49 protein-coding genes and 1 pseudogene are annotated in these 52,310 nt (G+C 72.5%); 30 read left to right on the forward strand and 20 right to left on the reverse strand.

Features of this window, described 5'->3' with window-relative positions; all coding sequences use genetic code 11:
• Positions 1-46: 46 nt before the first annotated feature.
• Positions 47-433, reverse strand: a complete 387-nt coding sequence (locus Ade02nite_RS07910) for a tautomerase family protein (RefSeq protein WP_203760885.1) — start codon at positions 431-433, stop codon at positions 47-49.
• 68 nt (positions 434-501) lie between these two features.
• On the opposite strand from Ade02nite_RS07910, the gene Ade02nite_RS07915 reads away from it, so the two are divergent.
• Positions 502-954 (forward strand): MarR family transcriptional regulator, encoded by a 453-nt coding sequence (locus Ade02nite_RS07915; RefSeq protein WP_203760886.1) that lies wholly within the window; start codon positions 502-504, stop codon positions 952-954.
• Between the two features lie 95 nt (positions 955-1,049).
• Positions 1,050-1,505, forward strand: a complete 456-nt coding sequence (locus tag Ade02nite_RS07920) for a nitroreductase family deazaflavin-dependent oxidoreductase (RefSeq protein WP_203760887.1) — start codon at positions 1,050-1,052, stop codon at positions 1,503-1,505.
• 239 nt (positions 1,506-1,744) lie between these two features.
• On the opposite strand, the gene Ade02nite_RS07925 is transcribed toward Ade02nite_RS07920, so the two are convergent.
• Complete coding sequence (locus tag Ade02nite_RS07925) at positions 1,745-2,956, reverse strand: vanadium-dependent haloperoxidase (RefSeq protein ID WP_203760888.1); 1,212 nt, start codon at positions 2,954-2,956, stop codon at positions 1,745-1,747.
• Positions 2,957-3,088: 132 nt separating this feature from the next.
• Between Ade02nite_RS07925 and Ade02nite_RS07930 the strand changes: the two genes are divergently transcribed.
• On the forward strand, positions 3,089-4,663 hold the full coding sequence (locus tag Ade02nite_RS07930; RefSeq protein ID WP_203760889.1) for an amidohydrolase: 1,575 nt from the start codon (positions 3,089-3,091) through the stop codon (positions 4,661-4,663).
• On the opposite strand, the gene Ade02nite_RS07935 is transcribed toward Ade02nite_RS07930, so the two are convergent.
• On the reverse strand, positions 4,626-5,249 hold the full coding sequence (locus tag Ade02nite_RS07935; RefSeq protein WP_203760890.1) for a TetR/AcrR family transcriptional regulator: 624 nt from the start codon (positions 5,247-5,249) through the stop codon (positions 4,626-4,628). The genes Ade02nite_RS07930 and Ade02nite_RS07935 overlap by 38 nt on opposite strands.
• A gap of 84 nt (positions 5,250-5,333) precedes the next feature.
• Between Ade02nite_RS07935 and Ade02nite_RS07940 the strand changes: the two genes are divergently transcribed.
• Genes Ade02nite_RS07940 through Ade02nite_RS07950 form a run of 3 tightly spaced genes read left to right on the forward strand, consistent with a single transcriptional unit; the run spans position 5,334 to position 8,589 of the window.
• Positions 5,334-6,248, forward strand: a complete 915-nt coding sequence (locus Ade02nite_RS07940; protein WP_203760891.1) for a nitrilase-related carbon-nitrogen hydrolase — start codon at positions 5,334-5,336, stop codon at positions 6,246-6,248.
• Between the two features lie 14 nt (positions 6,249-6,262).
• Positions 6,263-7,252: an agmatine deiminase family protein gene (locus Ade02nite_RS07945; RefSeq protein ID WP_203760892.1), complete on the forward strand. Its 990-nt coding sequence runs from the start codon at positions 6,263-6,265 to the stop codon at positions 7,250-7,252.
• On the forward strand, positions 7,249-8,589 hold the full coding sequence (locus Ade02nite_RS07950) for a flavin monoamine oxidase family protein (RefSeq protein WP_239168613.1): 1,341 nt from the start codon (positions 7,249-7,251) through the stop codon (positions 8,587-8,589). Before Ade02nite_RS07945 ends, Ade02nite_RS07950 begins: the two co-directional genes overlap by 4 nt.
• Before the next feature lie 32 nt (positions 8,590-8,621).
• On the opposite strand, the gene Ade02nite_RS07955 is transcribed toward Ade02nite_RS07950, so the two are convergent.
• On the reverse strand, positions 8,622-9,869 hold the full coding sequence (locus Ade02nite_RS07955; protein WP_239168614.1) for an ROK family transcriptional regulator: 1,248 nt from the start codon (positions 9,867-9,869) through the stop codon (positions 8,622-8,624).
• A gap of 214 nt (positions 9,870-10,083) precedes the next feature.
• Between Ade02nite_RS07955 and Ade02nite_RS07960 the strand changes: the two genes are divergently transcribed.
• The 6 genes from Ade02nite_RS07960 (at position 10,084) to Ade02nite_RS07985 (ending at position 18,237) form a co-directional block, all read left to right on the forward strand.
• Positions 10,084-11,358, forward strand: coding sequence for a DUF1479 domain-containing protein (locus Ade02nite_RS07960; protein ID WP_203760893.1), 1,275 nt, complete (start codon positions 10,084-10,086; stop codon positions 11,356-11,358).
• Between the two features lie 80 nt (positions 11,359-11,438).
• Positions 11,439-14,360 (forward strand): immunoglobulin domain-containing protein, encoded by a 2,922-nt coding sequence (locus Ade02nite_RS07965; RefSeq protein ID WP_203760894.1) that lies wholly within the window; start codon positions 11,439-11,441, stop codon positions 14,358-14,360.
• 1 nt (position 14,361) lies between these two features.
• Complete coding sequence (locus Ade02nite_RS07970; protein WP_203760895.1) at positions 14,362-15,378, forward strand: WxL protein peptidoglycan domain-containing protein; 1,017 nt, start codon at positions 14,362-14,364, stop codon at positions 15,376-15,378.
• Between the two features lie 76 nt (positions 15,379-15,454).
• Positions 15,455-16,924 (forward strand): GGDEF domain-containing protein, encoded by a 1,470-nt coding sequence (locus tag Ade02nite_RS07975; RefSeq protein WP_203760896.1) that lies wholly within the window; start codon positions 15,455-15,457, stop codon positions 16,922-16,924.
• Positions 16,925-16,948: 24 nt separating this feature from the next.
• Positions 16,949-17,404, forward strand: coding sequence for a sigma factor-like helix-turn-helix DNA-binding protein (locus Ade02nite_RS07980; protein WP_239168615.1), 456 nt, complete (start codon positions 16,949-16,951; stop codon positions 17,402-17,404).
• Positions 17,401-18,237 carry a hypothetical protein gene (locus Ade02nite_RS07985; protein ID WP_203760897.1) on the forward strand — a complete coding sequence of 279 codons (837 nt, stop codon included), beginning with the start codon at positions 17,401-17,403 and terminating at the stop codon, positions 18,235-18,237. The genes Ade02nite_RS07980 and Ade02nite_RS07985 overlap by 4 nt, the downstream gene beginning before the upstream one ends.
• A 54-nt stretch (positions 18,238-18,291) precedes the next feature.
• On the opposite strand, the gene Ade02nite_RS07990 is transcribed toward Ade02nite_RS07985, so the two are convergent.
• Positions 18,292-19,017: an SDR family oxidoreductase gene (locus Ade02nite_RS07990; protein WP_203760898.1), complete on the reverse strand. Its 726-nt coding sequence runs from the start codon at positions 19,015-19,017 to the stop codon at positions 18,292-18,294.
• An 80-nt stretch (positions 19,018-19,097) separates the two neighbouring features.
• Here Ade02nite_RS07990 and Ade02nite_RS07995 point away from each other — a divergent pair, with 80 nt between their 5' ends.
• A complete protein-coding gene (locus Ade02nite_RS07995) occupies positions 19,098-19,664 on the forward strand; it encodes a TetR/AcrR family transcriptional regulator (protein ID WP_203760899.1) in 567 nt (188 codons plus the stop codon).
• Between the two features lie 646 nt (positions 19,665-20,310).
• The gene (locus tag Ade02nite_RS08000; protein ID WP_203760900.1) at positions 20,311-22,533 is read left to right on the forward strand and encodes a helix-turn-helix domain-containing protein; all 2,223 of its coding nucleotides are present in this window, start codon (positions 20,311-20,313) and stop codon (positions 22,531-22,533) included.
• A gap of 121 nt (positions 22,534-22,654) precedes the next feature.
• Here Ade02nite_RS08000 and Ade02nite_RS08005 read toward each other — a convergent pair whose 3' ends face one another.
• Positions 22,655-23,323: a Tat pathway signal sequence domain protein gene (locus Ade02nite_RS08005; protein WP_203760901.1), complete on the reverse strand. Its 669-nt coding sequence runs from the start codon at positions 23,321-23,323 to the stop codon at positions 22,655-22,657.
• Positions 23,324-23,605: 282 nt separating this feature from the next.
• On the opposite strand from Ade02nite_RS08005, the gene Ade02nite_RS08010 reads away from it, so the two are divergent.
• The 4 genes from Ade02nite_RS08010 (at position 23,606) to Ade02nite_RS08025 (ending at position 28,042) form a co-directional block, all read left to right on the forward strand.
• Entirely contained in the window at positions 23,606-24,151 is a 546-nt protein-coding gene (locus Ade02nite_RS08010; RefSeq protein WP_239168616.1) for a DUF6230 family protein, read from the forward strand.
• Between the two features lie 2 nt (positions 24,152-24,153).
• A complete protein-coding gene (locus Ade02nite_RS50225) occupies positions 24,154-24,870 on the forward strand; it encodes a DUF6114 domain-containing protein (protein ID WP_203760903.1) in 717 nt (238 codons plus the stop codon).
• Between the two features lie 272 nt (positions 24,871-25,142).
• Positions 25,143-27,062, forward strand: coding sequence for a potassium transporter Kup (locus Ade02nite_RS08020; RefSeq protein WP_239168617.1), 1,920 nt, complete (start codon positions 25,143-25,145; stop codon positions 27,060-27,062).
• Positions 27,063-27,121: 59 nt separating this feature from the next.
• Positions 27,122-28,042, forward strand: a complete 921-nt coding sequence (locus Ade02nite_RS08025; protein ID WP_239168618.1) for an aminoglycoside phosphotransferase/kinase family protein — start codon at positions 27,122-27,124, stop codon at positions 28,040-28,042.
• A 36-nt stretch (positions 28,043-28,078) separates the two neighbouring features.
• Here Ade02nite_RS08025 and Ade02nite_RS08030 read toward each other — a convergent pair whose 3' ends face one another.
• The gene (locus Ade02nite_RS08030; protein WP_203760904.1) at positions 28,079-28,531 is read right to left on the reverse strand and encodes a winged helix-turn-helix transcriptional regulator; all 453 of its coding nucleotides are present in this window, start codon (positions 28,529-28,531) and stop codon (positions 28,079-28,081) included.
• Positions 28,532-28,618: 87 nt separating this feature from the next.
• On the opposite strand from Ade02nite_RS08030, the gene Ade02nite_RS08035 reads away from it, so the two are divergent.
• Complete coding sequence (locus Ade02nite_RS08035; protein ID WP_203760905.1) at positions 28,619-29,212, forward strand: dihydrofolate reductase family protein; 594 nt, start codon at positions 28,619-28,621, stop codon at positions 29,210-29,212.
• Positions 29,209-29,607 (forward strand): PPOX class F420-dependent oxidoreductase, encoded by a 399-nt coding sequence (locus Ade02nite_RS08040; RefSeq protein ID WP_239168619.1) that lies wholly within the window; start codon positions 29,209-29,211, stop codon positions 29,605-29,607. Before Ade02nite_RS08035 ends, Ade02nite_RS08040 begins: the two co-directional genes overlap by 4 nt.
• A gap of 63 nt (positions 29,608-29,670) precedes the next feature.
• Here the strand turns inward: Ade02nite_RS08040 and Ade02nite_RS08045 are convergent, their stop codons facing one another.
• Positions 29,671-30,900, reverse strand: coding sequence for an AI-2E family transporter (locus Ade02nite_RS08045; protein ID WP_203760906.1), 1,230 nt, complete (start codon positions 30,898-30,900; stop codon positions 29,671-29,673).
• 72 nt (positions 30,901-30,972) lie between these two features.
• On the opposite strand from Ade02nite_RS08045, the gene Ade02nite_RS08050 reads away from it, so the two are divergent.
• Positions 30,973-31,614: an HAD family hydrolase gene (locus Ade02nite_RS08050; protein WP_239168620.1), complete on the forward strand. Its 642-nt coding sequence runs from the start codon at positions 30,973-30,975 to the stop codon at positions 31,612-31,614.
• Here the strand turns inward: Ade02nite_RS08050 and Ade02nite_RS08055 are convergent.
• The 4 genes from Ade02nite_RS08055 to Ade02nite_RS08070 all read right to left on the reverse strand — a co-directional run bounded on the left by Ade02nite_RS08055 (position 31,611) and on the right by Ade02nite_RS08070 (position 35,674).
• On the reverse strand, positions 31,611-32,831 hold the full coding sequence (locus tag Ade02nite_RS08055) for a DUF808 domain-containing protein (RefSeq protein ID WP_239168621.1): 1,221 nt from the start codon (positions 32,829-32,831) through the stop codon (positions 31,611-31,613). The two genes, Ade02nite_RS08050 and Ade02nite_RS08055, sit on opposite strands and share 4 nt — an antisense overlap.
• 54 nt (positions 32,832-32,885) lie before the next feature.
• A complete protein-coding gene (locus Ade02nite_RS08060; protein ID WP_203760908.1) occupies positions 32,886-33,212 on the reverse strand; it encodes an STAS domain-containing protein in 327 nt (108 codons plus the stop codon).
• Complete coding sequence (locus tag Ade02nite_RS08065; protein WP_203760909.1) at positions 33,209-33,634, reverse strand: ATP-binding protein; 426 nt, start codon at positions 33,632-33,634, stop codon at positions 33,209-33,211. The genes Ade02nite_RS08060 and Ade02nite_RS08065 overlap by 4 nt, the downstream gene beginning before the upstream one ends.
• A gap of 63 nt (positions 33,635-33,697) precedes the next feature.
• Positions 33,698-35,674, reverse strand: a complete 1,977-nt coding sequence (locus Ade02nite_RS08070) for an ATP-binding protein (protein WP_203760910.1) — start codon at positions 35,672-35,674, stop codon at positions 33,698-33,700.
• A gap of 52 nt (positions 35,675-35,726) precedes the next feature.
• On the opposite strand from Ade02nite_RS08070, the gene Ade02nite_RS08075 reads away from it, so the two are divergent.
• The 3 genes from Ade02nite_RS08075 to Ade02nite_RS08085 all read left to right on the forward strand — a co-directional run bounded on the left by Ade02nite_RS08075 (position 35,727) and on the right by Ade02nite_RS08085 (position 37,899).
• Complete coding sequence (locus tag Ade02nite_RS08075) at positions 35,727-36,908, forward strand: spore photoproduct lyase family protein (protein WP_203760911.1); 1,182 nt, start codon at positions 35,727-35,729, stop codon at positions 36,906-36,908.
• Between the two features lie 198 nt (positions 36,909-37,106).
• The gene (locus Ade02nite_RS08080) at positions 37,107-37,412 is read left to right on the forward strand and encodes an STAS domain-containing protein (protein WP_203760912.1); all 306 of its coding nucleotides are present in this window, start codon (positions 37,107-37,109) and stop codon (positions 37,410-37,412) included.
• Positions 37,413-37,521: 109 nt separating this feature from the next.
• Positions 37,522-37,899 carry an ATP-binding protein gene (locus tag Ade02nite_RS08085; protein WP_203760913.1) on the forward strand — a complete coding sequence of 126 codons (378 nt, stop codon included), beginning with the start codon at positions 37,522-37,524 and terminating at the stop codon, positions 37,897-37,899.
• On the opposite strand, the gene Ade02nite_RS08090 is transcribed toward Ade02nite_RS08085, so the two are convergent.
• Positions 37,880-38,179 (reverse strand): STAS domain-containing protein, encoded by a 300-nt coding sequence (locus Ade02nite_RS08090; protein ID WP_203760914.1) that lies wholly within the window; start codon positions 38,177-38,179, stop codon positions 37,880-37,882. The genes Ade02nite_RS08085 and Ade02nite_RS08090 overlap by 20 nt on opposite strands.
• Positions 38,176-42,267 (reverse strand): SpoIIE family protein phosphatase, encoded by a 4,092-nt coding sequence (locus tag Ade02nite_RS08095; RefSeq protein ID WP_203760915.1) that lies wholly within the window; start codon positions 42,265-42,267, stop codon positions 38,176-38,178. The genes Ade02nite_RS08090 and Ade02nite_RS08095 overlap by 4 nt, the downstream gene beginning before the upstream one ends.
• Before the next feature lie 180 nt (positions 42,268-42,447).
• On the opposite strand from Ade02nite_RS08095, the gene Ade02nite_RS08100 reads away from it, so the two are divergent.
• Complete coding sequence (locus Ade02nite_RS08100) at positions 42,448-43,257, forward strand: RNA polymerase sigma factor SigF (protein WP_203760916.1); 810 nt, start codon at positions 42,448-42,450, stop codon at positions 43,255-43,257.
• Between the two features lie 69 nt (positions 43,258-43,326).
• Here the strand turns inward: Ade02nite_RS08100 and Ade02nite_RS50590 are convergent, their stop codons facing one another.
• A complete protein-coding gene (locus Ade02nite_RS50590) occupies positions 43,327-43,482 on the reverse strand; it encodes an MmyB family transcriptional regulator (RefSeq protein ID WP_344299271.1) in 156 nt (51 codons plus the stop codon).
• Positions 43,443-43,889 (reverse strand): helix-turn-helix domain-containing protein, encoded by a 447-nt coding sequence (locus Ade02nite_RS08105; RefSeq protein WP_307871208.1) that lies wholly within the window; start codon positions 43,887-43,889, stop codon positions 43,443-43,445. Before Ade02nite_RS08105 ends, Ade02nite_RS50590 begins: the two co-directional genes overlap by 40 nt.
• A 100-nt stretch (positions 43,890-43,989) precedes the next feature.
• On the opposite strand from Ade02nite_RS08105, the gene Ade02nite_RS08110 reads away from it, so the two are divergent.
• The 3 genes and pseudogenes from Ade02nite_RS08110 to Ade02nite_RS08120 all read left to right on the forward strand — a co-directional run bounded on the left by Ade02nite_RS08110 (position 43,990) and on the right by Ade02nite_RS08120 (position 46,547).
• The gene (locus tag Ade02nite_RS08110) at positions 43,990-45,012 is read left to right on the forward strand and encodes a zinc-dependent alcohol dehydrogenase family protein (RefSeq protein WP_203760917.1); all 1,023 of its coding nucleotides are present in this window, start codon (positions 43,990-43,992) and stop codon (positions 45,010-45,012) included.
• 3 nt (positions 45,013-45,015) lie between these two features.
• Positions 45,016-45,779: pseudogene (locus tag Ade02nite_RS08115) on the forward strand (NAD(P)-dependent alcohol dehydrogenase); the annotation flags it as partial.
• An 18-nt stretch (positions 45,780-45,797) separates the two neighbouring features.
• Complete coding sequence (locus Ade02nite_RS08120) at positions 45,798-46,547, forward strand: hypothetical protein (protein WP_203760918.1); 750 nt, start codon at positions 45,798-45,800, stop codon at positions 46,545-46,547.
• Here the strand turns inward: Ade02nite_RS08120 and Ade02nite_RS08125 are convergent.
• The gene (locus tag Ade02nite_RS08125; RefSeq protein ID WP_203760919.1) at positions 46,523-46,963 is read right to left on the reverse strand and encodes a DUF6314 family protein; all 441 of its coding nucleotides are present in this window, start codon (positions 46,961-46,963) and stop codon (positions 46,523-46,525) included. The two genes, Ade02nite_RS08120 and Ade02nite_RS08125, sit on opposite strands and share 25 nt — an antisense overlap.
• Before the next feature lie 15 nt (positions 46,964-46,978).
• Here Ade02nite_RS08125 and Ade02nite_RS08130 point away from each other — a divergent pair, with 15 nt between their 5' ends.
• A complete protein-coding gene (locus Ade02nite_RS08130; protein WP_203760920.1) occupies positions 46,979-47,560 on the forward strand; it encodes a biotin transporter BioY in 582 nt (193 codons plus the stop codon).
• Between the two features lie 46 nt (positions 47,561-47,606).
• On the opposite strand, the gene Ade02nite_RS08135 is transcribed toward Ade02nite_RS08130, so the two are convergent.
• The 3 genes from Ade02nite_RS08135 to Ade02nite_RS08145 form a co-directional block, all read right to left on the reverse strand.
• The gene (locus tag Ade02nite_RS08135) at positions 47,607-49,346 is read right to left on the reverse strand and encodes a multicopper oxidase family protein (protein WP_239168622.1); all 1,740 of its coding nucleotides are present in this window, start codon (positions 49,344-49,346) and stop codon (positions 47,607-47,609) included.
• Positions 49,347-49,476: 130 nt separating this feature from the next.
• Positions 49,477-49,956, reverse strand: coding sequence for an NUDIX hydrolase (locus tag Ade02nite_RS08140; protein ID WP_203760921.1), 480 nt, complete (start codon positions 49,954-49,956; stop codon positions 49,477-49,479).
• A complete protein-coding gene (locus Ade02nite_RS08145; RefSeq protein WP_203760922.1) occupies positions 49,953-50,375 on the reverse strand; it encodes an SRPBCC family protein in 423 nt (140 codons plus the stop codon). Before Ade02nite_RS08145 ends, Ade02nite_RS08140 begins: the two co-directional genes overlap by 4 nt.
• Before the next feature lie 246 nt (positions 50,376-50,621).
• Between Ade02nite_RS08145 and Ade02nite_RS08150 the strand changes: the two genes are divergently transcribed.
• The gene (locus Ade02nite_RS08150; protein WP_203760923.1) at positions 50,622-52,118 is read left to right on the forward strand and encodes an amidohydrolase family protein; all 1,497 of its coding nucleotides are present in this window, start codon (positions 50,622-50,624) and stop codon (positions 52,116-52,118) included.
• The last annotated feature ends 192 nt before the right edge of the window (positions 52,119-52,310 follow it).

The following is a 52,310-nucleotide window of genomic DNA, read 5'->3' on the forward strand; positions in this document are numbered from 1 at the left end:
CCACCGGCCGTGCCACCGCCAAGCCGCGCCCCGGGCCGCGCGGCCGTCAAGAAGTGACGACCACCCCGCCGACCCCGCTGCGCCCCGCCCGGGTGCCGACCAGCTCCACCGTGACGCCCGCGCGCACCCGCTCGCCGAAGACGTCCACGACCGCGTCCGTGACCCCGGAGACCAGCCGGGCGACGATCTCGTCCGCGTCGGGCCGCCCGAACGCGGCCTCCTTGATGCCGAACGTGACGCTGGGCGACGGCGCGACCGCCGGCGCCCCGCCGATGCCCCATCGGTGCGGCGGCAGCCCGAACAACTGGACGACCACGATGCCGCGGGCCCACTCCCCGTAGACGGCGACGACCGCCTCGGTCAGCTTCTCGATCAGTGTGGTCTCACGCCCGGCCAGGTCGCTCTCCAGGGCGTGGACGCTGAGGTGCGGCATACCATCCTCCGCAAAACACTTTGCTGTCAAATAACCTTTGCATTCAAAGGTATTTCGGGGAGAGACGCATGTCAACGGATGACACGGTCCGGGAGCTCCTGCTGGTCATGCCCAGGCTGATCGGCCGGATCAAACGCCTGCCGCTCCCGGAGCAGCTGCGCTCCCTCGACCTGGCGCCCCGGCACCTGTCCATGCTGTCCCTGATCCTGCTCGACGGCCCGCTCACCGTCTCGCAGCTGGCCGAGTCGCTGGGCGTGGCCCCGACGACGGTGAGCCTGATCGTGAGCGACCTCAGCCGAAAGGGCGTGCTGGTGCGCCGCGAGGACGACGCCGACCGCCGCCGGCGCATCATCGACATCAGCGCCGAGAGCCGCCCCGCCATCGCCCAGTGGCTGTCGCCGGGTGCCCACGCGTGGCGCCACGCCCTGGGTCCGCTGACCCCGGCGCAGCAGCGCATGTTCGTCGACACCCTCCTGCGCTACGAGGAGGCAGCCGCCACCGCAGCGCGACATCAGGCATAGCGATCCCCTGGGCGGGCCGGTGGACCGCGAGAGGCACGCTGATCCGGCGCTGCGGTGCCGTTGACCCGCCGGGGCCGGCGGCGGACGCTGGGAGGATGACCGACTCGACACCTGGGCGGCCGGTGCGGCGGTTCCGCCGCAGCCGGGGAAGGCGCATCGGGGACGCCGTCTTCGGTGTGTTCGTGCGGGCGGGGGTGGTGCCCTGGACCTACATGCTGACCACTGTGGGCCGCAAGAGCGGGCGGCCCCTGACCCACCCGGCGACCGTGGTGCGCGACGGGGAGAAGCTGTGGCTGGTCGCGCCGTACGGGGCGGTGTCGTGGGTGCACAACGCGCGCGCCGCCGGGCGGGTCACGCTCAGCCGCCGGCGGGAGCGGAGGGACTACGCCGTCCGGGAGTTGGCGGCGGCCGAGGCGGGGCCGGTGCTCAAGCGCTACGTGGCCGTCGCCAGTGCCACCCGGCCGTATTTCGCGGCGCACAAGGACGCGCCGGTCGAGGATTTCGTGGCCGAGGCGGGGCGGCACCCCGTTTTCGAGCTGACTGCGTCCTAGATCTGGCAGCGGACGGCGGCGCGCGGCCCTAGTGTGGCGGCACTACACGGGGAAGGGGTTTCGCTATGGGTATGTCGTCGACGTTTCTGCGCGTGGCCGTCGTAGCCGCGGTGGTCGCGCTCGTCACGCTGGTCGTTCTGGCCGTGGGCGGGGTGGACAGCTCCACCGCGACCAAGATCTACGTGGGCTGAGCGGCGCGAAGGAGGCTCCCCGGCGGGGAGCCTCCCGTGGCGGAGACGTCAGCGCAGGAGGTCTGTCGCGTGGCGTACGACATGACGGGCCACGTCCTCGCCGAGGCGGATGCCGGCGACGTCCGCACTGCGGGTGTGGATACCCGACCACACGCGGGCGTCGATGTTCTCGGCGCTCGGCTGGTGCCAGTCGCCGTAGGTGCGGGTCACGCCGGGCGCGGTGGGGCTGCCGATGGTGTACGGCCGGCGTGCGCGCGGGCCGATCAGCGCGGTGAGCACACCCTCGGCCGAGCCGGAATAGGTGTTGTGCCCGCTCGGGTAGTCGGGGTGTGCGGGGGTGTCGTGCAGCGGCAGCCACGTGGCGTCGCCGCCGGCCCGGATCGCGGTGACCGGGCGCCAGCGCTGATAGGTGTACTTCGCGTCCGACGTGGCGATCTGGGTGTCGACGGCGGCGACGTGGAACAGCGCGACGAGCCGGGTGCGTTCGAGGACCGGGGCGGGCGACTGGGCGACGGCGGCGCGCAGGATCGGCGTGTAGAGCGTCAGGGACGAGCCGAGCCAGAAGGTCGCGGTGTCGGTCTGTGCCTGCGTGCGTACGGTGCTGGCCGCCGCGCCGTATGCCCGGACCTCGGCCAGGTCGGCCTCGTAGCGCGGGGAGCCGATCGCCGGGGGCGGGGCGGGGCGGAACTGGCCGGCGGAGCGGAGCGTGAAGGGCCGGGCGACCCGGTTGCCGTATTGCGTGGCGCCCGCGTACTGCGGCGGGGTGGGCTGCCAGACGCCGGGGGCGGCCGCGGGCACCGGGAAGGCCGTGTTGACCGAGGCGGGGTCGAGCCCGTCGCCGGCCCGTTCGGTGAGAAGCCGCTGCGCCGCCGCGCGGCCCGCGGCCACGCTGTCGCGCACCTGCGGCCGGTCCGGCAGCGCCGCGAGCTCGGCGGCGAGCGTGGCGTCGGCGGAGTCGCGGCGAGTGGGCACGAGGGTGACCAGCGTCTGGTGGACCGCGCCGGCGAGGGCCGCGCGCTGACCGTCGGCCGACGGTGTGTGCGCCTGCGCGCGGGCGGCGGCGAGCCAGGCGATCGCCCAGGTGCGGCTGTTGGTGACCTGGGTCGGCGCGCCACCGCCGGCGATCGCGGCGGCTGTCGTGTCGTACCAGGCCAGGACCGAGTCGGTGGTGACCGGCTGAGCGGCCGCCGGCGCGGCGACGCCGAGCGTGGCGACGGTGGCGGCGCCGAGCAGCGCCGCACCTCTGCGGGACACAGGCATCAAATAACCCCTTTGACAGATAGGAAAAGTGGGTTATGCGAGCCTGCATCGACGGACCTCGCTGGGTCAACGGTGATGATGAGACTGTAGTGAGTATTTCCTGATGCGCGGGCGCGGAGATGAGGGGTCGCAATGAGCACCGCCGACCTGATCGTGATGGCCGATCGCGTGCACACGATGACCGCGTCGCGGCCGGTGACCGCGATCGCGATCGCCGACGGCGTCGTCACCGGGCTGGGGGAGCGCTCGGGCGCGCGCGAGTGGCGTGGTCCCGGCACCGAGGTCATCGAGCTGGGCGCCGCCACGGTGACGCCGGGCCTGGTCGACGGGCATGCCCATCCGGTGCTGGGCATCGGGATGACGCGCGGTGCCGACCTCTCCGGTGTGCGCACGCTCGATGAGCTTGGGGCGGTGCTCTCCTCCGTACGGCATGAGGGCTGGCTCGAGGGGTGGGGTCTCGACCCGAACGTCTTCGGTGACCGGCCGCTCACGTCGGCGCCGCTGCCGGTGGACGTGCCCGTGTTCCTGCTGCTGTTCGACGCGCACTCGGCGCTGGTCAACCAGCGTGCCCTCGACCTGGCCGGCATCACGGGGCCGCGGGAGTTCCCGTCGGGGGCGAGCATCGTGTGCGACGCCGGGGGACGGCCGACCGGTCACCTGCTCGAGATGGACGCGCTCACCCTCGTCCGCGATCTCCTGCCGGCGGACGAGCCGGCGGCGCGCCGGCGGCGGCTGCTCGGGCTGATGCGGCAGATGGCGGCGTCCGGGCTGACCGCGGCCAACGCGATGGACTTCGAGGACGACTCGCTGGAGCTGTTCCGGGCGCTGGAGGCCGACGGCGACCTGCCGATGCGGTGGCGGTGCGCGCCGTTCGTCATGCCGGACACCGACGTGGGTGAGGTGCTGGAGAAGCAGCGGCTGCACGGGCGGCGCTGGCGGGTCGAGGGCGCCAAGTTCATGATCGACGGCACCGTGGACGGGGGCACGGCCTGGCTGGAGGAGCCGGACGCGCACGGGGAGTCGACCGCCTGCCTGTGGCCCGACCCGGCCGGGTACGCGGCGGCCGTCCGCGTGCTGGCCGCGCGCGGCGTGCCGATCGTGACCCACGCGATCGGGGACGCCGGCATCCGGTACGTGCTCGACACCCTCGCGGAGCTGCCGCGCGTCTCGTCCGTGCCGCACCGCGTCGAACACCTCGAGACGATGCCGTCCGGCCTGGTCGGGCGCTTTCGGCAGCTCGACGTGACGGCGAGCATGCAGCCGACGCACTGCACCCACTACACGCGCGCCGACCACAGCGACAACTGGTCGCGGCGGCTCGGCAAGGTGCGCGCCGACCGCGGCTTCCGCGCCCGCGACCTGCGCGACAGCGGCGCCCGGCTGGCGCTGGGCTCGGACTGGCCGATCGCGCCGTACGACCCGCGCGGCATCATCGCGGCGGCCCGGCTGCGGCGGCCGGCGGGCAGGCCGGAGGTCGACCCGGTGCTGCCCGGCCAGGCGCTGACAGCCCGGATGGCGCTGGAGGGCTACACCACCCAGGCGGCCGGGGCGGCGGGGCTCGGCGATCGCGCGGGCCGGTTGGCGCCCGGCTACCGGGCCGACCTGACGGCCTTCGCGCTCGACCCGCTCACGGCCGATCCCGACGAGTTCGCCGAGTCGCCGGTGGTCCTCACCGTGGTCGCAGGTTCGGTCGTTCACCGTACGTGAGCAGCGCCGTCAGCAGTAGGTCCAGGCCCAGCTCGAACGCGCGGTCGGCGCGGGCGCGGCCCTGCCCGGCGGCCTCGACGGCGGCGACCAGCACGGGCGTACGCGCCTGGGTCTTGTCCCAGACCTCGTCGGGCGCGGCCACGTCGAGCGCCGAGCCGATCACGAAGCTGTCCAGCACCGTGATGACGTCGAGCAGGCCCTCGACGGGGATGCCGGCGCCGCTGAGGACGGTGGCGATGTCGTCGTACATCCGCATGACGTCGGGGGAGGAGACGGTGTGCGCGGTGAGCATCGGGATCAGCCGCGGATGCCGGGCGAACGCGTCGCGGTAGTGCCGTAGCAGCGAGCGCAGGACCTCGTCCCACGGCGCCCGCGGCCGGGCGAACGGCTCCTCGGCGAAGACCCGGGCGCGCATCGCCTCGATCACCTCGGTCCGGCCGGCCAGGTGGTTGTAGAGCGAGGACGGCCGTACGGCGAGAGCGCGCGCGATCTCGCCCATCGTGAACTCGCCCCGGTCGTCGACGATCGCCAGCGCCGCGGCCGCGATCTTGTCCACCGACAGCTTCGGCGTGGCCGGTCGCCCCACCGGAACTCCTCTCGACAACCGCCCGGGACGACCACCATACTAAAACGAATGGCATTCGTTTACTCGGACCGAAGCGGAGGACCGATGCGCCTGATCACGTCAGGACCGCTCGACTCGCCGGCACGCGTCGAGGCTCCGGCCCGGCCGCCCCTGCGGATCGGCGTCGTGCAGCACCGCTGGCGCGCGGACCCCGCCGAGCTGAAGGACGCGCTGCTCACCGGCATCGGGCAGGCCGCCGAGGCGGGCGCGCAGGTCGTGTTCCTGCCCGAGCTGACCCTGTCGCGGTACCCGGCCTTCGAGGAGCCGAAAGGCGTGCCGGTCGACGCCGCCGAGGACCTGCTGACCGGTCCCACGGTCGCGTTCGCGGCGGAGGCGGCGCGCAAATACGGCATTCCCGTGCACGCCTCGCTCTACGAGCGGGAGGACCTCGGCGACGGGCTCGGCTACAACACCGCCGTGCTGGTCGGCGCCGAGGGCCGGCTCCTCGGCCGCACCCGCAAGACCCACATTCCGATCACCGAGGGGTACGTGGAGGACAGGTACTTCCGCCCCGGGCCGGCCGCGGGCGCGTACCCGGTGCACCGATGGAACGACGTGGGCCTCGGGCTGCCGACGTGCTGGGACGAGTGGTTCCCCGAGGTGGCCCGGCTCTACGCGCTCGGCGGGGCGGACCTGCTCGCCTACCCGACGGCGATCGGCTCCGAGCCCGACCACCCCGACTTCGACACCCAGCCGCTGTGGCAGCAGGTGATCGCCGGGCACGCCATCGCGAACGGGCTCTTCATCGCCGTGCCCAACCGCACCGGCGACGAGGGGCGGATCAGCTTCTACGGCTCCTCGTTCATCGTCGACCCGTACGGGCGGGTGCTCGCCCAGGCGCCACGCGACGAGGAGGCGGTGCTCGTCGCCGACCTCGACCTCGACCAGCGCCGGGACTGGCTGACGCTCTTCCCGTTCCTGCGCACCCGGCGCCCCGACACCTATGCGGGTCTCGCATGACCGCGCAATGGCGCATGCCTGCCGAGACGGAGCCGCACGACTGCACGTGGATGGCGTGGCCGTCGGCCGGCTACACGCTCGGTGACACGGAAGCGGACGCCGACGACGCGCGCCGTGCCTGGGCCGAGGTCGCGCTCGCGGTGGCGCGGTTCGAGCCCGTACGCATGGTGGTCGATCCCGTCGCGAAGCGGCACGCGCGCAAGTGGCTGGGCTCGGACGTGGAACTGCTGGAGGCGCCGCTCGACGACGCGTGGATGCGGGACATCGGGCCCACGTTCGTGGTCGGGCCGGGCGGGCTGGGCGCTGTCGACTGGGTCTTCAACGGCTGGGGGCAGCAGGGCTGGGCCCGCTGGGAGAGGGACGCGCGGATCGCCCGGCGGGTCGCCGAGTGGGCGGGCGCGACGCTGATCCCGTCGCCGATGGTGAACGAGGGCGGCGGCCTCCACGTGGACGGCGCGGGCACCGTGCTGGTGACCGAGACGGTGCAGCTGGACCCGGCCCGCAATCCGGGCTGGCGCCGCGAGGACGTCGAGGCGGAGCTGCGGCGCACGCTCGGCGTCCACGCGGTGGTGTGGCTGCCGCGCGGCCTGACCAGGGACTACGGCGAGTACGGGACGCGCGGGCACGTCGACATCGTGGCGACCGTGCCGTCGCCGGGCACGGTGCTGCTGCACGTCCAGCGGGACCCGCGCCACCCCGACCACGCGATCGACGATGCCCTCCGCGCGGCGCTGCCCGCCGACTGGCGGATCGTCGACCTGCCGGCCCCGGAGCGCCTGGAGGACGAGGAGGGCCCGGTCGACCACAGCTACGTCAACCATCTCGTCTGCAACGGCGGGGTGGTGGCGTGCACGTTCGGCGACCCGCGCGACGCCGAGGCGCTGGAGACCCTGGCTTCCGCGTACGCCGGCCGCGAGGTCACCGGTGTCGACGCCCGCGTGATCTTCGCGCGCGGCGGGGGTATTCACTGCATCACGCAGCAACAACCGAGGGTGGCATCGTGATCGACGTGGACGTTGTGGTGGTCGGGGCCGGCGTGACCGGCCTGACCGCGGCGGTACGCCTGCAGCAGGCGGGCCGCGAGGTGGTCGTGCTCGAGGCGCGCGACCGGGTGGGCGGCCGCCTGCTGACCGAGACGGTCGACGGCGTACGGCTCGAGATCGGTGGCCAGTGGGTCTCGCCCGACCAGACGGCGCTGCTGGCGATGGCCGGCGAGCTCGGCCTGACGACGTATCCCCGCTACCGCGACGGCGACTCCGTCTACATCGGCCGCGACGGCATCCGCAGGACTTTCCGCGGCGACGCCTTCCCGGTCCCGGAGGCCACGGCCGCCGAGATCAAGCGGGTGGCCGAGGAACTGGACCGCCTGGCGTCCCGGATGGACCCGCTCGTGCCGTGGGAGCACCCCGACGCCGCCCACCTGGACCAGATGTCGTTCGCCGCGTGGCTGGCCGCGCAGACCGACGACCCCGAGGCCAGGGACAACATCGCGTTGTACGTGGGCCCGGCGATGCTCACGAAGCCGCCCCACACGTTCTCGGCCCTGTCGGCGGTGCTGATGGCCGCCAGCGCGGGCGGCTTCCACCACCTGCTGGACGCCGACTTCATTCTGGACCGGCGCATAGCCGGCGGCCTCCAGGAAGTCCCGCTGCGCCTGGCCGCGCGGCTGGGCGACGCCGTCCACCTGGCGACCCCCGTCGGCCACGTCGCCTGGACCCCGTCCGGCGCGACCGTCGGCGACTACCGGGCCCGCCACGTGGTGCTGGCCGTCCCGCCCACCCTGGTCAACCGGATCCAGTTCACCCCCGCCCTGCCGCCCGTGCAGGCCCAGATGCGCCAGCACCAGTCCTTCGGCCTGGTCATCAAACTGCACATCACGTACGAGACCCCGTTCTGGCGCTCGTCCGGCCTGTCCGGCACGGCGTTCAGCCCGTACGCCCTGGTCCACGAGGCGTACGACAACACCAACGAGGACCTGCCCGCCGACCCTAGGGGCATCCTGGTCGGCTTCGTCTCCGACACCAAGGCGGACGCCCTGCTGGAGCTGGACGCCCCCACCCGCCGGGAGAAGGTCCTGGAGTCGCTGGCCGCCTACTACGGCCCGCAGGCCCGGCACCCGGTCGCCTACTACGAGAGCCCCTGGCAGGCCGACGAGTGGACGGCCGGCGCCTTCGGCACCAGCTTCGACATCGGCTCCCTGACCCGCTACGGCCGCCACCTGCGCACTCCCGTGGGCCCACTGACCTTCGCCAGCAGCGACGTGGCAGGCCAGGGCTTCCAGCACGTGGACGGCGCCATCCGCATGGGCGAGGCCGTGGCCGGCGCCCTCCTGAGGAACTGAGGCCGCTCACCCACCGCGCTGGAGAACCTGGGTCATCCGGCGGCGGTGACCAGGGTCCGCAGGCGGTTCAGGGCCTCGGCGCGCACGGCGGTCAGGACCGGCTCGCGGGTGACCGAAGCGGGACGGACCGGGACGTGACGCGGCATGCGCTCGGCCGCCGCGCGGATGTCGTCGGCCAGGGCCGGCCCCCACGGGCCGCCGAGGACGACCTCGCGGGGGTCGGCGAGCGCGACCACGGCGGCGATCACTCCGGCGACGGCCCTGGCGAGAATCTCGCGCGTGGCGGGATCACTCGCGAGCAGCCGCCGGACGTCGATCGCCGTCTCGCTGCCGGCGTGGCTGCCGCGCCTCTTCTGACGTAGCCCCAACTCGCCGAAGACCTCGATGAACCGAACCGCCCGCCCACCGGCGCCCGCGGTGATCAGATGCGCGATCTCACCGGCCAGGCCGGAGTGTCCCCGGCGGACCTCGCCGTCGCTGACCATCGCGCAGCCGAGGCCTTCGCCCAAGTAGAGGTAGGCGAAATCCCCTCCGCCTCGCCGGCCCTGTCCCGGCTCGGCGCGCTCCGCCGGGTCCCGCCATTGACGGCTGTGCTCCGGCGGAGCAAGGCCGAGCCGTGCTCGCGACGCGAGGTCGAGCTGCGGCGACGTGTGCTCGGGCCGTCGTGACGTGTGCTCGGGCTGTCCGTGGGTGGCTTGGTGGTCGCGTTCGGCGAGGGCGGCCCAATTCACGTCGTTGTCGACGATGACCGGGCCGGTCACGTAGGGCCTCAGGAGGGCCGCAGGGTCCAGGTCTCCCACCAGGAACGGGGCGTCGGGCAGGTGGACCAGGCGGCCGGTGGCGCGGTCGACCGGGTCGGCGGCGCCCACGACGGCCACGCGGACGGGCTGGCCGGCGCGGGCGATCGCTTCGCCGGCCGCGGAGGTCACGGCGGCGGCGATCTCGGTGGGGTAGGCGGGGCGCACGGCCTGCGCGATGGTGTCGCCGTAGACGTCCACGCACTCGGCCACGACGCCCTCGGGCGCGATGGTGATGGCCATGGCGGCGCCGACGCTGGGGGAGAGGGCGTAGTACGAGCCGACGCGGCCCTTGCCCCGGCCGCCGGGAGTGCGCTCGCCCGTGTCGGTCACCAGGCCGCGCTCGGTCAGGCGGCGGACGCTCTCGCCGGCCGTGGGCTTCGAGATGCCGATCTCGGCGGCCAGCTCGGCGCGGGTCAGGCGGCGGTGGCGCATCAGTGTGCGCAGCACGTGCTCGTCGGTGACGCTACGGACGATCTCCACAGCGCGATCCTAGTCAGGAGCCCTGTCTAGAAGCGCGTGCCATTTCTGGTCAAGGGGGTTGCCTAGAAAGAGGGTGCCCCGTAACGTCTCTTACAAGTAAGGACCCTTGACTTGAAAGCTGGCGCCGAAGCCGGATGTCAGGCGCGACGCCGGTGCGCGATGCCGGAGGGCGGCGGGCGAAGGGCAAAGGGCGTGCAACGAAGGAGGAAAGCTGATGACCGTCACGACGCTGCCGCACTGGGAGGAGACCCCGGCGGACCTGGCCGCGGCGACCCGGCAGATCAAAGCGGCGCTGCGGGCGCGCATCGAGGCGTCAGGTCGCACGGTCGACGAGGTCTTCGCCGTGGTGGAGCGGCGGGTGCAGGCGGCGATCGACGACATCGCCGCCACCCGGCGGCGCGGCGAGCCGGTCTGGCCGGTGATCGACTACGCGGACATCGAGGCCGGCACCGTCACCGCCGCCGACCTCGACAAGCTGCGCAAGCGCGGCTGCCTGGTCGTGCGCGGGCACTTCGAGCGCTCCCAGGCGCTTCAGTGGGACCGCGACATCGTCGACTACGTCGAGGGCAACCACTTCTTCGAGAACTACCGCGGCCCCGGCGACGACTTCTTCGGCAGCGTCGGCTCCAAGCCCGAGATCTACCCGATCTACTGGTCGCCCGCCCAGATGCAGGCGCGCCAGAGCGACCGCATGGCGCGAGTGCAGGCGTTCCTCAACAGCCAGTGGAAGCACACCTCCGAGGGCGTCCAGTGGTTCGACCCCGGCCGTGACTCGCTCTACCCGGACCGCATCCGCCGCCGTCCCGAGGGCGCCGACTCCGCGGGGCTGGGGACGCACCTCGACCCGGGCACGCTCGACCTGTGGATGACGCGGGCGTACCAGAAGGCGTTCCGGCATCTCTTCGACGGCACCGTCGAGCAGTACGACCCGTGGGACGCCGCCTACCGCACCGACGGGCCGCAATATCCCGGCTCGACGATGTGCTCGGCGTTCCGCACCTTCCAGGGCTGGACCGCGCTCTCCGACATGGACCACGACCAGGGTGTGCTGCACACCGTTCCCATTCCGGAGGCGATGGCCTACCTGATGCTGCGCCCGCTGCTGTCCGACGTGCCCGACGACGACATGTGCGGCGTCACCGTCAACCAGGTCTTCCCGGCCGGCCACAAGTGGCACGCCCCGCTCATGGAGGCGCTCTCCGGCATTCCCGACATCCGGGCCGGCGACTCGGTCTGGTGGCACTGCGACATGATCCACAGCGTGGCCCCGGTCGAGGCGCAGAAGGGCTGGGGCAACGTCATGTACATCCCGGCGGCGCCGTGGTGCCCGCGCAACGAGCGGTACGCGGTCTCGGTGCGCGAGGCGTTCCGCACCGGGTCGAGCCCGTCGGACTTCCCGGCCGAGCACTACGAGCGGGACTGGCCGAACCGCTTCCACGAGTCGGACCTGAACGAGACGGGCCGCCGAGGGCTCGGGATGTTGGCTTAATCATAGGTTAGGCTTACCTAACCCGGAACCACTTAGGATCTCGTCGCGAAGTGACCCCTTCACGACGAGCGGACCTGACTGTGCGTTCCCGATATCCCCTGTCCCGAGCCGCCCACGCGCTCGTGGCAGTCATCACGGTTCTGGTGGGGGCGGCCCCGGCCGCCGCCACCAGGCCCACCGAAGCCGCCGCCACCCCGCCCACCACAAAGGCCGAAGCGGCAACCGACACCGGCTTCACGGCCCAACCCCAACCCCAGACGGCCCCCGACGGCAGCGCGGTCACCTTCTCCGCGACCTACCCCGGGGCCGTCCTCTACACCTGGTACCGCACCGACGCCGCCGGCACCAAGGCGCTCCCCGGCAACGCGGCCACCTACACCTTCACCGCGACCTACGCCGACAACGGCGCCACCTATTCGGTGCGCGTCTTCGACTCCGCCTTTGTGCAGCACCGCTCCGACGAGGCGAAGCTGACCGTCACCCCGGTGGCCGCGACCGTCACCGAGCCGCCGCACGACGCCTCGGTGCAGGCGTACCAGAGCGCCCGGTTCACCGTCACCGCCGGCGGCACCTCGCCGTACACGTACCAGTGGCAGCGCCTCACCGCCGGCACCTGGGCCGACATCGCCGGCGCCAGCAAGCAGGACTACGCGTTCAAGACCGCGCCCGCCGACGACGGCGCGCAGTTCCGGGTGCTGGTCGGCAACGCGTACGGCCCGCGGATCGCCTCGGCCCCCGCCAGGCTTGACGTGACGTCGGGCGGCGGCAGCCTCGACCCGGTGGCGCACGCCAGCCTGGAGTGGGGCATCAACACCATCTACCAGGGCGGCAACCCGGCGAACTCCGGCTGCAACTTCTTCTCGGCCGGCACCCAGGCGCCGTTCCAGCCGCGCCAGGGCAACGTCCGGATCGTGCACCGGCTGCCGGACGGCAGCGCGCAGGGCATCTCCGACGCCACCAAGTGCATCCCGGGCTCCGGGACGCAGCTCAACCAGCGGGCGCTGTTCACCGAGGGCGCCGGCACCGCCAACCCGGTCACCGGGGAGGCGACCATCAAGTGGACCGGGGCCTTCACCGCGAACGCGTACTCCGGCATGGTCACCTGGTATCTCAAGGACCCGGTCCTCACCATCGCCGCGGACGGCACCGGCACGCTCACCGCGACGAGCGGCGGGATGGGCTCGAGCCGCGCCAACCCGGGCACGCAGGAGCCGATCGCCGCCCGTACCGTCACCGTGGCGACCTTCGACCAGGTGCTGCTCACCACCACGGGCGCGCAGATCTCGCCGTCCTTCGCGGGCGTCGACTACTTCCCGCTCGTCGACGGCAAGAGGTCCACCACCTCCGCCATCTCCGACACGGTCAAGAAGGCCGAGCCCGGCTGGGGTTCCTGGCCGCAGTCCTTCGTGGACTTCCAGTACGAGACCGGCCTGTCCACCTATTGGCACAGCAGCGGTCTGGCCGGCGACGCCGACAAGCTCCCGCTCGACATCACGGTCGGGTTCAACGCCGCGCCGGTCGTCAAGGACGTCCCGGTCATCCTCGCCAACCCGTCGACCGCCGCGGCGCAGCCGTACGTCGAGGGCCGCGGCCTGACCGTCACCGCCGACGTCGACGGCGACGCCGATCTGCGCTGGGAGAGGGCGAGCTCGGCGGCCGGGCCGTGGACCGCCATCGACGGCGCGACCACCGAGACGCTCACCATCGCCGCCGTCGACTCGTCGTGGAACGGCACGTACGTCCGCGTCGTGGCCACCAACGGCGACGGCCGGGCCGTCTCCACCGCCGTGCGGCTCAGCACCGCGCCGTATGCGGCGCCCGCCTTCGCGAAGCAGCCGGCGGACGTGGTGGCCGTGGCGGGCAACCGGGCCGTCGTCTCCTTCCAGCTCACCGGGAACCCGGCGATCGACGCCGGCAAGGTGACGCTGGAGCGCAGCGACGACAAGGGCGCCACCTGGACGGCGTGGACCGGCGTCACGGCCACCACCGCCGACATCACCATCGCCGCCGTCCCGGCCGACGCGAACGGCGCGCAGGGCCGGGTCGTCGCCGAGAACGTCGAGGGCGCCCGGACGACGTCCGGCGTGTTCTCCTTCCGCGTCTTCGCGTCCACCGGCAAGCCGCAGCTGGTCGTGCTGCCCGACGGCCCGGTCGACCCGGGCAAGGAGACCGCCCTGACCATCGTCGGCGCCGGTTTCCCGGTGCCGGACTGGGCGAGCGCGACGCAGACGTACTCGCTCGACGTGGGCCTGTTCGACGCGCAGGTGTGGCAGCCCGGCAAGCAGGGCACCCGCGACTGGGTCGCCACGTCACCGGACAGCTCCAGCGGTCAGATCTACCACGACTGGATGGCGATGACCGGGGGCACGTTCACGATCGGCCTCAGGGTGCCGGCGGGCAAACTCCAGGCCGGGCACACGTACGGCATCGGGGCCTTCCTGCGGCTCACCGACATCAGCACCTGGCAGGACACGTTCGGCAACCGCTCCCTCGACGCGTGGACGCCGATCCGGCTCACCACGGTTCCGGCGGACGGCTCGCAGGAGATCGTCGTCGAGGTGCCCGAGCAGCAGGAGGAGCCGGGCGAGTTCCTCTGGACGATCGACGCGACCGACCGCACCGTGACGCTCTCCACCGCCGAGAACAAGGGCGACTACCTCCAGTCGACCGGCGACCTCAAGCCGGTGAAGGTGACCGACACCCGCGCCGGCGGCCCCGCCTGGTCGGTCTCCGGGGTGGCCGGCCCGTTCACCGGCGGCCTGCCCGCCAGTTATCTCGGCTGGACTCCCGCCGTGGCCACCGCGGGCGCCGGCGCCCAGGCCGGAACCGCTGTCACGGCGGGCGACGGCGACGGCCTCGGCGCCTCGGCCACCCTGGGGTACGCGGCCGACGGCCACGCCAAGGGCACCGCCGTCCTGGGCGCGCGCATGGACCTGCGCCTGCCCGTGACGACCGCGCCCGGCACGTACAGCACCATGCTCACCCTGACGGCGCTCTCCTGACATGTCGCCGCTCAGAGCCCTGCTGGCGGTTCTCGTCGCCGTGTCCGGCCTCGTGCCGGGCGCGGCGGCGGCCGCCCCCGCCGCCGAGACGCTGACCTGGTCGGTCCGGCCCACCCCCACCAAGAGCCGGCCCGACCGGCCCCATTTCGCCTACGACGCGCTCCCCGGGCAGCAGATCAAGGACAGCCTCCGGGTACGGAACTACGGCGCGGAACGGCTTTCGCTGTCGGTCTACGCGAGCGACGCCCTCACCACCTCGAGCGGCGCCCTCGACCTGCTGCCGGCCGGCGCGAAGTCCACCGACGTGGGCAGGTGGGCCGTGCTCGGCAAGTCGCGCATCGACGTGCCGCCGGGCGAGTTCGTCGACGTGCCGTTCACGATGACCGTGCCCGCCAAGGCGGAGAGCGGCGACCACACCGGCGGCATCGTCACCTCGTACCTCTCACCGGGAACCGACGGCGCGGGCCGGGCCGTCACCGTCGACCGGCGCCTCGGCACCCGGATGTACGTGCGCGTCGGCGGCGACCTCCAGCCGCGCCTGGAGGTGTCGCGGCTCGACGCGAGCTGGTCCGGCACCCTCAACCCGTTCCGCCCGGGCGGTCTGCACGTCGGCTACACGGTCACCAACACCGGCAACGTCCGCCTCGGCGCCGATCAGGTCGTCGCGGTCTCCTTCCCCGGCGGCGAGACCACGCTCGCCCGGATGCCGGAGCTGCTGCCGGGCGACTCGCTGACCTTCGGCGCCGACGTGCGCGGGGTCTGGCCGTTCTTCCGTACGAGGGCAGAGGTCCGCCTGACGCCGGTGCCCACCCGCCGGGGCGACGTCTTCGGCCCGCGGACCGCCCCGGCCACCGCGTCCGCCGCCGTGTGGACGATGCCGTGGCCCCAGCTCGCCGTGCTGCTCGCCGCCGCTCTCGCCGTCGCCTGGCTCGTGTGGCGCCGTCGCCGCCGGCGCGCCGCGGTGAGCCGGCAGGTCGAGGAGGCCGTCCGGGCCGCGCTCGCCACACGTGCGCCATGACACGCCGAAGGAGGTCAAGTAGGCGGCCCGGCTGCCGATGCACCGGATCGTGGATCTCCCTCGCGGTCATCGGTTGATGCGCTTCCACCTCGCGGTCGCGGCCGTGGCGGTGGCCGGTTTCCTCGCCGTCCCGGACGGCAGCACCACGCAGCTGGTCTGGCAGGTGGCCTGCGGCTGGTACGCGGCGGCGGCGATCGCCGTGGGCATCCGGCACTGGCGGCCGGTCCTGCCCGCGGCGTGGTGGCTGTTCGCGATCGGGGTGGCCGGCAACGCGAGCGGCATCCTCGTCGAGGACGTGCTCACCCGTACCGGCGTGGGGGTGGGGTTTCCGTCCTGGGCCGACGCCGCCTACCTGTCGCTCTATCCGGCCGCCGCGGCCGGTCTGCTCCTGCTGATCCGGCGGCGCACCCCGCACCGCGACTGGTCGAGCCTGGTCGACGCCACCACGCTGACCACCGGCATGGGGCTGCTCGCCTGGGTCTTCATGGTCAAGCCGGCCGCGTCCGACCCGTCCATCGGCCTGCTCGGCCACATCGTCAGCGTGGCGTACCCCGTCGGCGACATCGTCCTGCTCGCCATGACCGTGCGCCTCATGCTCGGCGGCGCCGCCCGCAACGTCTCGTTCCGCCTGCTCTGCGCGGCCCTCGTCTGCTTTCTCGCCGGCGACGGCGCCTGGGCCGTCATCAACCAGATGGCGTGGGAGCCGGGCCCATCGGCCCACAAGGTCCTCGCCGACGTGTTCCTGGCCGGCTATCTGCTCTTCGCCGCCGCGGCCGTCCACCCCGATGTCCGCTCGCTGTCGAGCGCCGTCGGCCCGCGCGCCGCCCGGCTCAGCCGCCCGCTGCTGACCGCCCTCACCGTGGCGTCGCTCATCGGCCCGGCGCTGCTCATCATGCAGGTGGTACGCGGTGAGGTGACCGACGCGCTGGCCATAGCGCTCGGCTGCGCGGCGCTGTTCCTGCTCGTCGTCACCCGGATGTCCCAGCTCATCACGCAGCTGGACGTGCAGACCGAGAGGGTGCGCGAGCTCGCCGTCACCGACGAGCTGACCGGCCTGCCGAACCGGCGCGCGTGGAACACCGAGCTGCCGCGCACCCTGGAGCGGGTGCGCCGCACCGGCGACCCGCTCGCCGTGGCCATCATCGACATCGACCACTTCAAGAGCTTCAACGACGCGTACGGGCACCTGGCCGGCGACCGCCTGCTCAAGGAGGCCGCGGCCGCGTGGCAGGACCAGCTGCGCACCGCCGACCACCTGGCCCGCTTCGGCGGGGAGGAGTTCGTGGTGATGCTGCCCGACGCCACCGCGGCGCAGGCCCGCGACATCGTCGACCGGATGCGCCGCGCCACCCCGCTCGGGCAGACGTTCTCGGCCGGCATCGCGGTCTGGGACGGCACCGAGACGGCCGACGAGATCACCGCTCGCGCCGACGCCGCGCTCTACGGCGCCAAGAACGCCGGCCGCGACCGGATCCACGACGCCGCGCTCCACACCGCAGCCCCCCACAGCGCCACCGAGAAAGTTGCCGAGCCGACTGCACAGTGACGGCGCGGGAGTCGTCCTAGGGGAGTGACCTTCGAGCAATTCGCGATGGCCCGCCTGCCCAGCCTCCTGCGCTTCGCGGTCGTCCTCACCGGTGACCGTGAGCTCGCCCAGGACATCGTCCAGGAGGTGCTCGCCCGGGCGCAGGCCCGATGGCGCCGGATCAGCCAGACGGAGGACCTGGAGACGTACGTGCGGCGCATGGTGCTCACCGAGTACCTGTCGTGGCGGCGGTTCTGGGCGGTCCGCCGTCTGCGCCCGCGGACCGTGCAGGGCGGCCTGTGGGAGCGGCTGGCCGGCCTCGGGCGCAAGCAGCGGGCCGTGCTGGTGCTGCGCCACTACGAGGAGCTGGACGACGAGCGGATCGCCGATCTGCTCGGCTCCTCCCGGGCGGCGGTGCGCGGCCATGCCTCGAGGGCTCTGAAGACGCTCCGGCTCGAGCCGGAGCTTGCCCACTGCATTCCCGCCGAGGAGAAGTCGTGACCGAGCAGCACCCCGACCAGCTGCGCGAGGCATTCGCCGCACACGAGCACAACACCCCCGACCCGTCCGCCGTCTACGCCCGGGTGGTGGAGCTGTCCGGCCGGTACAAGCGCCGCCGGCGGGGCGCCCAGATCGCCGCGGGCGGCGTGCTGGGCGCCGGCCTGATCGCCGGCGCGGTCAACCTGCCCGCGTTCCTGCCCGGCGGCTCGGGAGGCGGCAGCGCCGCGGGCATCCCGGCCGCCGCGGCGCCCGCCGTCTCCCCGTCCAGCGCGCCGTCCGACGCCGAGCTCCAGGCGCGCTGGCAGGCGTACGCCGACGCGGGCTACGGCCTCGGCGACGCCGAGAAGCTCGCCAAGCTCTGGCACCTGAGCGCCGCCAACCCGGGCGCCGTCAAGGCGGAGGCCGGCCGCCGGCTGCTGCTCGGCGAGACCCTGCCGGTCAAGCCGCACCCCGACGTGGTCCCCGAGGACACCACCACGCCGGAGCAGCAGAAGCAGTTCCAGGCGTTCTTCGACGCCGGCTACGTGTGGGAGGACGCCGAGAAGCTCGCCGGCCTCTGGAACCTGAGCGACCCGCCGGCCGCGAAGCTGGAGGCCGGCAAGCGCCTGCTCGCCGGCGACACCCTGCCGGTGCAGCCGAAGCCCGCGAACGTCACGGCGGCCCGCGAGCAGAAGCAGGAGATCAAGCGTCTGGACACCTTCTTCGCCCGGGGCTACGACGGCGCCGACGCGGCCGAGCTGGCCGAGCTGTGGCACCTGAAGACGCCGTACGAGGCGAAGATCGAGGGCGGCCGGCGCCTGCTCGCCGGCGAGACCCTGCCGATCCAGCCCTGACACCACCCCCGGGCCCGGCGCCGGCTCTCCGGCGCCGGGCCCTCGGCGTGCCGCTCAGGGCACGAACGAGCCGAGCTGCTCGTCGAGCCACGGGTAGAGCTCCTCGGCCGGCGTGCTCATCCGCGACTTGAGGTAGCGCGTCTGGTCGTCGGCCAGCACCTCGAACGACCCGTCCGCCACGGCGTCGTAGGCCTGGGCGACGACGCTCGCCGCGCTCACCTTGGGAACGTCCCACCGGGCCGACATGGGCGTGTCGATCATCCCGACGAGCAGGCCGATGACGTGCGTGCCCTGCCCGCGGAGCTCCGTGCGCAGCGCGTTGGTGGCGGACCAGGCGGCCGCCTTGGAGGCCGCGTAGCCGGTCGGCAAGGTGACCCAGGCGGCAGCGGACAGGATGTTCAGCAGCGTGCCGCCGCCGTTCGCCGCGAGCACCGGGGCGAAGGCGCGGGCGACGCGCACCGTACCGAAGAAGTTGGTCTCGAAGACCCGGCGCAACTCCTGTTCGGGGCCGGTGATGTGGTCGCCCGCGGGCGCGATGGCGGCGTTGTTGATCAGCAGGTCGACGTCCGGCGCTGCGTCCGCGGCGCGCGTCACGCTGTCCGCGTCGGTGAGATCCAGCGTCAGCGGCTCGACCCGCCGGTCGTCCCATCCCCTGGGGGTACGCGCCGCCGCGTAGACCTTCGCCGCGCCGCGATCGAGCGCCTGCCGGACGAACTGCTCGCCGAGCCCACCGTTCGCGCCGGTGACGAGCACCGAACGGCCGTCGAGTGACGTGGTCATCTAGACTCCTTCGATAACTGGGGACAATCCCCGCAACGACTATGTGGGGACAATCCCCACTTGGTCAAGAAGGAGCCGGCATGACGAAGGCGACACGCCCGCTGCGCGCCGACGCCCAGCGCAACCGCGACGCGATCCTGGCGGCGGCACGCGAGACGTTCGAGACCGAGGGCGTCCTCACCTCGCTCGACGGCATAGCCCTGCGCGCCGGCGTCGGCAACGCCACCCTCTACCGCAACTTCCCGACCAGGGAAGACCTGCTGGCGGCCGTCATGCAGACGAGCACCACCGCGGCTCTCGGCCACGCCGACGAGCTGTCCCGCACCCGCACACCACGCGAGGCGGTGGCCGAGTGGCTGGTGTGGTTGAGCTGGCAGCTGCGCATCTGGCACGACCTGCCGGTCTGCCTCGCCGACGCCCACGACGACCCCGACTCCCCGGTGCAGGCCGCGGGCAACCCGCTGCTGGAACGGACGGCCACCCTCCTCGACAACGCCAAGGCCACCGGCGACGTCCCCGCCGCCGTCACCGCCGACGAGGTCTACGAACTGGTCCTGGCCCTCTCGTGGGCCATCGACCGCTTCGGCGACACGGAACAGGCCGCCCGCCGGCGCGTCACCATGGCCACGGCCGGCATCTTCACCTGACGCGGGCGCCACCCACCCACGCCCGCCGCTGGGTTGCGGCGGCGGGCGCGAGGGCGTGCCGGGAGAACGAACGTTCTGTCTAGCCGCCGCGTCCGCTGCGGGGCTGCGGCGGCGGGCGCGAGGGCCTGCCGGGAGAACGAACGTTTTGTCCAGTCAATTCACGTCGCCGGCTCAGCTCTGCCCGTCTCGCAGAATGTGCGCCTTCGGGCTGATGGTCGTCGGCGGTAGGCGGTGGATCGGGTGCATCCACCGGCAGGCGCGGGCTCAGGACGACGCGACCGGTGCGTGCCATGGGTAGAACGAACGTTCTGTCCACCCGCCGGGGAGGTGGGCAGGCGGGGAATCGGATCGGCAGGGAGGCGGAAGAGTGCGAAGGCGCGATGGGGGAAGGCGGAGTGCAGGGCCGTGAGGAGTGAAGGGAAAGGCGGAAAGGCGAAGGCTTCGCCCGCGAAGGCGTAGAGGTGGAGAGGCGCGTGGGGAAGGCGGGCTGGAAGGCCAGAAAGAGGCGAAGGAGAAGGTGCGGGCTGCGAAGGCGGGAAGGCGGCCGGCCGCAGACGACGCCCCGGAGCGAGCCGTTCGGGATGGGGCCCGTTCGATGTTGTAGAAATGGATCTTGGGCAGGGGAGGCCGCGCGTTGGGGGGCGACATGGCCGGGGACGTCCCGTTCGGGGTGTTGCTGCGGCGGCTGCGGGTGGGGGCCGGGCTGACTCTGGAGCAGCTGGCTGAGGCGTCCGGGGTGACCGATCGGGCGATCAGTGACATGGAGCGCGGGGTCAGCCTGCGGCCGCGGGCGCGCACCGTGGCGGCGCTCGCTGACGGGCTCGGCGCCGCGGGGGAAGATCGGGAGTCTCTCCTGGCCGCGGCGCGGGCGGGGCGTGGGGCGGTGGCAGGGACCCGGCTTCCGCCGCCGCGGCAAGTTGCCGACTTCACCGGGCGGGGGGCCGAGCTTGCCCAGGTGGCGCGGTGGGCCGCCGGGGACAGGGCTGTCGTCGTCGTCAGTGGGGACGCGGGTGTCGGCAAGACCAGCTTCGCCATCCGGGCCGCGCACGCGTGGCCGGCCGAGGAGCAGCTCTTCGTCGATCTGCGCGGGCTGGACGAGAAGCCGCAGACGGCCGCCGCGGTGCTGGGGCGCCTGATCCGGGCCGTGGATCCGGACCGGCGCTCCGTTCCGCCCGAGGCCGACGAGGCGTCCGCGCTGTGGCAGACGCTGATCGGCGGGCGGCGGCTGGTCGTCGTGCTGGACAACGCGATCGCCGAGGCCCAGGTCCGGCCGGTGCTTCCGGCGCGCGGACCGGCCGTCGTGGTCGTCACCAGCCGGCGTTCGCTGAGCGGTCTCGAGGACGTGCACCGGCTGCGGCTGGACCCGCTGCCCGAGGCCGACTCCGTGACGCTGCTCGACGGCATTCTGCGCCGCGAAGCCGCCTCGCCCGAGCAACTGCGCCACATCGCCCGGCTGTGCGCGAACATCCCGCTGGCGCTGCGGATCGCGGGCAACCGGCTGGTCAGCCGTCCGGAGTGGACGGCCGACGACCTGATCACCCGGCTGGCCGCCGGGGACCCGCAGGTCAAGGCCGCGTTCGACCTGTCGTACCAGCAGCTGTCGGAGGTTGCCCGCCGGTTGTTCCGCAGGCTCGCCCTGGTGCCGGGGACGTCCACCGGGCCCGAGCTCGCCGCCGTGCTCGCCGAGGAGCCGCTGCTCGCCACCGAGGACGCGCTGGACGAGCTTGTCGATCTCAGCCTGTTGCAGCAGCGGCCCGACGGCCGCCTCGATTTTCACGACCTTCTGCGGTTGTACGCCGGGCAGGCGCTCGACCGGGAGGAGGCCGCCGCCGACCGCGCGGCGGCGAAGCGGCGGCGCGACGCATGGCTGCTGGACACCGCGACCGTGGCCGGGCGGCATTTCGAGCCCGACTACGGTCCCGGGCGGGCCGGCGCCGCCGAGCTGGTCGACTTCCGTTCGCCGGGCCGGGCCGGCGACTGGCTGCGGGCCGAGGCCGAGAACTGGCTCGCGGCCCTGCGCGCCGCACCGGACCGGCGCGTGGTCGACGTCGCCGAGTCGCTGCACTGGTATTCCGACAGCTGGTTCGCCTGGCCCGGCTGGGAAGAGGTGTTCACCCTGTCCAGCGCCGCCGCCGAGCGGCTCGGCGACGACCGCCTGCGCGCGATCCACGAGGGCTACCTCACGTGGGTCTACCTGGTCGCCCAGCACCGGGCCGGCAAGGGGCTGGAGCACGCCCGCCGCGCGTTCACCGCCGCGGTCCGCTCGGGCGACCGCCGGCAGATCGGCTGGGCCCAGTATTACGTGGCGTGGGCGCTGCGGCTGCTGGAGCGCGACCCGGAGGCGGTCGAGCACATCCGCGCGGCGGTCCGCGAGTTTCGCGCCACCGGCGACCGCGAGGGCGTGCCGAACGGCCTGCTCATGTGGGCGGACCTGCTGGTGCGCCAGGGCGAGCCGGACGAGGGCGCCGTGCTCTTTCGCGAGATCATCGCGACGGTGCGCGACCCGGCCACCGCGCCGCCGCCGCACATCGCCGGCTATGCCGAGGCGACGGCCTCCCAGGTGCTCGCGGACATCGAGGCCGGCGCCGGGCGCTGGCCCGAGGCCCTGGAGGCGGCCACCCGGCAGGTCGAGATCCGCGGGCGCCAGGGCGACAACCCGGGCGCGATGGTACGGGCGCTGGCCCTGCGCGCGTACATCCTCGTGGAGATCGGCGACCACGAGCAGGCCCGCGCCGACCTGGCCGCCCTCGACGCGATGCGCGACCGCGCCGGCGATCAGGTGCGCCGCCCCGGCCCGCTGCGCGACCGCATCGAACTGATCGAACGGGCGCTGGGCCGATCCGGCCAGGACCCCGGTCGCGGCCGCTGAAACCCCGCCGCCGCAGATCCGGTGTCTGCTCGTCCAGCGGCCCGCCGGGCGCATTTCGGGTGCCCGGCGGGCGGCCGGTTGTCAGCCGGTCGGGGCTGACGGGCGGGGCCTCGTACGGCCGTCAGTTGGTGAAGACGGCGGGCGAGCCGGTGATGCTGGTGTCGACGACCGGCGCGTACCGAGCGGTGAAGAAACCGCTGCCCGGGCACGTGATCGGACCGCTGAACTTGGTGAAGGCCTGATCGGTGAAGCTGATCGAGTTGTCGGTGTTGTCGGCCGAGCCGGTGATGGCGTTGCCGTCGGCGCGGTAGACGCAGGTGACCGAGCCGAGGATGGTGCCGAGGCTCAGCGTGGTCTGGATGGGCGCCGCGTCCGTGCCGGTCACGGTGACGGTCCCGGTGCCGCTCGCGACGGTGGTGGCGAACGGGGTGTTGTTCACCGCCACGCTGTTGACCCGGGTGACGCCGAAGATGTTCGAGGTGCAGGACGCGAAGGTGTGGTCGGTGACCGACTCGGTGGCGACGCCGGGCGCCTCCGGGTTGTCGACGACCGTCGCGGTGAAGGCCGACTCGGCGCAGGTGATGCCGGTGGTGCCGCCGGCGGCCGTGCGGAAGTCGGCGGTCGTCCCGGCGGCGACCGCGGCGGTCAGCACGTCCCCGGGGGCGACGGCCGCGCCGCCGGGCGCTTCCACGGTGAGGACGGTGGAGGCGTCCGCCAGGGCGGGCGCGCCGGACAGGCCGACGGAGGCCGCGACGGCGGTGATCACGAGAATGCTTCGGTACGCGCGCATGGCTCTCTCCAGCAGAGATCGAATAGGGCGGTACCGACGTTGACGCTCAGCTTGTCGGTTTATAGACCCGTTAAGCCCGTAACGTCAAGGCAACAAGTTCGTCTTGACCCCATCTGCTACCCGGCGGTAACTTCGGCTTATCGACATTGACGCTCGGCTATTGATATTCGCCATCATGTCGATCTAGGAGTAGCGATGGACACCAGAGAGAGGACTGCCCGGCCCGGGGTGCGCTGGAAGCGCTTCGGCGCCATGTTCGGCCTGACCGCGGTGCTGTCCGCCGTGCTGGTCGCGCTGACCGCGCAGGGCGTCCTGGCAGCGAATTTCTCGATCTCCGGCATGCCGTTCACGGTCACCGCCACCCAGCTGCACGGCGACGGTTTCGCGCAGTTCGCCACCATCGACAATATGATCGAGGACAGCCCGAACGCCGGCGACACCGGCGGCCAGGTCGTCGTGATCGTGTCGGCCATCGACCGCGCGGAATTGACCAAACTCTGCCAGAGCGTGTCGCTCGGCGGCATGCACCTGAAAATCACGGCGGGCGACGCGAACACGCCCGTGAAGGCGGAAAGCCTGGTCGTCGACTCGGACCTGGTCGCCGGCGACGCCAACTTCAAGAACATCGATATCGGTCAGGACGCCAGCACCTTCGACAGGGTGAACGACCGGCGCAACGGCGGCAAGATCAAGGGCGGCGAGGGCGTTTTCGGTCAGCAGGCCGAGACCGTCGACATCGCGAACCTGCGGCAGAACAACTACGCCACCACCGCGGCCCGGTTCACCCTGCCCCACCTGCGGATGGCCTTCAGCGGCGACGGGTGCTGACCATGGGCGGGCGGGTGTCCTCCTTCGCGCGATGGCGGCGCGCCCGCCCGTTCTGGGGCGGCCTGATCGTCACGCTGGCCGGCGCGGAGATCCTGGTGACCGTCAAGGCGCCGCTGCCGGTCGTGATCCACGTCGGTATGCAGGGGCTGGCCGGCTACCTCGTACCGATGCTGTTGCTGCTCTGCGGGATCTTGTTGCTCTTCCACCCGGAGCAGCGGCTGTTCTACTCGCTCGTGGCCGCCGGACTCAGCCTGGGCTCGTGGATCACGTCGAACCTCGGCGGCTTCCTCGTCGGCCTGCTGCTGGGGCTGATCGGGAGCGCCCTCGCCTTCGCGTGGTCCCCGGACAAGACGGCGAGCCGGAAACGGCCGCCGGACGAGACGGAGGCTCCTCAAGCGGCGCCGGACGACACGGCAGACCTGGAACGGTCGCCGGACGACGCGGCGGATCTGAAACGGTCGTCGGACGACACGGCGGATCTGAAACGGTCGCCGGACGACGCGGCAGACCTGCAATGGTCGCCGGGCCAGACGGCGGACTCGCGGCGCGCGGAGCCGGACGGCCGGGCGGAGCCGGAGGGCCGGGCGGAGCCGGAGGGCCGGGCGGAACCGGACGGCCGGGCGGAGCCGGAGGATCGGGCGGAGCCGGAGGGCCGCCCGGAGGCGGAGCGGTTCGCACCGCGCCCCAGGCACGCGGCCGAGACCGAGAGGTGGTCCTGACCGGCGCCGTCAGGCCGTCGTCTCCCGCAGCAGGCCGGCGGCCGCCGTTTGAAGGACCGGGTCGCACCATGCCACCGAAGGGCGGTCGGCGGCCGCGCTGACGGCGGGGCGCCCCAGCGCTGACGGACCGCCCGCCGTGGGCCGACTGGAGACAATCAGCCCAGGTTCCTAGGATGCCCGGCACGGCGTGCGAGGGCCGTCACTATTCGGGCGGGGCGGCGATGATGACCGGTATCGTCGCGCTCGGTGTCATCGGCGCTGAGGAGAGTCCTGTGACCGGTCGGGAGTCCTCGAGCCCGCACGACAGCGCGCGCCTGGCGATCGTGATCGGCGCGCTCGGCGTGGTCTTCGGCGACATCGGGACGAGCCCGATCTACACCCTGCAGACCGTCTTCAATCCCGAAGATCCGCACCCGGTGCCGCTCAACGTCAACAATGTGTACGGCGTGGTGTCGCTGATCTTCTGGTCGGTGATGATCATCGTGACCGTCTCGTACGTCCTGCTCGCGATGCGCATCAACAACGACGGCGAGGGCGGCATCATGGCGCTGATCGCCCTGTTGCGCCGGCGCGGCGCCCAGCAGGGCCGCAAGGCCGCCGTTGTGCTCGCCGCGCTGGGCATCTTCGGGGCGTCGCTGTTCTTCGGCGACAGCATGATCACGCCGGCCATCTCGGTGCTGTCCGCCGTCGAGGGCCTCAAGACCGTGGAGCCGTCGCTGGGGGAGGCGGTCGTCCCGATCACCGCGGTCATCATCGTGGTGCTGTTCCTGGTGCAGCGGCGGGGCACGGCGGCGGTCGGCCGGGTCTTCGGCCCGCTGATGATCCTCTGGTTCACCGTCATCGGCACGTGCGGCGCGGTCGGCATCCGCAACCACCCCGACATCCTCAAGGCGCTGTCCCCCACGTACGCCATCACGTTCCTGTCCGGGCACTTCCACATCGCGTTCTTCGCGCTGGCGGCGATCGTGCTTGCGGTGACCGGCGCCGAGGCGCTCTACGCCGACATGGGCCACTTCGGGCGCAAGGCCATCTCGCGCGGCTGGCTGTTCCTCGTGCTGCCCGCCTGCACGCTGAGCTACCTCGGCCAGGGCGCCCTGGTGCTCGACGATCCGGCGCACATCGACGGCCCGTTCTTCCTGCTGGTGCCCGAATGGTTGCGGCTGCCGCTGGTGCTGCTGGCCACGGCGGCGACCGTGATCGCCTCGCAGGCCGTGATCACCGGGGCGTACTCGGTGGCCTCTCAGGCGGCGCAACTCGGCTACCTGCCGCGGCTGCGGATCGCGCACACGTCGGAGTCGTCGTTCGGGCAGATCTACGTGCCGTGGATCAACTGGCTGCTGATGGTCTCGGTGCTCACCCTGGTCTTCGCGTTCCGCAGCTCGGCGGCGCTGGCGTACGCGTACGGCATGGCGGCGACCGGCACGATCACCATCACCACGCTGCTGTTCTTCTACGTGGCCCGCAGCCGCCGCATGGCGCCGCTGTGGCTGATCGGCGCGGGCGCCGGCGTACTCCTGCTGGTCGACCTGTTGTTCGTGGCGGCCAACCTCACCAAGCTGGCGCACGGCGCGTGGCTGCCGCTGCTGATCGCGCTGACCGCGTTCACGCTGATGACGACGTGGCAGAAGGGCCGCCGGATCGTCACCGCGGACCGCAACCGTCGCGAGGGCTCCCTGAGCGAGTTCATCGACGACCTGCACAACCAGCGCTCGAAGACCCAGACGGTGCCCGGCACGGCGGTCTTCCTCAACCGGGGCAAGCTGACGGCGCCGCTCGCGATGCGCGCCAACGTCGACCACAATCACGTACGCCACGAGCACGTCATCATCATGTCGCTGGAGACCCAGCCCATCCCGCGCGTCGCCCCGGAGAACCGCATCACGGTCGACGACCTGGGCTACAGCGACGACGGCATCGTGCACGTGATCGCCCGCTTCGGCTACATGGAGACCCCGGACGTGCCGGCCGCCCTGCGCCTGCTCGAGCCGGCCGCGACCGAGGGCGACCTGCAACTCGACCAGGCCTCGTACTTCCTCTCGAAGATCGAGCTGCGCATCGGCCCGGAACCCACCATGGCCACGTGGCGCAAGCGCCTGTTCGTAGCCACGTCCTACATCACCGCCGACGCCGCCGAGTACTTCAGCCTGCCCCGGGATCGCACCGTCATCATGGGTTCCCACATCGACGTGTGAGCGGCTCGCGCGTCGGCCTCTCACGGTGGTTCTCGAGTCTCTGTGGCACAGTCTTGGGCGTGCCGTTGGAGGGCGTGCCGGACTGGTTGGCGGCTTGGTGTGCCGAGCATCTGGGCGGCGGACCGGTGGGGGTGCTGTTCCGTTCCGACCAGGTCTCGCTGGTGTTCGGTCTTCGGCTGGCCGGTGGCGGCAACGTCGTGGTCAAGGCGCGCGCCGATGACGGCCGGGCGGCGTCGTGCGTCGCGGCGCAGGCCCGGCTGGCCGAGCGGGGGTTCCCGTGTGCCCGGCCGCTCACGCCGGTGGTCGGGGTCGGAGCGCTGGCCGTGCACGCCGAGGAGTTCCGGCCCGGCGGCGAGGTGCTGCAAGGCGACTCGCCGGACATCGCCGTGCGCTGCGCGGAGGTGTTCGCCCGGCTGATGGCCGAGCTTGCCGGCGTGACTGTCGCGCCGCCGCTGCCGAACCCGCCGTGGGTGCGCTGGGACCACGCCGATCCCGGTGGGTGGCCGGCAATCGACCTGCTCGACGGCCGCGACCAGAGCGCGGTGCCCGAGCACATCGTGGAGACGGCCGAGCGGGCCCGGAGACGGCTGCTCGCCGCGGGTCTGCCGTGCGTGCTCGGCCACGCCGACTTCGAGGCTCAGAACCTGCGATGGCGGGGCCGGCAGCTCTGGGCCGTGCACGACTGGGACAGCCTCGCGTGGCACCCGGAAGCGGCGCTGGCGGGCGCGGCAAGCGGCTCGTTCGCCAGCGCCGGCTCACCCACGCTGGCCCCCGTCGAAAGCTCCGAGGCTTTCCTGGCGGCATACCAGGACATCCGGCGGCGCACCTTCACGACCGCAGAGCTGGAAACCGCCTGGGCAGCGAGCCTGTGGATGGCCGCCTACAACGCCCGCGAAATGGCCCTGTGCGGCGGTTCCCCGGCCGGCAACGACGCGCTGCGCGCCCAGGCAGCAGAACGCCTGCGCCGAGCCGACGCGTAAGAAGGCCCGAGCGCTCCTCCGTGGTGCAGGAGCGGGTCACGGCCTAGCGCCGGGCCCGGGGAGCAGGTCGATGTCGCGGGCGTGCATGGGCTTGTCGCAGTGGTCGCAGCGCAGGTCGACGGCGCTGATCTGGCCGCAGGCGTGGTGGCGGTAGAGGACGGGCGGCCCTGCGTCGCCGGCGAGGTGTTTGTCGCCCCAGCGGACCATCACCAGCAGCAGGTCGACGAGTTCGGCGCCCTTGTCGGTGAGCACGTATTCGTGGCGGGGGCGCCGGTCGTAGGGGCGGCGTTCGAGGATGCCGTGGCCGACCAGGTGGTTGAGGCGTTCGGTGAGGACCTTGCGGGAGATGCCGAGGTCGGCCTGGATCTGTTCGAAGCGGGTGAAGCCGGCGAACACGTCGCGCAGGATCAGTGGGGACCAGGGCTCGCCGATGACGTCGAGCGTGCGGGCGATGGAGCAGGCCATGTCGCCGAAGTCGGTGCGCTGCATGGCTCGACCCTAACATTTGGGGTTCCCTCAAGGAACTTCAGCTGTTACGGTCACGGAGTCTCTTCAAGGAACTCCGGAGGTCGTGACATGGGCAAGGTGTTCACCGCGATGTCGGTCTCGGTCGACGGATACATCACCGGTCGCGATCCCGGCGCGGGGCGCGGGCTCGGCGACGCGACGATGCTGTTCGACTGGTACTTCGACGGTGACACGCCGAGCCGCGAGCTCGACGGGTTCCGCCTCAGCGAGCCCAGCGCGCGGGTGTTCGACACGTTCGCCGCGCGCGTCGGCGCCACCCTGGCCGGGCGCAACACGTACGACGACTCGGGGTGGATCGACGGCGGGGCGCCTCACCCCACGGCGCCGCTCGTCGTGCTCAGCCACCGGCCCGGTCCCGGCACGAGCGACCGGCAGACCCTGGTCACCACCGGCATCGAGGACGCGGTCGCCACCGCGCGCGCCGCCGCCGGGGACAAGGACGTGGCGCTCATGGGCGGCGGCGTCGTCACCGCTGCTCTCGTGGCCGGCCTGCTCGACAAGTTCGTGCTGCACCAGGTGCCCGTCCTGCTCGGCGGCGGCCGCCCGTTCTTCCGATCCCTTCCGGAGCACCTACGCCTGCGCCTGGTCGACGCCGTCCCCGCGCCCGGCGTGACCCACCTGCACTACGAAGTCCTCCGATGAAAGGCACCGACATGCTCGATTCCGACGTGCGCCGGGTGCTCGACGGCACCTCGATCGCCCACCTTGCCACCGTGCTGCCCGACGGCTCGCCGCACGCCGTTCCCGTCTGGGTCGGCACCCACGGCGACCACATCGTCTTCCTCACCGGCCCCGGCTCGCGCAAGGCTCGCAATCTGCGCCGCGACCCCCGGGTGGCGCTGTCCATCGCGCCCGCGGACAACCCGTTCGAGCCGATCGTGATCCGCGGCCGCGTCGTGGCGTGGCTCGACGGCGACGAGGCGTGGCAGATCATCGATGAGATCTCCACCAAGTACGTCGGCGCGCCCTACTCGCGTGAGCTGGAGCGCGTGGTCGCCCTGATCGAGCCCGGGCGCCAGACCATCGGCGTGGGCTGAGCTGAATCAGTCAGCCGCGGAGCGGCATACGTTGTGCCCGGGACCGGCCGGCCGGCGTGCCGGTCAGTGGCGGGCTGTGGCGGGGTGCTGCTCGGACTGGTGCTCCGCCTGCGCCCGGGCGGCCGCGGCGGCGCCGGCCGCGTAGGCGTTCTGGACGTCGGAGGTGCCGGCCGCGTGGGCGAGGTCGCGGTCGGGGGCGTCGCCGGTGGCGGAGACCGGGGTGCGGTCCTCGCCCACCGTGGGCTCGGTCTTGGGGCGGCCCCGGCGGGTGTCCCAGACGTCGCGGGCGATGATCTGGAGGATGCCGGCCACCGGGATGGCCAGCAGCGCGCCGAGGATGCCGGCCAGCTCCACCGCGATCAGGATGGCGATGAAGACCGTGAGCGGGTTGAGCTTCACCGTGCGGGCGAAGATCAGGGGCTGGAGCAGGTGGTTCTCCAGCTGCTGGTAGAGCACGAAGAAGGCCAGCACCACGATGCCCGCGGTGGTGGACTCGACGAAGGCCGCCACGGTGGCGATCACCGCGCCGAGGGTGGCGCCGACCAGGGGGATCAGGTCTGCCAGGCCGACGAACAGGGCGATCAGGCCGGCGTACGGCACGTTCATGACGGTGAGCACGACGTAGGTGAGCGTGCCGCAGATGACGCTGATCAGCAGGTTTCCGGTGATGTAGCCGGTGATGGTCTTCGCGCAGTCGTGGCCGACGCGGCGGATGTGCTCGGCGCGGCGGGGCTCGAAGAGGGCCAGGAAGCCGTCCACGATCTTCGGGGCTTCCAGGACCATGAGGTACGACAGCACGAAGATCGTCACGGTGCCGGCGACGCCGGTGGCCACCGAGCGCAGGAACGCCAGGGTCGGGGCGCCCAGGTTGGTGGCGTACTCGCGGATGCGGTCGGCGTTGTCCTGGGCGTACTGGACGACGTGGAAGCGTTCGAGAAGCGGGCCGGCGGGACCGCGGCCGTTGCGGGCGTCCTCGACGATCTTGGGGAAGTCGGTGATCACCTGGCTGCCCTGGCGCGCCAGCGGCAGGACGAAGAGCGTGATCAGGCCGGCCAGCAGGGCGAAGGCCGCGACGAAGACGAGCAGGGTCGCGAGCCACCGCTTGCCGAAGGCGATCCGGCGGGTCGCCCAGTTGACCGCGGGGTGCAACGCGACGGCGAAGAAGGCGGCGATCAGGATCCAGGTCAGCACACGGCGGGTCTCGTGCGCGAGGAAGAGCATCGCGGCCGCGGCCAGCACCACACCGAGGACCACCAACGTGCGGCGCGCCAGAACGCCATTCGATTCGGCCATGACGCTCGACTACCCGGGGGTGAACAGCGCAAACTAGACACTTCGCGCACACTGGCAGCCATGATTCGCGCAGTGATCGTAGATGTCGATGACACCTTGTGCCTCACCGAGGCCGCGTCGTTCGAGCTGGAGAACGAGGTGCTGGCGCAGATGGGCCGGCCGCCCATGTCCCGCGCCGTGCACCTGGCCACGTGGGGCGAGCTTCTGCTGAACGCCATGCCGCTGCGCTCGCCCGGCCTCGACCTGGCGCGGTTCGCCGAACTGTTCCCGGCGGCGCACCAGCGCTACCTCGCCGCCGGGAGGCTCGACGTGATCCCGCCGGAGAACCTGCGAGCCCTGGACCTGCTGGTCGAGCAGGGGCGCACGGTGCTGCTGCTGACCTCGCGCGCGGAGGCCGAGGTGCGCCACCTGCTCGAACCGGACCACGTGCTCGCCGGCCGGGTCACGGGCGCCTACCACCAGGGCAACACCCGCTTCCGCAAGCCGGATCCGCGGGCCTTCGACGAACTGCTCGCCGAGACCGGCTTCGCGCCCGGCCAGTGCGTCTACGTGGGCGACTCGCCGGGCGACGCGGTGGCGGCCGGCGGGGCGGGCATCCGCTTCATCGCGTGCCTGCAGAGCGGTGTGCGCCGCCTCGCCGACTTCGACCCGCGCCACGTCACGGCCGCGGTCGACACCTTCCCGGAGATCAACCCGGTGATCGAGGCGCTCTAGGACTCTTTGCCCTCGCGAGCGGGCGCCTGGGAGGCCGGGGCCTTGGCCGAGGCGAGCTCTTCGGCGGCGGGTGCCTTGGGCTCTTCGGCGGCCGGTGCCTCGGCAGGGGGCGCCTCACCGGCGGAGGCCCCGGCGGCGGCGGGCGGTCCGTCCGCAGAGGCGGTGGCGGGCGATCCGTCCGCAGAGGCGGTGGCGGGCGGTCCGTCCGCAGAGGCAGTGGCGGGCGGTCCGTCCGGAGAGGCGGCAGCCGGCTGCTCCGGGGCCGGGTGGCCGGCCGGGGCGTGGTGGCCGGCCGGGGCGTGCTTGCGGCGGTGGAGCGTGAACGTGATCACCAGGACGATGAGGGCGCCGATGATCAGGCCCAGGATGGCGCTGGCGATCGTGTTGACCAGCCAGCCGACGACGCCGCCCAGCGGGCCCGTCGCGTCGTGGGCCGCCTCCTCCATGTGGTGCACGAAGTCGTAGAGGAAGTGCACGCCCAGCTCGTGCGTGCCGGCCAGGATGATGTGCCCGCCGACCCACAGCATCGCCGCCGTGCCGACCACCGTCAGCGCCGTCAGCAGCTTGGGCATGGCCTTGACCAGGCCGCGGCCGAGCGCGGCGACCGGGCCGGACAGCTGCGACAGGCGCAGGCCGGCGTCGTCCATCTTCACGATCAGGCCGACCACGCCGTACACGCCGACCGTCATGAGCAGCGCGACCACCGCCAGGATCGCCAGGCGCGACCAGAACGGCTCGTCGATCACCTCGTTCAGGGTGATCACCATGATCTCGGCGGAGAGGATCAGGTCGGTGCGCACCGCGCCCGAGATCAGCGTCTTCTCGTCCTTGGCGCCGTCGTCGTCGCCGTGCGCGTCGTGGTGCGCGATGCGCGCCCAGACCTTTTCGGCGCCCTCGAAGCACAGGTAGGCGCCGCCGAGCATCAGGATCGGCGTGAGCAGCCACGGCACGAACTGGCTGAGCAGCAGGATCGCCGGCAGGATGATCAGGAATTTGTTGCGCAGCGACCCCAGCGCGATGCGCTTGATGATCGGCACTTCCCGTTCGGCGGCGAGGCCCCGCACGTACTGCGGTGTGACGGCGGCGTCGTCGATGACCACGCCGGCGGCCTTGGCGCCGGCCTTCGCGGCGGCGGCGCCGACGTCATCGATGGAAGCGGCGGCGGCGCGAGCCAGCACCGCCACGTCGTCCAGCAGAGCTACGAGTCCTCCGGCCACGAAAATCCTTCCCCGGGTCGATCGGCGGATGCCGTCTTATTGTTGCCCAGGTGTCTACCCGGTCACACGCGGGCTGACCGTGGTGAGCGTGCCGAGCAGGCCGGTGATCTCGAGGGTGCGACGCGTGATGCCGGTGGTGTTGCTGACGACGAAGGACGCGCCGTGCCGGTGGGCGGTGTCGCGGGCGCGGACCAGGGCGTGGATGCCGGAGGAGTCGCAGAAGCTCAGCCCCGCCGCGTCGATGACGAGCTGCCGGGGCCGCTCGCCGGTCAGCGCGCGGACCACGTGGCCGTCCAGGCTGCCGGCGGTGGCCATGTCCAGGTCGCCGTCGAGGGTCAGGCGGGCCGTGCCGTCACCGTCGCGGTGCGCGGTGATGTTCATGCCGGTTCCGTCCGGCTCGTGCCGCCGGCGGTGACGCCGTCGCCCGGGCACGGGGGCATCTCGGCGCGCACCCGTTTGCCGCCCTCGTAGGACTGCACGTACCAGCGGGTGGTGTAGGCGTTGATGATGGTCAGGCCGAGCCCGCCGGTACCGTCGGCCCGGCGCGGCCTCGGCACGACCGACGAGCCGTCGGCCACCGAGAGGATCACCTGCCGGCCGTACGCCTCGACGTCCACCACCACGGCGCCGCCGCCGTGCCGCACCGCGTTGCTGACCAGCTCACTGAGCACCGTCATGGCCGCGTCCAGCCAGTCGCGGTCGCGCAGTCCCCACGCGCCGAGCAGCGCCACCACGGCGCCGCGCGCGTAGGCCGGCGCCGTGCCGTCCAGGGGTAGGTCGAAATGGGCCGTCAAGGTACTCATCTGGCCATGTCACCGCCTCGCTCTCGTTCCCCGCCGAGTGCTGACGGCACAGCGTTTTTCCCACTACGGGCTCGCGGTATGCATCCTTCGGGGCAGTCGTACGGTGACGGCCGTCCCGCGCGGCCGGTGCGCGCCCAGCGTGATCGTGCCCTGGTGATGTTCCACGATGGCGCGGCTCAGCGCCAGCCCGAGGCCGTTGCCCGGGACGCCGCGGTGCCGGGCGTTGTCGCCGCGGTAGAGCCGCCGGAACAGGTGCGGCAGCTCGCCGGCCGGCAGGCCCGCGCCGGTGTCGGTCACGGTGAGCGTGACCGTGCCGTCGTCCCCGGTCGCCGTGACCGTGACGATGGCGCCGTCCTGGCTGAACTTCAGCGCGTTGTCGAGCAGGCCGTGCAGCATCTGGGTGAGCCGGCCGGCGTCCCCGGCCAGCGCCAGGGAACCGGAGGTCCGCGTCTCGACGGTGATGTCGCGCGCCTCCGCTGCCGCCACCACCTGGCCGACAGCCGTGTCCACCACGTCGCCCAGATCGAGCTCGGCGACGGTGAGCACGCTGTGCCCGGCGTCCAGGGCGGCCAGGTCGAGCAGCTGCCCGACCAGCTCGTGCAGGCGCCGGCCGTTGCGGCAGACGACCTCGACCAGGTCGCGCAGGTCGGCGGTGAGCTCCGGGCTCTCGGCGAGCAGTTCCGCGTACGAGGTGATCGACGTCAGCGGCGTGCGCAGCTCGTGCCCGACCAGCGCGATGTACTCGTCGGTCGTGGCGGCCAGGTTGCGGGCCAGGTCGTCCGCGCGCCGCTGCTCCCGATAGGCCCCGACGCTGTCGACGACCCCGGCCAGCAGCAGCACCAGCGACGGCTCCGGCTCGTGCTGCTCGTAGGTGAAGTAGGTCATCACCCCGGCGATGCGGTCGCCGCTGCGCACCGGGATGGCGCCGCCCGCCCGGTAGTTCGCGGCGGCGGCGATCTCGGGGAGCACCGGGGAGTCCGGGGCGTGGATGTCGGGCACCCACACCATGTCGCCACGCTCCCAGCAGACCCCGGCCAGGCTCTGCCCGCGGCCCAGGCTGGTCGGCATGGGCAGCTCCGGCCGGCCGGGCGCGGTGTAGTGGGCGGCGGGGCGCAGCCGGTCGGTGACCGGGTCGACCAGCCACAACCGCACGTACGGCCAGCCCAGGGTGCTGCCCACGATGCGCACGACGGCGTCCGTGGCGGCCACGCTGTCCGGGCTCTCCGCCAGTGCCCGCAGCACCTCGCTCTTGCAGGCGCGATAGACGCGCGAGCGGTATTCGACGGTGATGTCGTGCACGGCCGCCACCGCGCCGATCACGGTCTCGCCGGCGTACACGGGCCGGGCGTTGATCCGCAGCCAGCGCTGCCGGCCGCGCTGGTCGGCAGCGAGCAGGCCGGCCTGCACCACGGTCTCGCCCCGCAGCGCACGGATCATCGGCAGCTCGTCGGTCTGCAGCGGGCTGCCGTCGTGATGGCGCAGGCCGAAGCGGTCCGTCCACTCCTTGATCGGCACGGCCGCGCTGGCGTCGCCGAAGAAGTCCCGCAGGAAGTCGTTGAACACGGTCAGCCGTCCGGCGGTGTCGCAGGCGGCCATCCCCACGTCGACGCTGTGCACCATCGCCTCGAGGAACTGCGGGATCACCGGCGGCAGCTCCATCGGGGCGGCTCGCGCCGGCCCGCCGCCGAGGTGGTAGGCCAGGGTCGCGGCCAGCTCTTCGGCGTCGCAGGGCTTGCCGACGGTCGCGACGGCGCCGGAGGCGCTCAGCCGCGGGTCGCCGGGCCGCACGAGGCCCGAGACCAGCACGACCGGGATGCCGGTCAGCGCCGGGTCCTCGTGCAGCGCCCGGCAGAGCTGCAGACCGTCCATGTCGCGCATGTCGACGTCGGCCACCACCAGGTCGGGACGGTGGTGGGTGGCGGCGACCAGCGCCGCCCAGCCGTCCTCGGCCACGGCCGCCTGGTGCCCGAGACCCTGGATCACCTCGGTCATCGCGCGCTGATGGTCGACTTCGTCCTCCGCGACCAGCACAAGTGCCACGTCTTCGAGCCTAGATCGGTACTTTCCCGCCGGTGGGGGTATCGGCAAGAGGGTGAGCGACACCGTCGACCTGACCGCCGCCCTCGCGCCCGCCGGGCCGGCCGCGCCGCACAGCGCGAGCGGCGAGGAGGTGGCGACCCACGACCTGGGCGCGGTGGCGCCGCCCGCGCGCCCCGCCCGGCGGTGGATGCCCAAGCGGGTGGTGGCCACGCCCGCCGCGTACGACCACCCGCACGGGCTGCGGATCATGGAACGGCTCGGCGAGCTCGGGCTGGAGACCGAGCGGCTGGCGTCCAACCGGCTCACCGGCGTGCGCGGGGAGACCGACCGCGAGACGTACGCCCGGGCGAAGAGCACCCTGGCGATCGTGGTGAGCCCGCCGTCGCGGCGCCGGTTGCAGCCGATCGCGCCCAGCGCCGACTGGCGGTTCGACCTGGCGGAGGGCTGCCCGGCGCACTGCCAGTACTGCTATCTGGCGGGCTCGCTCTCCGGGCCGCCGGTGACCCGGGTGTACGCGGACCTGGACGACATCCTGGCCGGCCTCGCCGACTACGTGGGCCGGGGAACCATCACCTCACGGCGGGCCGCCCGCCGGGACGAGGGGACCACCTTCGAGGCGTCCTGCTACACCGATCCGCTCGCCCTGGAGCACCTCACCGGCAGCTGGCGGCGGGCGGTGACGTTCTTCGGCGCCTGGGACGCACCGGTGCAGCTGCGCTGGACGACGAAGTTCGACGACGTGGACGGGTTCGCCGGCCTGCGGCACGAGGGCCGCACCCGGGTGCGCCTCAGCGTCAACTGCCTGCCCGTGACCAGCCGTTTCGAGGGTGGCACGGCGCCGCTGCCGGCCCGGCTGGCCGCGCTGCGCCGGCTCGCCGAGGACGGCTACCCGGTCGGGCTGACCATCGCGCCGATCATGGCGATGCCGGACTGGCGGGACCACTACGGTGTCCTGCTCGACGCGGTCGCGGCGGCCGTCGACGGCGTACGAGATCTGGATCTCACCGCCGAACTGATCACGCACCGGTTCACGCCCGGCAGCAAGGAGGTGTTGCTCGGCTGGTATCCGCGCACCCGCCTCGACCTGGACGAACAGTCGCGCAGCCGCAAGCACGGCAAGTTCGGCGCGGTGAAGTACGTCTATCCGCCGGAGACGATGACCGCGTTGCGGGCCTGGTTCGAGACCGAGATCGCCCGCCGCGTCCCCGCCTGCCGCATCCTCTATTGGACGTGAGGTGATGGGCAGGCTTCGCGGCGCGCGGTAGTGTGGGTTGTTGCACCGCGTCGGGTTCTGCGGCCTTTCACTTACGGCTCTCCTCTCGGCACCGCCGAAAGTCGGCGGTCAGCACGAAGCGATCTCTCGCTTGAAGAGCCAGCCGGAAGGGTCGTAATGACGTATATCTGTGCTTCTGATGATCAGGCACAGCTCAGGATGACCATCCTCGCCGAGTCCGGTGCCGACGCCGTGGTGGCCGTGGCCGGTGAGATCGACATGGACAATGCCGGGCAGATGCAGCGCTTCCTCATCGGCCTGCTGCACGACCAGCGGCCCGGCCGCGTGGTCCTCGACATGGGCGAGGTGACCTTTCTCGGCTCGGCCGGCATCCATGCGCTGGTCACCAGCCAGCTGGAGGCCGACGGGCTCGGCGCCCGCCTCGAGGTCCGCGACGTGCAGCCCCCGGTCCGCCAGGTGATGGACATCTGCGGCGTCGCCGACATGCTGGGCCTGCCGGTCTGATCGGCCCGTTCGTCCCGGGGCCCTGCCGCGCCGTCTCACCCGTGGACAGCCGCCCGTGCGGCGGGTTGCAGTGGTGTGCCCGAGGGCACACGGGGTAGAGAAGGCGGTCATGCAAGCGTTGCGGGTGCCGTTCGACCACCGTACCGACAGCGCCGCGCTGCGCCACGCCGTCCATGACCGGCTCGTCTCGAGGCAGGCGGGCGAGGTCGTCGACGACACCCTGCTGGTCATCACCGAGCTGGTGCAGAACGTCATCCAGCACACCGGCGACGGGGGAGAGCTGACGCTCAGCCGCTCCGCCGACGTGCTCATCGAGGTCTACGACCACAGCCGCGACCTGCCGCACCTGCTGCGCCCCGATCCGCGGCGGCTCGGCGGCCGCGGCATGCTCGTCATCGACGCCGTCAGCGACGACTGGGGCAGCCGGCTCACCGCGAACGGCAAGGTCGTCTGGGCGCGCCTGCCGGTCAGGTCCGCAGCGTCGTGACGTCGTCGAGGCCGACCACCGTCAACACCGGGAACAGCAGCTCGCCGGCGATCAGCCGGACCCGTTCGAGGTGCGGGAAGAGCACGGCCAGGCCCGCGCTGTCGATGTAGCCGACCCCGGTGAGGTCGACGACGACGGGACCGTGGCCGTCGGCGCTCAGGGCGCCGTCGAGCGCGGCGCGGAACTCGCTCGCGTTGCTCATGTCGATCTCACCGGTCGCGGTCAGGACGGTGGCGCCGTCCTCGCCGGGGGCGGTGGCGAAGCTGAGTGCGGTGCTCATCGCGGGATCCTCGCTTGCAGGCCGACGACGGTGCCCGCCGCGCCGGTCGTGACGGTCACTTCGGTCATCAGCGCTCGCATGAGCGACAGGCCCCGCCCCCGATGCGGGTTCGCCCCGGGCTGCGGCGTCTTCCAGCGGCCGCTGTCGGCCACGGTGAGCCGCAGGTAGTCGGCGGTCGCGGCGGCGCGCAGCCGGATCCGCCCGGCCGGACCGTGGCGGTGACCGTGCTCGATCGCGTTGGCGCACGCCTCGCCGGCCGCCACCAGCACGTTCTGCGCCGTGGTCGTGTCGATGCCCGCGCGGGCCAGCCAGCCGCGCAGGGCCGAGCGCACCGGCGCCAGCCGGGTCGACTCGGCCTCGAACTCCAGCTCCAGCGGCCCCGGCTGCCGGTAGAGCAGCAGCGCCACGTCGTCGTCGTAGCCCGTCTCGGGGGCCATGCCGGCCATGACCTCGGTGGCCAGCTCCTCGAGGGAGGAGCCGCGGCCGCGCTGCACCGCGGCGGCGACCCGCTCGATGCCGGTGGTCAGCGGCTGGCGGCGCCGCTCGACCAGGCCGTCGGTGTAGAGCAGCAGCGTGGCGCGGCTCGGGACCGTGTAGTGCGCCTCGGGCCGGCCGGCCGGGGTGTGCACGCCGAGCGGGCGTGACCGGCCCTGGTCGAGCAGGTCGGTGGTGCCGTCGGGGTGGGCGACCACGGCCGGCGGGTGCCCGGCGCTGGAATAGGTCAGGTCGCCGGTGTCGGGGTCGAGGATGCCGCAGAACACGGTCGCGCAGGTGGCGCCCGGCAGCTGCGCGGCGAAGTTGTCGAGCGCCGTGAGCGTCTGCGCGGCGTCGGTGTTCTGCAGCAGCAACGCCCGGCAGGCGCTGCGCAGCTGCCCCATCACCGTGGCCGCCTGGAGGCCGTGGCCGACGCAGTCGCCGACGACGATGCCGATGCGCCCGTCGGCCAGCGTGACGGTGTCGTACCAGTCGCCGCCGACCTTGAGCGGTCGGGTCGCCGGGGCGTAGCGCACGGCGAAGCCGTTGGGCAGCTGCGCCGGGCCGAGGATGGCCCGCTGGAGCGCCAGCGCGGTCTCGCGCTGAAGGTCGATCTGATGGATCCGCTGAAGGCCCTGGCCGAGGTGGCCGGCGAGCAGCGCCAGCAGCGTCCGGTCCTGCTCGGTGAAGGGCCGCTTCTCGGCCAGCTCCACCCACAGCGCCATCGTGCCGTCCGGATGCTCCAGCGCGATGCCGGCGCCGCCGGGCCGCTCGGCGACGGGCGTGAGCAGCGGCTTCTCCCGTACGGCCCGAAGGGCCTCGCGAAGGTGCTCGGGCAGGCCCTCCCAGCGCAGCGCGGTGTCGACGGCGGTGACCACCGGGACGCCGCCGGCGAACACGGCCGCGTACACCTCGTTCGCCTTCCACAGGTCACGCAGCTCCTCGAGCACGCCGTGCAGCGCGCCGGGCAGGCTCTCGGCCTGCGACAGCCGCACGCTCAGCGCGGCGAGGGCGCTCTCGCGCTGCACCGCGTAGTGCTCGGCGGTGACGTCGCGGAACGTGCCGACGATGACCCGCCGGCCGGTGTCCGGGTCCTCGACCTGGTTGAACGAAGCGGCCGCCCACAGCCGGTGGCCGTCGCGGTGCTTCACCGGGATCGTGTACGAGCCGTGCGACTCCTCCACGAGCTGGGCGAACGCGTCGGTCACCAGCCGATGGCCGTCCGGGTCGGAGGCCTCGTCCGGCCACCACGGGTGCACCGGCGCGTACGGCAGGCCCTCCGGCCCGTACCCCAGGATGTCGGTGAAGGTCGAGTTGATCTCGATGACTGTGCCGTCCTGGTCGCAGACGAAGAACGCCTCCTGCAAGGAGTCGATCAGCGCGGTGCGCCAGCGGGCGTGGTGGTTGCGCAGGCGGGCGAGCTCCACGTTCGCCCGTACGCGGGCCAGCAGCTCCGCCGAGGAGAACGGCTTGACCAGGTAGTCGTCGGCGCCCGCCTCCAGACCCTCGATGGACGACTCCTGCCCGGCGCGCGCCGAGAGCAGCAACACCGGGGTGCCGGCCGTGCGCGGGTCGGCGCGCAGCGCGGCCACCAGCTGGAGACCGTCCAGGCGCGGCATCATGACGTCGCTGACGATGAGGTCGGGGTGGTGCGCCCGGGCCGCCTCCAGCGCGGCCTGCCCGTCGGCGACGGTCCGCACCGCGTGCCCGGCCGCGCGCAGCAGCCGGGTGAGGTAGTCGCGCATGTCCGCGTTGTCGTCGGCGACCAGCAGCCGGGAGCGCTCGGTGCGCACCGGCTGCGCCGGGGCGGGCGTCTCGCCGCCGGGCAGCCAGCGCAGCGCCTCCTGCACGTACGGGTCGGCGGTGGCCGAGACCGTCGCCGCGCTGCCCGCCGGCACGAGGGCGTCGGCCGGCAGGTGCCCGGTGCCGAACGGCAGCCGGATGGTGAACGTCGTGCCCCGGCCGAGCGCGCTCTCGGCGCCGATGGTGCCGCCGTGCTGCTCGACCAGCTCCTTGACCAGCGCGAGGCCGATGCCGCTGCCCTCGTTGGAGCGCGACTGCGCGTTCTCGATGCGGTGGAAGCGCTCGAACAGCCGCGGCATCTCCTGCTCGGGCACCCCCACCCCGGTGTCGGCGACCGTGACGACAGCGGTGTCGCCCTCGGCGCGCACAGCCACCCGGACGCCGCCGCTGAAGGTGAACTTCAGGGCGTTGCTGAGCAGATTGAGGATCACCTTTTCCCACATGGCCCGGTCGACGTGCACCGGCCGGGGCAGCGGCGGGGCGTCCACCTCGAAGCTCAGCCCGGCCCGCTCGACGGCGGACTGGAAGACGCTGGCGAGCTCCGCCGTGGCGGCGGCCAGGTCGACCGGCTCGTAGCGGGCCTGCATGCGCCCGGCCTCGATGCGCGAGAAGTCGAGCAGCGTGTTGACCAGCTTGCCGAGCCGCAGCGCGTTGCGCTGGATGACCTCGAGCTCGGCCCGCACGCCGGCGTCCGCGCCGCCCCACCGGTCGATGAGGTCCTCGACCGGGCCCATGATCAGGGTGAGCGGGGTGCGGAACTCGTGGCTGATGTTGGAGAAGAACGCCGTCTTGGCCCGGTCGAGCTCGGCCAGCTCCTCGGCCCGCCGCTGCTGCGCCTCGTAGCTGCGGGCGCTCGCGATGCCGGCGGCGACGTGCCCGGCCGCCAGCTCGACGAATCCCCGGTAGCCGTCGTCGAGCGCGCGGTAGCGGTTGAGGCCGGCGACCATGAAGCCGTACGGGGAACCGCCCTGCTGCAACAGCGGCACGAGCAGCGCCTGCGCGGGCGGCTCCGGCCAGTCGCCGGTCGGCAGCGGACCCTCGCCGTCGTCGCTGGTGAGCGCGACCAGCTCGGACTCCCCGCGAGACACGGCCTCCGCCGGCCACGCGCGCGCAATCTCGCCGTCGGTGCCGGTCGACGCCGCGAGCCGCGTCCCGTCCCCGTCGAAGAGATAGGTCAGCGTGAACGGCAGGTCGCGCAGGTTGCGCCGGAGCTGGGCGGCGGCGAACGACAGCATCTGCTGCTCGGTGCGGATGGCGCTCGGGTCGGAGCCGAGGTCGCGCAGCGTCGCCATGCGGCGCTCGCCGATCACCCGATCGGTCTCCTCGCTCACCACGCAGAGCATGCCGACCGTCGAGCCGTCGTCGTCGCGCAGCGGGCTGTACGAGAAGGTGTGGTAGGTCTCCTCGACGTAGCCGGAGCGCTCCAGGAAGAGCAGCAGCGCCTCGTCCCAGGTCGCCTGGCCGGTGGAGAGCACGGTCTCGATGCGCGGGCCGATGTCGGGCCAGATCTCGGCCCACACGTCGCTGGCCGGGCGGCCGAGCGCCCACGGGTATTTGCGGCCCAGCGTGTCGCGCCGGTAGGCCGCGTTGCAGAAGAAGGTCAGCTGCGGCCCCCACGCCATCCACATGGGAAAGCGCGACGACAGCAGGATGCTGACCGCCGTGCGCAGGCTCTGTGGCCACTGGTCCGGTGAGCCCAGCGGGGTCGACTCCCACCGCACCGCGGCGAGATCGTGCCCCACCTCGCCACCCCCGGCGAACACCTCCGCCGCCGATGCCTTGCTCATCGCCTCGAAGTCTCCCCGGGTCATCGCTCGAGCTCCGCAAACATACCTGTCACCGGGTCATCGGACATCCGGCTGACCAGCCCTACCCATTCGTCGGCGATTGTCACCCGAACAGTTGAGTTTGACGGTGTCGGATCACCGGGCAATTGGGGGGCCGGAGTTGCCGGCAGCGAGGTCGGCCCCCGCAGGAGAGGAGTTCGGCATATGGCAGTCATCACCGCTTCGGCCCGCACCACCGACGCCGTTCCGGTCGAGGAGACCAGCACCGACGGCGCCAGCGAGCTGATCACGGCGATGGCCGCGCTGCCGGCCGGCCACCCGTCCCGCGCGTCCCTGCGCGATCGGGCGATCGAGGCGTGGCTGCCGCTGGCCCGCCACCTGGCCAACCGCTACTCCGGCCGCGGCGAGCCCACCGACGACCTCGTGCAGACCGCCACCGTCGGCCTGATCAAGGCGGTGGACCGGTTCGACGCCTCCCGCGGCGTCGACTTCGCGGGCTACGCGATCCCGACCATCATCGGCGAGATCAAGCGCCACTTCCGCGACCGCACCTGGTCGGTGCGCGTGCCCCGCCGGCTCCAGGAGCTGCGCCTGGCGATCACCGAGGCCAACAGCACGCTGACCCACTCGCTGGGCCGCGCGCCGACGGTCGCCGACGTCGCCGTCCACCTCGGCGTCAGCGAGGAGGACGTCCTCGAGGGCCTGGAGGGCGCCCGGGCGTACAACGCCACGTCGCTGTCGACCCCGATCAGCGCCGACGGATCCACCGAGTTGGGTGACACCCTCGGGGGTGAGGACGCCGAGTTCGAGCTGGCCGAGACCCGCGTCGCGCTGGGACCGGCCCTGGCGACCCTCGACGAGCGCGAGCAGAAGATCCTCACGCTGCGCTTCTACGGCAACCTGACCCAGTCGCAGATCGCCGAGCAGATCGGCATCTCCCAGATGCACGTCTCGCGCCTGCTGACCAAGGCGCTGACCAAGCTGCGCAAGCAGCTCGCGACCGAGACGCTCTGAGCCTTCGCGCACCGCGACGCCGGGAGGAAGCCCTCCCGGCGTTCGTGTGCCCGTCAGCCGAAGGTGGCCTCAGCGTGGTTGCAGCGAGGTGGTGGCGGCCCAGGAGGCGAGCAGCGTGAGGGCGTGCGCGGCGGGGGAGTCCGGCTCGGCGGCGTAGATGGTCATGCGCAGGCCCGGCTCGGCGATCAGGTCCATCGTCTCGTACGCGAGGTCGAGGTCGCCCACGACGTGATGGTGGAAGTGCTTGACGCCGGTGCCGGAGCGGTGATGGCGTCGAGCGACCACTGCAGGCTCGGGCGCACCGCGGCGGCCTGCCTCGGCCGGCGGCTCGGGCGCAGCAGGGCGCCGCTGCCGTTGGCCTCCTGCGCGAGGTGCATCAGGTGGGCGCGCTCGGCGTCGTCGAGCTGCAACGCGCGCGCGATCGCCTCGAGCACCCCGGCGGACACCCCGGCCAGCGACCCGCGTTCGAGCTTGGCGTAGTACTCCACGCTCATCCCGGCCAGCGCGGCCACCTCACTGCGCCGCAGCCCCGGCACGCGCCGCTGCCCCGCCACCGGGATCCCGGCCCGCTCCGGCGTGATCTTCGCGCGGCGCGTGGTGAGGAACTCGTGCACTTCCGCTCGGTTGTTCACCCCTCGACGGTAGGGCGCTCCGGGCTCGTCCGGGATGTACTGCCGGTACACCTCTGGACAGGAACTCCCGCCCCGGCGTACGGCCTGGTTGCCTGGAGGCATGCGAGGAACAATCTTGTACAAGCCGGGCGACGTGCGAGTCGAGGAGCGTGCCGACCCGAGGATCGAGCTGCCGACGGATGCGGTGATCAGGCTGTCGGCGACCTGCGTGTGCGGGTCGGACCTGTGGCCGTACAGGGGCGTTCAGCCGGTCACCGAGCCGTCGCCGATGGGTCATGAGTACGTGGGCGTCGTCGAGGCGGTCGGCGGCGAGGTCACCTCCGTGCGGCCGGGGCAGTTCGTGGTGGGCTCGTTCTGGGCCTCGGACAACACCTGTGAGATCTGCCGGGCCGGCTACCAGAGCGCCTGCGTGCACCGGGTGCCGATGGGCATGTTCGGGTCGCAGGCCGAATACCTGCGGGTGCCGCTCGCGGACGGCACGCTCGTGGCCACGCCCGAGGTGCCGGGCGCCGGTCTGATCCCGAGCTACCTGGCCGCCTCGGACGTGCTGGGCACCGGCTGGTTCGCCGCGGACGCCGCGCAGGCCGGACCGGGCAAGACGGTCGCGGTGGTCGGTGACGGCGCGGTCGGGCTGCTCGCCGTGCTGGCCGCGCGGCAGATGGGCGCCGAGCGGATCATCGCGATGTCGCGGCACGCCGACCGGCAGAAGCTGGCGCTGGAGTTCGGCGCGACCGACATCGTCACCGAGCGCGGTGACGAGGGCATCGCCAAGATCAAGGAGCTGACGAACGGGCTCGGCGCGCACTCGGTGGTCGAGGCGGTCGGCACGCAGGAGGCCATGCGGCAGGCGATCCGCTCGGCGCGGCCCGGCGGGCACGTCGGCTTCGTCGGGGTCAGCCACGACGTCCGCCTCGACGGCATGGAGATGTTCTGGTCGCTGGTGCACCTGCACGGCGGGCCGGCGCCCGTACGCCGCTATCTGCCCGACCTGATGCATCGCATCGCCACCGGGGCCGTCGAGCCGGGCAAGGTCTTCGACCTGGAGCTGCCGCTTGACCAGGCGGCCGAGGGGTACAGGGCGATGGACGAGCGCAGGGCGATCAAGGCGCTGCTGCACCCGTAACATCTTGCTCGCTTCGCCACGGGCGACCGGGCCGGCGTCGGCTGCATGGTCGACTCGTGCCGCGAGTGCGAGAACTGCCGGGCCGGGCAGGAGCAGTACTGCCTGGGCGGCAACACGGGCACCTACGCGAGCGTCGACCGCGACGGCACCGTGACGCAGGGCGGCTACTCGACGCACATCGTGGTGGACGAGGACTTCGTGCTGCGGGTGCCGTCCTCCATCCCGTACGAGAAAGCCGCTCCTCTGCTCTGCGGGCATCACGACCTATTCGCCGCTGGCCCACTGGAACGCCGGACCCGGCAAGCGCCGCGATGGGCGCCGAGGTCACCGTGCTGTCGCAGACGCTCGGCAAGAAGGACGACGGACTCGCCTTCGGCGCCACGCACTACCACGCCACCAGCGACCCGGCGACCTTCGAGGCGCTGCGCAACAGCTTCGACCTGATCGTGAACACGGTCAGCGCCCCGATCGACATGGCCGCCCACCTCGGCCTGCTGCGCCTCGGCGGCACGCTGGTCAGCGTGGGCGCGCCGCCGGAGCCGCTGCCGGTGCAGGTCTTCAGCCTGTTCAACAACCGCCGCTCGTTCGCCGGCTCCAGCATCGGCAGCATCGCCGAGACCCAGGAGATGCTCGACTTCTGCGCCGAGCACGGCATCGCCCCGGAGGTCGAGCTGATCGGCGCCGACGACGTCAACGAGGCGTACGAGCGGGTCCTCAAGTCGGACGTCCGCTACCGCTTCGTTATTGACGTCGACAGCCTTCGCTGAGGCCGGTACTACTGGGGCATGACGTACGCCATGCACACCGCGGCGGAGCGGCCCGATCTGTGGGAGAAGGGCATTCCCTCTGCCGAGGTGTGGCCCGAGTACAACACGCACGGCGACCGGCTCAACGTCTGGTGGCCCCACCTCGACGAGGAGCTGGCCGACTACCAGTTCGTGCTCGTCGACGAGGACGGCGAGGTGGTGGCCGAGGGGCACACCGCCCCGCTCTGGTGGGACGGCGTGGACGCCACGCTGCCGGACGGCATCGACGCGGCCATCGAGCAGAGCTTCCTGCGGACCAGGGCGGGCGAGCCGGTCAACACGCTGTGCGCCCTCGCCGCCGAGACGCCCCGCAGCGGCCGCCGCCGGGGACTCGCCGCGGAGCTGCTCGGCGCCATGCGCGTCATCGCCGAGCGCCACGGGCTCGCCCGCCTCGTGGCGCCGGTGCGCCCCTCATGGAAGGACCGCTACCCCCTCACCCCCATCGAGCGGTACGTGCGATGGCGGCGATCCGACGGGCTGCTGCTCGACCCGTGGATGCGGGTCCACGAGCGCCTCGGCGCCCGGGTGTCGACGCCGCTGCCCGAGTCGATGCTGATCACCGGCTCGGTGGGGGAGTGGGCGAGCTGGACCGGCCTGGCCTTTCCCGAGAGCGGCGACTACGTCTTCCCCGAGGGGCTCGCCACCGTGCACATCGACGTGGACAAGGACCTCGGCACCTACTGGGAGCCGAACGTCTGGATGATTCACCCGGAGCTGTCGCGCTCGTAGGTGGTGATCAGCTCGTAGTCCTTGGCCGGGCCGGTGGCGTGCCAGTGCTCGGTGTAGCTGTCCGGCCCGGTGATGCGCCCGTCCACCACGTACGTGTCGGCGCGGCACGGATGCTCGGCCGACCAGCCGCCGTCGCTCAGGTCGAGCAGGTAGAAATCGCGGCCGTCGGCGAAGGTCACCTCCAGCAGGTGGTCGCCGCGGTCCACGTACCGCAGGGACCGGGTCGCCGGGCCGACATGGTCCCCGTACCGCAGCTCGCCCTGCTCGAAGTAGGACAAATCATCACTGAACTCGGCGGTCCCGGTGAACGAGCCCTCGACCCCCGCTCGGTGATCCACGATGCGCCGGCGCACCCGCCAGCGGCCGCGCAGGAAGGCCGCCACCGAGCCGTCCCTATGATCTTGGTGCACCGTCATCCCTCGGAGGTTTCCATGTCGCAATCCGTCGCGCTGACGCGGCCCCGCCCGCTCGTCCTGGCCGACCTGGTTCCCGGCGCCCGCGCCAAGGACATCGCGCTGGTCGCCGGCGGCGCCGGCCTGATCGGCGCGCTCGCTCAGGTGGCCGTGCACATCCCCGGCACCCCGGTCCCGGTCACCGGCCAGACGCTGGGCGTGCTGCTCGTCGGCGCCGCGTTCGGCATGCGCCGCGCGGCGGCCACCGTCGCCCTGTACGCGGTCGCGGGCGTCCTCGGCGTCCCGTGGTTCGCCGGGCACACCAGCGGCTACTCGTCCGCGTCGTTCGGCTACGTCATCGGCTTCCTCGCCGCCGCCACCCTCTGCGGCTGGCTCGCCGAGCGCGGCGCCGACCGCTCGGTGTGGCGCTCGATCCCGGCCATGATCGCCGGCGAAGTGCTCATCTACGGCCTCGGCATGGCGTGGCTTGCCGTCGCCGCCGACCTCACCCTGAGCCAGACGATCAGCCAGGGCCTCACCCCGTTCCTGGCCGGCGACGCCGTCAAGGCCGCCCTGGCCGCCGGCCTCCTCCCGGCGGCGTGGAAGCTCGCCCGCCGCTGAGCCCGACAGGGGCCGCCGTGAGCAGCGGCGGCCCCTGAGGCGGACGTCAGCGGTGGTCGTGGCCGCCGCCGGCCTCCGGGTCGAGCACCATCACCGGGCCCGGCATCACCGAGAACGGGCGCATCATGCCCTCGTCCTCGTGCTCCAGCAGGTGGCAGTGGTAGACGTAGCGGCCGGTGCCGCCCTCGAACCTGCCGGCCACCGAGACCAGCTGGCCGCCGCCGACCCGGATCACGTCCTTCCAGCCCTGCTCGTCCGGGCCCAGGGCGCCGGCGGCGGTGAAGGTCGCGGTCACCCGGGTGATGCCCGCCGGGTCGGCGCTGGTCGTCACCGCGTACGAGTGCCGCTGCAACGCCTGGAACCGGATCAGGTGGATGTGCATCGGGTGCGTCGGACCGCCCAGGTTGAGGAAGTTCCACACCTCCCAGCTGTCCGCCTCGACGTGGAAGTTCAGCGTGCCGTTGAAGGTGGTCGAGGCCCGCTCGAACACCCGCGTCACCCCGGCGGCGTCGGTGACCGTGACGGTCGGCTGGGTCGCCGCCGCGGCGTCCGTGATCTCGTGAAGCTCCCACATCTCCGGGTGCGAGGTCTGCGCGCCCGGCGCGGTCAGGGCGATCCACCGGTGCCCGTGCGTCTCCGGCAGGTTGTCGTGGGTCAGCCGGACGAACGACCGGGAGATCTGCGCCGGCAGCTCGAAACGGTCCCGCACGGGATGCGTGCCCACCCGGAACTGCATGACATCCGGTACGGGCGCCGGCGCCTGCGTGTTCACCAGCCGCAGCGCCGTGCCCCGGTGCGCGCTGAAGTCGATCAGCAGGTCGGCCCGCTCGGACGGCGCCAAGGTCAGCTGGTCCGCCGGGATCGGCGCCGGCAACAGCCCGGTGTCGGTGCCGATCTGGTAGGCCGCACCGGTGACCGGCGCGCCGGCCTCGTCCACCAGCGCCAGCCGGAAGATGCGGGCGTTGGACGCGTTGAGCACCCGGAAGCGATACCAGCGCGGCTCGACCTCCAGGTAAGGCCAGATGACGCCGTTGACCAGCGTGAACGGGCCGGTGAAGGGCAGATGTACGGGCGGCTCCGCGCCCACCCGCACCACCTTGTGCAGCAGTTGCCCGGTCAGCTGCCCGTCCGCGTCGGTGTCCAGATTGCGGTCGGCGATGATCAGCGGCACCTCGTGCGCCCCGTGCGGCAGGCGCAGCGCGTCCTCCTCCGCATCGCGAATCAGATACATCCCGGTCAGCCCGGTCATCACGTTGAGCGCGGTGACGGCCATGGCGTGGTCGTGGTACCAGAGCGCGGCGGCGGCCTGGTCGTTCGGATACTCGGCGAGCTGCGCGTTGCCCGGCGACACGGCGTTCTCGGGCCAGCCGTCGTTGCCGCCGTCGGTGCGAGCGCCGTGCAGGTGCACCACCGTCCACGGCGGCAGGTCGGTGACGGCCTGGATCGGCTCGGCCCCGTCCCGCCCCGGCACGGTGCTGGGCGACGGCGTGGCGTTGGGCACCTGCACGGCAACGAGCGGATAGTCCCCGCTCAGCTCGTTGCGCCAGGCGACCCGCACGCGCTGGCCGCGGCGGACCTCGATGGTGGGCCCGGGAAAGTGCCCGTCGTAGGCCCAGACGAGCGTCTGCGGCAGGGCGGAGTGCAGGCGCACCCAGGTGGGCCGCGCCGACACGGTCATCAGATCCCCGGCCGCGTCGGCCCGGGCCCGCCGCACCGGCGGAATACGAAGCGGATCGGCGAACGGTGCCAGATCAGTGGCCCGCGAAACAGGCAGCGTCGAAGTCATGCGGTGTCCCCTCTCGGTCCCCCGTGGTGACCATGCCGCAGCCGGGCTCAAGCGCCGGGAACGGCAGGTCGTCCGATGACCCGATGGCAGCACGCCCTGTCCACCATCGCCACTTACTGTCCAGAAGGCGTCATTGTTCCGGCCTCAGGTGACCCTCCGCGGCGAGATGGGTGAAAAGGGCGCGGTTGTAGGGATTCATCTCCGGCAGGTCGAGGGGGTCGTGAAACCCGAGGCCGGCGGTCTCGGGGTCGGAACTGCCGAGGTGCCCCGACCACGACTCGGCGCGGTAGGTCAGCGAGATGACCTGGCATTGGTCGCCGTTGGGGTAGACCAGGAAGCATTCCGGGCCCGAGCGTGCGGAGAGCAGGGTCAGCTCGCCGGCGATCAGGCCGGTCTCCTCGCGAAGCTCCCGGCGGGCCGCGTCTTCGAGGCGCTCACCCGGTTCGACGGCGCCGCCGGGGAGGCACCAGGTCCCGTCGTCGGAGCGTCGCTGGAGCAGGACACGCCGCCCGCCGTCCCGGACGAGCACGCCGGCGGCCGCGACCACCAGGGGTTCGTTGCCGACGAGCGCTCGCATGCGCTCCAGATAGGACTTGGTGCCGTTGCTCATCGCCGCCGGACCTGGGACGCGGCCCGCTCCAGCGCCTCCTTGATCTCCTGGATGCCCCGCTCCACACGGCCTTTCACCACCTCGGCCATCGTGTGGGGCAGCACGTCGGTCAGCCAGACGAGCCGGCTGCGATCGCCCTCCTCGAAGACCTGGAACGACGCGTGGTGGTAGCTCAGCGGCAGCCGTTGTCCTCCGGTCACCGTGTACGCCATGCGGCGAATCGTGTGGTCGATCGCGAGGATGAGCTCGCGTACCTCGGTGCCGTCCGGCATGGTCAGGATGCGGGTGTCACCGTCGAGCCGGGCCGCTGTCACCCGGCCGGGCAGCAGTCGCTGGTGCACCGCGCCGACGTCGGCGATGGCGTCCCACACGTGGTCCGCCGGAGCGTCGATGACGGCCTCGGCGCAGACCGTGGCCATGGCTGGCACCTCCCCCTTGGTGTGGCGGCGGAAGTGTATCGCTGGTGATCCTTTGGTCCGCCCTCCGCAGGGCCGCCATCGCGATCATCGCGAAGCAGGACAGGGCAGCCGCGAGTCCGGGATCCGACATGGTCCGAGGTGTGGCTAGGTATACCCCGCTTAGGGGGCCTAGCACCAGTGCCCCCCACAGCCCGAGCCGGAAGGCTGGTCCATGACACCAGCGGCACCTCTCCGAAGGGGACGATCATGCAGCGGCGGACGATTCTCACCGGCACCGCGCTCGGGGTCGCCGGGGCGGCCTTGGGGGCTACCGGGCAGGCGGAGGCCACCACGAGCGGGCTGACCGCGATCACGAACGTGACCGTCATCGACGCTGTCGGTGGTGTGCGGCGCGGGCAGACGGTGCTCGTCCGGGGTGAGCGCATCCTCGACGTGGCGGCCGCGCAGCGCGTTCCGGTGCCCCGGGGGGCCACAGTGGTCGATGGCGCGGGCCGATATCTCGTTCCCGGGCTCGCCGACATGCACACCCACGCCACCGGCATCGACGACACCGACCCGGAGCTGTATGTGGTGAACGGCATCACCACCACCCGGCAGATGTCCGGCGGCGCGGAGGCCCGCGAGTGGCAGCGTCAGATCGCCGCGGGCGCGCGACGCGGGCCGCGGTGGGTGATCGGCAGCCGCATCGTCGACGGCGACCCCTCGCTGTGGGACGGGCTCGACCCGGACGGCGGGATCCACGTGACCGTCTCCGATCCGGGTGAGGCGCGCGCCGCCGTGCGGCAGGAGCATGCCGCCGGCGCGGCCTTCATCAAGACCTATTCGCGGCTGTCGCGCGAGTCGTTCCTCGCCGTCGCCGACGAGTGCCGCAAGCTCGGGGTGCCGTTCCTCGGCCACGTGCCCGACGTCGTCTCGCTCACCGAGGCCAGCGACCGCGGGCTCCGCACGGTCGAGCATCTCTTCACCGTCTTCTACGACACGTCCGCCGACGAGGAGCGCCTGCGCCGCGCCCTCGCCGCGGTGCCCATCGGCCCGGGCGACTACAACGGGTGGTTCAACCGGATGCGGCCGCTGGAATACGCGGCGGCGCTCAGCTACGACGAGCGCAAGGCCGAGAAGGTGTTCCGCCGCCTCGCCCGCAACGGCACCTACGTCACACCGACGCTGGTGCTGCACGAGACCAACGACCTCCCCGAGCAGATCGACCGGCGCGACCGGCGCTACCGCTACTTCAGCGCCGCCATGCTCGACTATTGGAACTACACCCTCGAGACCCATTACCTTCCTGGCCGTACGCCGGCAAGCGTCGCCCAGTCGAAGGAGCTCTTCGCCAGGCGCCTTCACCTCACGGCCGCGCTGGCCGAAGCCGGCGTGCCGCTGATGATCGGCACCGACCTCGGCACCACCTACCTCATGCCCGGCTTCAGCCTCCACGACGAGCTGCGCCTGCTCGTCCGGGCCGGCCTGCGCCCGATGCAGGCCCTGGCCGCCGCCACCCTCCACCCGGCCCGCTACCTCGGCCGCCGCGACCTCGGGGTGATCGCCGCCGGGGCGGTCGCCGACCTGGTGCTGCTCGACGCCGACCCGCTGCACGACATCCGCAACACCACCCGCATCCACAGCGTCGTCGTCCGCGGCCGCCTCATCGGCCCCACCGAGCGAGCCCAGATGCTCGCCGACATCAGAGCCGCCGCCCAGCAGCCGAAGGCAGCCGCCGTCCCCCTCCGCCCCTGCCCCTGCTGATCAGCGCAGCGGCCCGCCAACGCCACACACCGCCCGGGACCACCGGTCGGCCGGGACCGTCGGTTGGCCGGACCGCGGGTTGGCCGGGACCGCGGGTTGGCCGGGACCGTGGGTTGGCCGGGACCGTGGGTTGGCCGGGAGCGCGGGTTGGCCGGGAGCGCGGGTTGGCCGGGAGCGCGGGTTGGCCGGGAG

This window comes from Paractinoplanes deccanensis (genome assembly GCF_016862115.1).
Classification (GTDB): domain Bacteria; phylum Actinomycetota; class Actinomycetes; order Mycobacteriales; family Micromonosporaceae; genus Actinoplanes; species Actinoplanes deccanensis.

Bases quoted from the DNA above. Each gene is read 5' to 3' on its own strand.
- Ade02nite_RS08005 (WP_203760901.1), bottom strand. From the start codon at position 23,323: ATGCGCGCGTACCGAAGCATTCTCGTGATCACCGCCGTCGCGGCCTCC.
- Ade02nite_RS07930 (WP_203760889.1), top strand. From the start codon at position 3,089: ATGAGCACCGCCGACCTGATCGTGATGGCCGATCGCGTGCACACGATG.
- Ade02nite_RS08100 (WP_203760916.1), top strand. From the start codon at position 42,448: ATGGCAGTCATCACCGCTTCGGCCCGCACCACCGACGCCGTTCCGGTC.
- Ade02nite_RS08045 (WP_203760906.1), bottom strand. From the start codon at position 30,900: ATGGCCGAATCGAATGGCGTTCTGGCGCGCCGCACGTTGGTGGTCCTC.
- Ade02nite_RS08035 (WP_203760905.1), top strand. From the start codon at position 28,619: ATGGGCAAGGTGTTCACCGCGATGTCGGTCTCGGTCGACGGATACATC.
- Ade02nite_RS08030 (WP_203760904.1), bottom strand. From the start codon at position 28,531: ATGCAGCGCACCGACTTCGGCGACATGGCCTGCTCCATCGCCCGCACG.
- Ade02nite_RS07940 (WP_203760891.1), top strand. From the start codon at position 5,334: ATGCGCCTGATCACGTCAGGACCGCTCGACTCGCCGGCACGCGTCGAG.
- Ade02nite_RS07970 (WP_203760895.1), top strand. From the start codon at position 14,362: ATGTCGCCGCTCAGAGCCCTGCTGGCGGTTCTCGTCGCCGTGTCCGGC.
- Ade02nite_RS07915 (WP_203760886.1), top strand. From the start codon at position 502: ATGTCAACGGATGACACGGTCCGGGAGCTCCTGCTGGTCATGCCCAGG.
- Ade02nite_RS08110 (WP_203760917.1), top strand. From the start codon at position 43,990: ATGCGAGGAACAATCTTGTACAAGCCGGGCGACGTGCGAGTCGAGGAG.
- Ade02nite_RS07960 (WP_203760893.1), top strand. From the start codon at position 10,084: ATGACCGTCACGACGCTGCCGCACTGGGAGGAGACCCCGGCGGACCTG.
- Ade02nite_RS08120 (WP_203760918.1), top strand. From the start codon at position 45,798: ATGACGTACGCCATGCACACCGCGGCGGAGCGGCCCGATCTGTGGGAG.
- Ade02nite_RS07945 (WP_203760892.1), top strand. From the start codon at position 6,263: ATGCCTGCCGAGACGGAGCCGCACGACTGCACGTGGATGGCGTGGCCG.
- Ade02nite_RS08130 (WP_203760920.1), top strand. From the start codon at position 46,979: ATGTCGCAATCCGTCGCGCTGACGCGGCCCCGCCCGCTCGTCCTGGCC.
- Ade02nite_RS08060 (WP_203760908.1), bottom strand. From the start codon at position 33,212: ATGAACATCACCGCGCACCGCGACGGTGACGGCACGGCCCGCCTGACC.
- Ade02nite_RS08145 (WP_203760922.1), bottom strand. From the start codon at position 50,375: ATGGCCACGGTCTGCGCCGAGGCCGTCATCGACGCTCCGGCGGACCAC.
- Ade02nite_RS07990 (WP_203760898.1), bottom strand. From the start codon at position 19,017: ATGACCACGTCACTCGACGGCCGTTCGGTGCTCGTCACCGGCGCGAAC.
- Ade02nite_RS08080 (WP_203760912.1), top strand. From the start codon at position 37,107: ATGACCATCCTCGCCGAGTCCGGTGCCGACGCCGTGGTGGCCGTGGCC.
- Ade02nite_RS08065 (WP_203760909.1), bottom strand. From the start codon at position 33,634: ATGAGTACCTTGACGGCCCATTTCGACCTACCCCTGGACGGCACGGCG.
- Ade02nite_RS08140 (WP_203760921.1), bottom strand. From the start codon at position 49,956: ATGAGCAACGGCACCAAGTCCTATCTGGAGCGCATGCGAGCGCTCGTC.
- Ade02nite_RS08040 (WP_239168619.1), top strand. From the start codon at position 29,209: ATGAAAGGCACCGACATGCTCGATTCCGACGTGCGCCGGGTGCTCGAC.
- Ade02nite_RS08090 (WP_203760914.1), bottom strand. From the start codon at position 38,179: ATGAGCACCGCACTCAGCTTCGCCACCGCCCCCGGCGAGGACGGCGCC.
- Ade02nite_RS07910 (WP_203760885.1), bottom strand. From the start codon at position 433: ATGCCGCACCTCAGCGTCCACGCCCTGGAGAGCGACCTGGCCGGGCGT.
- Ade02nite_RS50225 (WP_203760903.1), top strand. From the start codon at position 24,154: ATGGGCGGGCGGGTGTCCTCCTTCGCGCGATGGCGGCGCGCCCGCCCG.
- Ade02nite_RS08085 (WP_203760913.1), top strand. From the start codon at position 37,522: ATGCAAGCGTTGCGGGTGCCGTTCGACCACCGTACCGACAGCGCCGCG.
- Ade02nite_RS07925 (WP_203760888.1), bottom strand. From the start codon at position 2,956: ATGCCTGTGTCCCGCAGAGGTGCGGCGCTGCTCGGCGCCGCCACCGTC.
- Ade02nite_RS08135 (WP_239168622.1), bottom strand. From the start codon at position 49,346: ATGACTTCGACGCTGCCTGTTTCGCGGGCCACTGATCTGGCACCGTTC.
- Ade02nite_RS07995 (WP_203760899.1), top strand. From the start codon at position 19,098: ATGACGAAGGCGACACGCCCGCTGCGCGCCGACGCCCAGCGCAACCGC.
- Ade02nite_RS08095 (WP_203760915.1), bottom strand. From the start codon at position 42,267: ATGACCCGGGGAGACTTCGAGGCGATGAGCAAGGCATCGGCGGCGGAG.
- Ade02nite_RS08125 (WP_203760919.1), bottom strand. From the start codon at position 46,963: ATGACGGTGCACCAAGATCATAGGGACGGCTCGGTGGCGGCCTTCCTG.
- Ade02nite_RS08000 (WP_203760900.1), top strand. From the start codon at position 20,311: ATGGCCGGGGACGTCCCGTTCGGGGTGTTGCTGCGGCGGCTGCGGGTG.
- Ade02nite_RS07920 (WP_203760887.1), top strand. From the start codon at position 1,050: ATGACCGACTCGACACCTGGGCGGCCGGTGCGGCGGTTCCGCCGCAGC.
- Ade02nite_RS07975 (WP_203760896.1), top strand. From the start codon at position 15,455: ATGCGCTTCCACCTCGCGGTCGCGGCCGTGGCGGTGGCCGGTTTCCTC.
- Ade02nite_RS08150 (WP_203760923.1), top strand. From the start codon at position 50,622: ATGCAGCGGCGGACGATTCTCACCGGCACCGCGCTCGGGGTCGCCGGG.